The following is a 56,988-nucleotide window of genomic DNA, read 5'->3' as shown; positions in this document are numbered from 1 at the left end:
GCCCCCTCCGTCGAGGAGGTCTATCCGGGCGGCGAACCGCAGGTGCGGATCAGCGCGGGCCCCATGGGCACACTCCTCGAAGGGGCCACCCGCCCCGGACACTTCGACGGCATGCTCACGGTGGTCGCCAAGCTGCTGCACCTCACCCGGCCCGACGTCGCGCTGTACGGGCAGAAGGACGCCCAGCAGCTCGCCCTCATCCGCCGCATGGTCCGGGACCTGAACTTCGGCGTCGAGATAGTCGGCGTCCCCACCGTGCGCGAGGACGACGGCCTGGCCCTCTCCAGCCGCAACCGCTATCTCTCCCCGGCCGAGCGGCGCACCGCGCTCGCGCTCTCCCAGGCCCTCTTCGCGGGCCGTGACCGGCACGCCGCGCAGGAGGCCCTCCACGCGCGGGCGGCGCTCGCACCCGCCACGCACGCGCGTGCCGACGCCCTGAACGCCCTGGGGGAGTCCCGCGCCGCGGCCGACACCCACGCGGTCGCCCAGTCCGTCACCCCGTCCGTGCCCGGCGGCCCCGCAGCCGTCCGCGCCGCCGCCCGCCAGGTCCTCGACCAGGCGGCCCGCGCCGAACCCCCGCTCGAACTGGACTACTTGGCGCTGGTCGACCCGGCCGACTTCACGGACGTGAGGCCCGGCCACACCGGTGAAGCGGTCCTCGCCGTGGCGGCCAAGGTCGGCGCGACCCGGCTGATCGACAACATCCCGCTCACGTTCGGAGCCACCACATGAGTGCCACCGGAATACGGCTGCACGCCCCCGCCCCCGGCTGGTCCCTGGCGGCCGACGTCGTCGTCGTCGGCTCCGGAGTGGCCGGTCTCACCGCGGCCCTGCGCTGCTCGGCGGCGGGCCTGAAGACCGTCGTGGTCACCAAGGCCAGCCTGGACGACGGCTCCACGCGCTGGGCCCAGGGCGGCGTCGCCGCGGCACTCGGCGAGGGCGACACCCCCGAGCAGCATCTGGACGACACCCTCGTGGCAGGTGCCGGCCTGTGCGACGAGGAGGCCGTGCGCATCCTGGTCACCGAGGGACCCGACGCCGTGCGCCGCCTCATCGAGACCGGCGCCCACTTCGACACGGGCCCCGAAGGTGCCATCGAGCTGACCCGCGAGGGCGGCCACCACCGTCGCCGCATCGCGCACGCGGGCGGCGACGCGACCGGCGCGGAGATCTCCCGCGCCCTGGTCGAAGCGGTGCGCGCGCAGGGCATACCGACCGTCGAGAACGCCCTCGTGCTCGACCTCCTCACGGATGCCGACGGCCGCACCGCCGGAGTCTCCCTGCACGTCATGGGGGAGGGCCAGCACGACGGCGTGGGAGCGGTCCACGCCCCCGCGGTCGTCCTCGCCACCGGCGGCATGGGCCAGGTCTTCTCGGCGACCACGAACCCGTCCGTCTCGACGGGCGACGGCGTCGCGCTCGCCCTGCGCGCGGGCGCCGAGGTCAGCGACCTGGAGTTCGTGCAGTTCCACCCCACCGTGCTCTTCCTGGGCGCCGACGCGGAGGGCCAGCAGCCGCTGGTCTCCGAGGCCGTGCGCGGCGAGGGCGCCCACCTCGTGGACGCGGACGGCGTGCGCTTCATGGTCGGGCAGCACGAACTCGCGGAGCTCGCCCCCCGGGACATCGTCGCGAAGGGCATCACGCGGCGCATGCAGGAACGGGGCGCCGAGCACATGTACCTGGACGCCCGGCACTTCGGCGCCGAGATGTGGGAGAACCGCTTCCCGACGATCCTCGCCGCCTGCCGCTCCCACGGCATCGACCCGGTGACCGAGCCCATCCCCGTCGCCCCGGCCGCGCACTACGCCTCGGGCGGCGTACGCACCGACCCGCAGGGCCACACCACGGTCCCGGGCCTGTACGCCTGCGGCGAGGTCGCCTGCACCGGCGTGCACGGAGCGAACCGCCTGGCCTCCAACTCCCTTCTGGAGGGCCTGGTCTACGCCGAGCGCATCGCCGCGGACATCGCCTCCCGGCACGCGGAGAACGCCCTCCACGCGCGCGTGCCCGCACCGGTCTCCCACCCCGACACCCCGGCGCACCCCCTGCTGCCCCCCGAGGCCCGCTTCGCCATCCAGCGCGTGATGACCGACGGCGCCGGAGTGCTCAGGTCCGCCGACTCCCTCTCCGAGGCCGCGGCCCGGCTCGCCCGCATCCACGCCGAGGCCGCGGGCGCGCTCGCCGAGGACGGCAAGACGGCGGAGCCCGGCGTCGACACCTGGGAGACCACCAACCTCCTGTGCGTCGCCCGCGTCCTGGTGGCCGCCGCGCAGCGCCGCGAGGAGACCCGCGGCTGCCACTGGCGCGAGGACCGCCCCGACCGCGACGACGAGGCCTGGCGGCGCCACATCGTCGTACGTCTCAACGCGGACCGGACCCTGGCGGTGCACACGACCGCGACCTCCGACTTCCCGCCGACCGGCACAGGCACTGGCACTGGCACGAGCCCGAGTCCCGGCGCAAGCCCCAGCCCCAGTCCCAGCCTCAGTCCCAGTCCCAGTCCCAGTCCCCAGGAGAAGTGACCGTGAGCACCCCCGACGACCTCCCTCTCGCCCCCACCGGCGGCTGCGGCGATGCCTGCGGCTGCGGCGGAGACGACGCGTACGACCCCCTGGAGTGCGGCCTGGACCCCGCTCTCGCGCAGCTCCTGACCGAGGCTGGGCTCGACCCCGTACAGGTCGAGGACCTCGCGCACCTGGCGATCGAGGAGGACCTGGACGGCGGCGTGGACGTCACGTCGGTCGCCACGATCCCCGAAGGGGCCGTCGCCACCGGTGACTTCACCGCGCGCGAGGCCGGCACCGTCGCGGGCCTGCGCATCGCCGAAGCCGTCATCTCCATCGTCTGCACGGACACCTTCGAGGTGGAACGGCACGTCGAGGACGGCGAGCGCGTGGAGGCCGGCACCAAGCTCCTGAGCGTCACCACCCGCACCCGCGACCTGCTCACCGCCGAGCGCAGCGCGCTGAACCTCCTGTGCCGCCTCTCCGGCGTGGCGACGGCCACGCGCGCGTGGGCCGACGCCCTTGAGGGGACGAAGGCCAAGGTCCGCGACACCCGTAAGACGACGGTCGGGCTCCGCGCCCTGGAGAAGTACGCGGTGCGCATGGGCGGCGGCGTGAACCACCGCATGTCGCTCTCCGACGCGGCGCTGGTCAAGGACAACCACGTGGTGGCCGCGGGAGGCGTGGAGCAGGCCTTCAAGGCCGTGCGCGAGGCCTTCCCCGACCTGGCCGTCGAGGTCGAGGTCGACACGCTCCACCAGCTGCGCGAGGTCGTGGACGCGGGCGCCGACCTGATCCTCCTGGACAACTTCACGCCGGGCGAGACCGAGGAGGCCGTGGCCCTCGTGGACGGCCGCGCGATCCTTGAGTCCTCCGGCCGCCTCACCCTGGAGAACGCCAGGGCGTACGCCGAGACGGGCGTGGACTTCCTGGCGGTCGGCGCCCTCACCCACTCCTCGCCGATCCTGGACATCGGCCTCGACCTGCGCGCGGCGGAGTGACGACGACATGCTGCTGACCATCGACGTCGGAAACACCCACACCGTCCTCGGCCTCTTCGACGGCGAAGACATCGTCGAGCACTGGCGCATCTCCACCGACGCCCGCCGCACCGCGGACGAACTCGCCGTGCTCCTCAACGGGTTGATGGGCATGCACCCGCTCCTCGGCGACGAGCTGGGCGACGGCATCGACGGCATCGCCATCTGCTCGACGGTCCCCTCCGTCCTGCACGAACTGCGCGAGGTCACCCGTCGCTACTACGGAGACGTGCCCGCCGTCCTCGTGGAGCCCGGCATCAAGACCGGCGTGCCGATCCTCATGGACAACCCCAAGGAGGTCGGCGCCGACCGCATCATCAACGCGGTCGCGGCGGTCGAGCTCTACGGAGGCCCCGCCATCGTCGTCGACTTCGGTACGGCGACGACGTTCGACGCGGTCTCCGCGCGCGGGGAGTACACCGGAGGCGTCATCGCCCCGGGCATCGAGATCTCCGTCGAAGCCCTCGGCGTGCGGGGCGCCCAGCTCCGCAAGATCGAGCTGGCACGGCCGCGCAGCGTCATCGGCAAGAACACCGTGGAGGCCATGCAGTCGGGCATCCTGTACGGCTTCGCGGGCCAGGTCGACGGTGTCGTGCAGCGCATGGCGCGCGAGCTCGCGGGTCCGGCCGGAGACCCCGACGACGTGACGGTCATCGCGACCGGCGGCCTCGCGCCCATGGTGCTCGGCGAGGCCACGGTCATCGACGAGCACGAGCCGTGGCTGACCCTCATCGGCCTCCGCCTCGTCTACGAACGGAACGTCTCCCGGAGTTGAGGACCCCACGCCCGCCCCACTTCCCGACGCACTCCCGGCGGCTCATAACTGACGGCTCACAAGCGGGGCTTGCGCACACAACCCTGCGCCCCATACAAGAGTCTGCGCAGGGACGGGTCGGGTACGGGGTGCGGACGGGCTGGGGCGAATGAGGCGTAAGAGACGACTGTGGGCTGCCGCGGCGGCGGCCACGGCACTGGCGATACCGGCGATGGGCCCAACAGCCCCCGCCCAGGCCGTCACGCACGCCGCCGCCCAGGCCGCCACACAGGCCATCACGCAGGCTCCGGCTGCCCCCAGGACGCCCCAGCCCTCCCCGAGCCCCACGGGCCCTCCTGACGACCCCACCGAGGTCTGGTCCCGCATCCAGGTCGCCGCCCACATATCCCTGCCCCGCACGAAATCCGCCGTCTCGCCGGACCCCCGCGTCGAGTTCTTCGACGGCGCGAAGTCCCTCCCCAAGCCCCGGGACCTCAAGTTCGTCATCGACACGAGCGGCCTGCGGGGCATCGCCACCGTCAAGGTCACGAACAAAAGGTGCACGGCCGAAGGCGCCGTCATCACCTGCGGTTTCGACACGTACCTGCGCACCCCCGGCAAAGCCTTCTCCGTCACCGCCGTCGGCGACGCCGCCGCGAAGGGAAAGTCCGGGACCATCCGCTACACCCTGACCGGCGACCACGTCACCGACAGCACGGAGACGACCCGCGTCACGGTCGGGACCCCCGGGATGGAGGTCGCCCAACTCCCGCACAAGGAGGGGCTGAAGCCCGGACAGGACATCGGGCTCCCGGTCGTGCTGCGCAACACCGGCGATCTGCGGACCGAACAGATCGCCCTCAAGGTGGCCGGCGACGCGGGCATGAAGCTCGCCGGGCGGCACAGCAACTGCCACTACCGAGTGGGCTCCTACGGGGACTACGACTCCGAGGCCACCTGCTACTTCAAGCGGGCGGTGCGACCCGGCGAGACCGTGGCCCTGTCCGCGCCGCTGCCCGGATCGCTCACCAGCGACGCCTTCCACACCTGGGCGACGTACTCCGCGCAGGCCGTACCGGCGGAGGAGGACACGAGCGTCGCGGGCGACACGGGCAGCGGCCCGGAGCTGGGCCTCGTCCCCGCGCGTGGCCGGGGCACGGACTTCGCGACCGAGCACGTGGTGCGGTACGCGGCCCGGAACACCGCGGACGTCCGCGCACTGGGCGACACCCTGAAGCCCGGCGCGAAGGGCGCGACCCGCGAGCTCTCCTTCGGTCTGGTCAACGCGGGACCCGCCCTGGTCGCCCGCCCCCTGCGCGAACCGGCCCTCTACGTAGACGTGACACTCCCCAAGGGCGTCGTGGCGACCTCCGTACAGCTCGACGAAGAGCCGGACGAGAAGGCGGGCGGCGACTGCTTCACGTACGAGAACGGCGAGCGCAAGCCGTTCCAGGCGGGGCACCGGCGCTATCTGTGCCCCGATGCCGGGTGGCAGGACTCCGGGGACAGCCAGTACTTCCACTTCGAGGTCCGCTACGAAAAGGACGTCGAGGACGTCAGGGGAACGGTCCGGGTGCGCACCGGAGGCACCGACCGCCCCGGAGACGGCGGCTTCGAGATCAACGACCCGGTTCCGTCCAACGACAAGGCGGAGATCGTCGTCGGCAAGGCGACCGCCGACGCGCAGGCCCGCCCCATGGCGGAAGCGGGCGCGGGCGTCCTGCCCTGGATCGCGGCGGGGGCCGCCGCGCTGCTCGGCGTCGGAGCGGTCGTCTTCGCGACGGTCCGCCGCCGCTCGGAGTGACCCGGGGCGCCGCCGCGCCCGCCCCGAAAGAAACCACCCGCAGAAGCCACGCCACATATTGGCGTTAAGCGGATTTTGTCCACTTCGCACGTATCGTCAGTCCATGCCCACGCCATACGGATCTCGCGGCGGCATGGCCTTCGGTGCGGAGGAGCTGCGTGTGCTCCGCCGCGCTCTGGCCCTCGCCCTGCATCCCAGCCCCGTCTCCGACGCGGACGTCCAGGACTGCCTACGCCTAGCCGACGCCGTCGACGAAGCGGTCAGCGAGGGCGCCAGGCTCCGCGCCTTCCTGCTGGCCGATCTCTCCCGCTACCGAGCGGCCCTGCCCGGCACCGCGAGCGGCTACCTCGCGCTCCTTGAGGACGTCCTCGGCGCCGGCTACCAGCCGGGCGCCGACGACCTCGCCGCGCTGCGTGCCTTGCGCGGCAACCCGGCCGCCGCCGCCCTCCTGGACCGCTGCCGGACCGTCGCCGAACAGGCCGTACGCGCCCGTCTCTCGGGCCGGTCCCATACGACCGTCCCGGCGCCCCGCCCCCTCGTCCCCGCCTCGCGCACGCGCCTGCTGGCTCTGCCCGGCGGCCGCGGCGAGGCGGACGACCGGACGGCGCCCAAGCCCAAGACGCCGAACTCCCCGCCGGGGAAACCGGCCCAGCCCGAGCCGCCACGCCCGGTGCCGACCCCGGCCGAGGTCTTCCCTCCCAAGCGCCGCCCGACGGACCCGCCGCATCAGCTCGCCGCGGGCTAGCTACTCTGGGGGCATGGAATACGTCTCCGCGCTCCTGCCCCCCGTAGTGATGGCCGTGTTCTTCGGCGGTCTCATCGTGACGATCGTGAAGACCCAGGGCGGCGCCAACAAGGCGAAGGAGGACGCGGCCGTCGACGCCGTGCTCTCCCGCGCCGAAGGCGCCCGGCAGACCCCCAAGGCCTGACCGGTACCAGGCCGAGGCCTGACCAGGGTTTCCCGTGACCTGAGGTCACCACCCGCACACTCTTGGCGTACGACTCGCTCACATTCCGAGTCGTACGCCCTTTTTGTTGGGGAAATGGCACCTCCGCCACGTCCGTCACGTCATTAGTGACATCTCCCACTATTGTTCTGGTGTGCCTCGCCCCTTGGGAGAACTCGAAGACTCAGTCATGACACGGGTGTGGAAGTGGAACCGCCCCGTGACCGTTCGAGAAGTCCTGGAAGACCTTCAGCAGGAACGGTCCATCGCGTACACCACTGTCATGACCGTTTTGGACAATCTTCATCAGAAGGGCTGGGTGCGCCGTGAAGCGGAAGGCCGTGCCTATCGATATGAGGCGGTCTCCACTCGGGCCGCCTACGCCGCCGCACTGATGAACGAAGCATGGTCGCAGAGCGACAACCCGGCCGCCGCTCTCGTCGCGTTCTTCGGGATGATGTCGGAGGAACAGCGCGAAGCACTCAGTGACGCGATGCGGATCGTGGGCCCCGTCTCTCAGGCCCCGATCTCTCAGGCCTCCGACTCCGAAGCCCCGATCTCCGAAGCCCCGATCTCTCGAGATCCCGCCACTCAAGCCGCGGAGAACCCCGGCGAGGCGGAGCCCGAAGCAGAGCGATAGCGTCCGGTCATGCCAGCAGAACCCCCTGAACTCAGCGCTAAAGCAGTCTCCGTACGCCGGGCGCGCACAGCTGATGTGCCGGTCGTGCGCAACCTCCTGGACTCCTACGCCCGTCAGGGGATCCTGCTCGACAAAGCGACGGTCGCGCTTTACGAGTCGCTCCAGGAGTTCTGGGTGGCGGAACGGGACGACAACGCCGAGGTCGTCGGCTGCGGCGCCCTGCACGTGATGTGGGAAGACCTCGCGGAAGTCCGCACTCTCGCGGTGAACCCCGACGTCAAGGGGGCCGGAGTGGGTCATCAGGTGTTGGGGAAGTTGCTGCAGACCGCTCGCTGGCTCGGTGTCCGCCGGGTTTTCTGTCTCACCTTCGAAGTCGACTTCTTCGCGAAGCACGGCTTCGTGGAGATCGGTGAGACACCTGTCGACGGAGATGTCTACAGCGAGCTGCTGCGTTCCAAAGATGAGGGCGTCGCGGAGTTCCTCGGCCTCGAACGAGTGAAACCGAACACCTTGGGCAACAGCCGGATGCTTCTGCATCTGTGATCGTCGCCGGTATTCAAGGCTGCCTGCTGCCCAGGTTCCCTATGTCCGAAACGCGCATGTTTCCTGGGTTCTCGGGGTCGTCGGTCTCTCCCGGGGGTTTGTGTTTTCCCAGCAAAAGCGGTTTGCTTTCCGACGTACTGCAGTACTGCATATAACAGGGGGCGGCGATTCTGCGGCTCACGCCGTGCGATCCGGCCCTAAGTTATCGATGAAAGGAAATCCGGTGGCACAGAAGGTTCAGGTCCTTCTTGTCGACGACCTCGACGGTGGCGAGGCAGACGAGACCGTGACGTTTGCGCTGGACGGCAAGTCGTACGAGATCGACCTCACCACGTCGAACGCGGACAAGCTCCGCGGTCTCCTTGAGCCTTACCTCAAGGGTGGTCGTCGTACCGGTGGCCGCGGTTCGGCCGGGCGCGCCAAGGCCCGTGCCTCTGCCGCGAGCGGCGGTCAGGACACCGCGGCGATCCGCGCCTGGGCGAAGGACAACGGTTTCGAGGTCAACGACCGCGGCCGTGTCCCCGCTTCCATTCGCGAGGCCTACGAGAAGGCCAACGGCTGACGACGGGTCCGTCGCAACCGGACCCGGTGGCACTGCGTTGCCGCCGTGTCCACAAGCCGTACGAGACCGGAGCCCACGGCGGGGTCGCTGTGGGGCACGGTGCCACCCCCCACGCAGGACAGGGACGGCAGTGCCGGCAGCGTCGGCTCCACCTCGCACCCGGGCTCTGGGGGCCGCAGCCACACGGCGGCCCCCTGCGAGCCGGACCACCCCGGAGGCGTGGGCGCGTCGATCCGTCCGCCCGCACCGATGGCCGTGAGGTCCAGTGGGATGTCACCCCACTCCAGCCACTCCAGGAGCCCGGGCAGTTCGTCGGCGCTCCCAGCGGCCACGAAGAGCCGCATCGATTCTCCTCGCAGAGCGACCGGAGCCTTGGGCCCGAGATGCCTCAGCGCGGCGAAGCCGGCCTCGGCGGGCAGCTGCAGTACGTCGAAGCGGAGCCCCGTCAGGAGCCGCAGCGGCAGCCCGGGGCGGCGGTCCTCCGTCGCCCAGCCGAGCTCGTTCTCGTACCACTGCCGCACCGGGTCGCTCTGCTCGACCGGTACACGGGGCTGGGGAACGGTGAGAGCCATGCATGGAGCAACCGGCCGGAGGCGTTTGAGGTTACGCAGCGTGTCGCCACGATCGCGCTCAGTGCCCGCAAAGAGGGCGTAAGGGCGTGTTCGGCCGCGCAAGGGTGTTCGCCCGTAGCGGAGGGAACCGGCGCGCGCCGCATGGAGTGTCAGTCCTTACGGGTAAGACATCCCTAGTGGGGAGGGGCGACACACGCGCGAGGCCGTCTCACGTTCGCCATCGGCGTAGTGGTGGTGAGGGTAAGTGCTTGGCCTGCGGGAACATCGTCTCGCACCATCGGGTTGGAGCAGTTGTCGGCGTTCGGGGTCAGGAGGCACCTCTTGTTCTCGGCCGGGTGTCGGCAGTTGGAATGAGCGGTCCCCGCTTGCGGGACTAAGCTGCGGAAGGACAGGGAGGGGACAGCCCCCTTACTGCCTGACCGCTCTGAGGAGCGATTAACGATGTTCGAGAGGTTCACCGACCGCGCGCGGCGGGTTGTCGTCCTGGCTCAGGAAGAAGCCCGGATGCTCAACCACAACTACATCGGCACCGAGCACATCCTCCTGGGCTTGATCCACGAGGGCGAGGGTGTCGCCGCTAAGGCCCTGGAGAGCCTCGGGATTTCGCTCGAGGCGGTCCGCCAGCAGGTGGAGGAGATCATCGGTCAGGGCCAGCAGGCCCCGTCCGGCCACATCCCCTTCACCCCCCGTGCCAAGAAGGTCCTGGAGCTTTCGCTCCGCGAGGCCCTTCAGCTGGGCCACAACTACATCGGCACGGAGCACATCCTGCTCGGCCTGATCCGCGAGGGCGAGGGCGTCGCAGCCCAGGTCCTCGTGAAGCTGGGCGCCGATCTCAACCGGGTGCGGCAGCAGGTCATCCAGCTGCTCTCCGGATACCAGGGCAAGGAGACCGCCACCGCAGGCGGTCCTGCGGAGGGCACGCCTTCCACGTCCCTGGTGCTCGACCAGTTCGGCCGGAACCTCACCCAGGCCGCTCGTGAGTCCAAGCTCGACCCGGTCATCGGGCGCGAGAAGGAGATCGAGCGGGTCATGCAGGTGCTGTCCCGCCGCACGAAGAACAACCCCGTGCTCATCGGCGAGCCCGGCGTCGGCAAGACCGCCGTCGTCGAGGGCCTGGCGCAGGCCATCGTCAAGGGCGAGGTGCCCGAGACCCTCAAGGACAAGCACCTCTACACCCTGGACCTGGGCGCGCTCGTCGCCGGTTCGCGGTACCGCGGTGACTTCGAGGAGCGCCTGAAGAAGGTCCTCAAGGAGATCCGCACCCGCGGCGACATCATCCTGTTCATCGACGAGCTCCACACCCTGGTGGGTGCGGGCGCCGCCGAGGGCGCGATCGACGCCGCGAGCATCCTCAAGCCGATGCTGGCGCGAGGCGAGCTGCAGACCATCGGTGCCACGACGCTGGACGAGTACCGCAAGCACCTGGAGAAGGACGCGGCCCTTGAGCGCCGTTTCCAGCCCATCCAGGTCGCGGAGCCGTCCCTGCCGCACACCATCGAGATCCTCAAGGGTCTGCGCGACCGTTACGAGGCCCACCACAGGGTCTCCATCACGGACGAGGCGCTGGTCCAGGCCGCCACCCTGGCCGACCGGTACATCTCGGACCGCTTCCTGCCGGACAAGGCGATCGACCTGATCGACGAGGCCGGTTCCCGGATGCGCATCCGCCGGATGACCGCGCCGCCGGACCTCCGCGAGTTCGACGAGAAGATCGCGGGCGTGCGTCGCGACAAGGAGTCGGCCATCGACTCCCAGGACTTCGAGAAGGCGGCGTCTCTCCGCGACAAGGAGAAGCAGCTGCTCGCGGCGAAGGCCAAGCGCGAGAAGGAATGGAAGGCCGGCGACATGGACGTCGTCGCCGAGGTCGACGGCGAGCTCATCGCCGAGGTCCTCGCCACGGCCACCGGCATTCCGGTCTTCAAGCTGACCGAGGAGGAGTCCTCGCGTCTGCTGCGCATGGAGGACGAGCTCCACAAGCGGGTCATCGGCCAGAAGGACGCCATCAAGGCGCTTTCGCAGGCGATTCGTCGTACGCGCGCCGGTCTGAAGGACCCGAAGCGTCCCGGTGGCTCGTTCATCTTCGCCGGTCCGTCCGGTGTCGGTAAGACGGAGCTTTCCAAGACGCTCGCCGAATTCCTCTTCGGTGACGAGGACGCCCTGATCTCCCTCGACATGTCGGAGTTCAGCGAGAAGCACACGGTCTCGCGTCTCTTCGGTTCGCCGCCCGGATATGTCGGTTACGAAGAGGGCGGTCAGCTGACGGAGAAGGTCCGCCGCAAGCCGTTCTCGGTCGTCCTCTTCGACGAGGTCGAGAAGGCCCACCCCGATATCTTCAACTCGCTGTTGCAGATCCTGGAGGACGGTCGCCTGACCGACTCCCAGGGCCGGGTCGTGGACTTCAAGAACACGGTCATCATCATGACGACCAACCTCGGCACGCGGGACATCTCCAAGGGCTTCAACCTCGGTTTCGCCGCCGCGGGTGACGTCAAGACGAACTACGAGCGCATGAAGACCAAGGTCAACGACGAGCTGAAGCAGCACTTCCGCCCGGAGTTCCTGAACCGTGTCGACGACACGGTGGTCTTCCACCAGCTCACCGAGGAAGACATCATCCAGATCGTCGACCTCATGATCGCCAAGGTGGACGAGCGTCTCAAGGACCGCGACATGGGCATCGAGCTCAGCGGTGACGCGAAGAAGCTCCTCGCCAAGAAGGGTTACGACCCCGTCATGGGCGCCCGGCCGCTGCGCCGGACGATCCAGCGCGAGGTTGAGGACATCCTCTCGGAGAAGATCCTCTTCGGCGAGCTCCGCCCCGGCCACATCGTGGTCGTCGGCACGGAGGGTGAGGGCGACGAAGCCAAGTTCACCTTCCGCGGCGAGGAGAAGGCGGCGCTTCCGGACGTCCCGCCGATCGAGCAGGCGGCTGGTGGCGCCGGGCCGAACCTGAGCAAGGAGGCCTAAGGCCTCCGGCCCGCAGTACAGCAGTACAGGGGCTGCCCCGGACCGTTTTCCACGGTCCGGGGCAGCCCCTTCTGCTTTGACTCTTGGCTGCGCGTGCTTCGTGACTGGTCGCGCCCCGCGGCGGAGCCGCACATGTCACAGCCCCGCGCCCCTGACGGGGCGCTCCTCCGCGCCCCGTGACGGGTTCTACGACGTGATCGTGATTCCCTCCGGTACGTTCCGCACGCGGGGGAGGCGGGGGTTCACCCGCAGCACGCTCAGGTTCGGGAAGCGGGCGAGCCAGGACATGTCCGTGTCGGCCAGCTCGGCGGTGACCCACAGATGGGTGAGCTGCTCGTGCTCCAGGCCGTCGAGCAGCTCCTCGGTGCGCATGACGCCCACGACCTGGATCCACGGCCGCCCGCCGAGGTGCCGCAGCGCCGCGAGCTCGGCGGTGTCGGACACCGGGAAGTACAGGCCGACCGGATCGAGGTGGGCGATGATCTCGCGCGCGTACCGCTCCGTGTCGAAGTGCCGCCAGGGGCGGACCAGCTCGGTGCGGATGGACAGCGCCGAGCGGTGGCGCAGCCGGGCGAGGTAGTCGATGGCGGCGTCGTCCTGGACGCGGGTGGCCGTGATCGCCAGAAGGAGCGCCTGCTGGTCGCTCGGCACCTGCTCGGGGTCCGGCAGCTGCTCCAGGACGATGGGGCCGACCCAGCCGAGGCTGCGGGCGGCCAGCTCCGTCGTGGGGCGCACGAGGTTCTTCGTGCGGTCGTGGACGAGCTGCTGCACCGCGGGGTCGAGCTCGGTGACGTGCTCCAGGCAGGCCGCGGCCATCAGGCGCCGGTGATTCACGTGCGGGCGGCGCAGGTTGGGGGCGGCGGCCAGGAGCCGCTCCAGGAAGTCGGCGCACTCCTCGGGCCGTGCGTGGGCGGCGGCCATGCGGATGACCTCCTCCCACTCGGCCCGGTGCGCGTGCTCGACGAGGGCGCGGAGCCGGCCGCGGGCCACTATCTCCTTGGCGGCCAGGTAGTCCTGGAAGGTGCGGTGGATGAAGTCCACCGAGAGGCCCGCCTGTTCGCGAAGGAGCCCCGTGCGGTGCAGCAGATGACGGAAGATCTTCTCGCCGTCGCCCTCGGCGCGTGCGGAGGGGATGGCGGGCAGGGCACCGTCCAGGATGGCGACGACGCGCTCACGCGGCAGCTCCGAGACGCCCTCCTCCACCATCGCGTGGGCCAGCTTGCGCAGGAGCAGCTCCCGGGGGCCCTGCTGGAGGCGCACGTCATCGGCGTACAGGACGTCGCGTTCGGGGTCGCGGCGCTGGAGGAGCATCTCCAGGGCGGCGTCGTACAGCTCCTTGCGGCCTTTGGGCAGGGAGCCGGAGCGGTCGCGGTTGAGGGCGCATATCAGGCCGCACATCAGGGGGTTGGTGGCGAGCTGGCGCAGCTCGCGGTAGATGCGCACGGAGTGCAGCAGCCGCTCCTCGTACTCCCGCAGCTTGTCGCGGTCCGCCTGCTCCTTGCACTGGTCGTCGCTCATCGCCGCCGCGTGCCAGTCGTGGATGAAGCGGGTGACCTGGTCGCGTGACATCGGCGCGAGGGAGAGCTCCTTGAAGCCCTCCTCGGCGAGGCGCTCCTGGGCGAGCCAGCCGTCCTCGACGGCGGAGGGGCGGGACGTCACCAGGCAGCCGTTGCCGGAGAAGATGCGCAGCAGGCGGCGCAGTTGGTTGCGCAGCTCGCCGCGGGTGGCCTCCGGGGCCTCGTCGATCCCGTCGACCAGGAGCATGGCGCGGCCCGCGAGGAGGGTGCGCACGACCCAGCCCTCCGGTGCCTGGTCGGCCAGCGGGTGGCGGATGGCGTGCAGGAAGTCGTCCGGGGCGGGGAAGCCCTCGCGGGCGAAGCGGCGTACGGGCAGCACGAACGGCACCCGGGCGCCCTCGCGCGCCGCGGCCACGGCGAGCCACTGCACGAGGGTCGTCTTGCCTGAGCCCGCCACACCGCGGAGCAGCACCCGCTCATGGCCCTCCAGGGCCCGGTCGGCGAGCAGCACGGTCCGTGGTTCGCCCGGTACGCCGCTGCCGCTGCTCTCCTCCGCCTCCAGGCTGAGGTAGGTGTCCTCAAGGGCCCAGCGGTCCGGAGCGTTGGCCAGGTCCACGCCGACGATGGTGAGCCAGCCGTGCTGACGTACGACCTCCTCGGCGTACGCGGACTCGAAGTCCCGGTCCTCCTGGGAGCGTTCGGGCTGGCGGGCGGCGGCCTCCGCGTCGTTCAGGTCGATGAGCTGGCGGATGCGGCTCGCCCGCTCGGCCATGTGCCGCTGGATGTACGGGGAGCGCCGGACGAAGTGGTACAGGACGTGCAGGCACACGGCCACGAGCAGCTCGTCGTGGAACCACGCGGCGCCGGGGGAGAGGGAGCGGTCCGCGCCCTGCACGGCGCCCCTCAGCCGCCGTGCGTAGTCCTGCGGCCCGAGGCGCACGGCGTCCACGTCCGTGAGCTCCAGTTCGCCGATGGCAAGGAGCGTGCGTGTCAACACGTCGACCACGGAGGCGAGTTCGGTCGTCGGTGCGGCGCGCGCCTCGGCGGCGACGTGGACGAAGTCCGCAGCCGTACGGTGCACGTCGTCCGGTGTCGCCGGGGCGTCGGCGCCGCGCCAGGTGGCGAGGGCGGCGATCAGGTCGGGCGTGACGGGCGGCTGCGCGGTGGGCAGCCGGATGAGCCGTTGTACCAGGGGTGCGGCGAGCGTCGAGGGGATGCGGACAACGGGCTCCATGGACATAGCGGGTCCCTGCGGGTGGGATGTCGTGTGTCGTGGAGGGTCAAGGGTAGGTCAACTCCTCCACGGTGGCGGGGTGATGAGTTCGATCCGGCCCGGCGCCTGCTGAGCCACCGCCTCAGCCACCTCAGAGGTCACATGGACCCTCCTGAGGTTCGGGAAGACCGACAGCCAGGCCAGTCCTTCGACGGGGTGGGACGCCTCCAGGCCGAGCCGCGTGAGTTTCTCGGCCACGATCAGTTCGGTCAGGTCCTCGACGCGGTAGGCGCCGACGACCTGGATGTCCGCCCAGCCGCCGATGGCACGCAGGGCGCGCAGGTCATCGGTGTCGCGCACGGTGACCCGGGCCTGCCGGGGCAGATGCGCGAGTATCTCGCGGGCGTAGAGCTCGCGGTCGAAGCGCGGCCAGGACGCGGCGAGGGTCCGCTGGACGTCCATGTTCGGGTGCTCGCGGAACTGGGTCAGGAAGTGCAGGGCCGACTCGCTGCCCAACTCGCTCGCCGCCCGCACGACATGGCGTGCCGTCGCGTCGTCGAGCCCCTCGGCGGATGGCAGCAGCGACAGCACCAGCTCGCCGCCGACCCGCGCCAGTTCCTCGGCCTCCGCGCTGGAGCCGGGCGGCACGATCAGCCGCACCCCGACCTCCACGAACGAACGGACCGCGGGCGCCACCTCCGCCGCGTACGGCAGCCCGGCGGCGGCAAGGAGCTTTCCGCGCGGGGTGCCCTGCTCGACGAGCCGCCGCAGCATCTGCTCGGCCTCTTTCGGACGCGCGTGCGCGATGGCGAGCAGGACCACGTCCTCCCACTGGTCCTTGTCCGCGTTGTTCAGGAGCAGATCGAAGTCCAGTTCCTGTACGGCGAGACGGGAGCCGAGGTAGTCCTGGAACGTCCGGTGGAGGAAGTCCACGCGCCCGTCGGCGGGTTCGCGCAGCAGACCGGACCGCAGCAGGAGCGAGGTGTAGATCTCCTCGGCGTCGCCGTTCAGGTTCAGCGAGGGGAGCGCCTGCGTGATGATGTGCAGCGCGTCCGAACGGTCCATCTCCGAGCGGCCGTTGCGGATCAGCCACCACGCGAGCCGCTGAAGGAGCTGGATCTGCGTGGCGTACGGAATCCGTACGCCGCCCGGATCGTCCAGTCCCCGTTCCCTGTCCCGCCGTTCGAGCAGCATGGAGAGCGCGGCCTCGTAGAGCGACTTCCTGTCCTCGGGCAGGAAGCCGTTCCGGTCCCGGTGCAGGGCGCAGAGCATGCCGCACATCAGGGGGTTGGTGGCGAGGCGGTTCAGCTCGGTCGTGGTCCGTACGGCCTGGAGCAGGGACACCCCGGTGGACTCGTCCGCCCGGGCGGCGCTGTGCCAGCGGCGTACGAACGTGGCGACGTCGTGCCGGGACATCGGGGAGAGCGTGAGTTCGTTGAAGCCGGCGGCGGTCAGCCACTGCTCGGGGACGGCGGAGGGGCGCGAGGTGACGAGCCACAGGTTGCCGGGGAAGGTCCGCGCCAGCTCGCGCAGCCACCGGCGGGCGCTCTCCCGCCGGTCACCGGCGATCTCGTCTATCCCGTCGACGAGGAGCACGCCCCGCCGGGCACGCAGGACGCGCTCGACCCAACCGCGCGGCTGCTCGCCCGCGACCGGGCAGGCGACGGCGTCCAGGAACTTCCCCGGGGTGGGCAGCTCGGCCCCCGGCCGCAGGATCCGCCGCATCGGCAGGACGAACGGCACGCGCCCGATGAGATGCGTGAGCCCATGCTCGTACGTCCGGCTCGCCGCCGTCACGGCGAGCCACTGGACGAGGGTGGTCTTGCCGGAGCCCGCGACCCCGCGCAGCAGGACCTGGTCGTGCTGCGCCAGGACCTGCTCGGCGGGGACGTGCAGTCCGCTGCCGCCGGGGCCGGTGCGCTCGCGGGTGGCTTCGAGGCTGAGGTAGGCGGTGTCGAGGGGCCACTCGCTGGTTCCGGCGTCCAGGCCGTAGATGGTGAGGGTGCCGTGCCGCTCGCCGATGTGGGTGGCGTACAGCGCCTCGAAGGCGGCGTCCTCGGCGGTCTGCGAGGGCAGACGGTCGAGAAGGATGTCCAGGGCCTGTACGAGGCGGGCCAACTGCTGTGTCTGTACGAGCTGTTGGCGGGCGATGAACGTGGACCGCTGGGAGAAGAAGTTGAGGATGTGCAGGGCGGCGGTGTGGAGGAGCTGGTCGTAGAAGAACTCGGCGTCGCGGGAGAGGGCGGAGGCGGACAGGAGCGCCCGGGCGCGGAGCTCGCTCGCGAAGGCTTCGGGGCCCAGGGCGACGGCCTCGTAGTCCTCGATGGTGAGGGTGCCGAGGACGGCGAGCGTGCGGGCCAGGGCGTTCCTGACGGCGAGGGCCTCCGCCGGATCGACGGGCTGCTCGCGGGGCCCGGCCGCCTTGAGCGCCCTGCGGACGAGCTCGTCGGCGACCTTCTCGACGTCCTTCGGCGTGATGTTGCGCTTCTCGCCGCTGAACGAGACGAGCGAGGCGACGCGCACGGGCTTGTCCACCAGGGCCGCGCCCGGCTGGTCCGGCACGAAGAGCTTCTTGATGAGCGGCACGACGACGCCGGACGCGATGCGGGCGCCTAGCGCGCTGGCTTCGACCATGTGTCGAGAGTAGGTGAAGGGGCTTGTGGGCGGGGGCAGTTGGGGCCCCGCCCTGACTTCAGCGGGCGAACTTCTCGACGGCGGCGAACTTTTCGATGGCGGCGGGCGTGACCGGGGTGAAGAAGTTGACGAGGTTGCCGTCGGGGTCGCGGAACAGGAGCGCGCGGTTGCCCCACGGCATCGTGGTGGGCTCGTTGACGAAGTCCTCCACGAAGCCGGTCAGGTTCTTGTGCACGGCGTCCACGTCGTCGACCAGGAATTCGAGGATGACGCTGTGGTTGTCGGCGGGCCGGGCGGAGCCGGGCGCGAACAGGGGGACGGTGCGGGTGCTGCCGATCGCGAGGGTGGCCGAGCCGACCCTGAGCTCGGCGAAGTCCTCGGTGGGCCGGTCGGCGGTCGCTCCGGTGGCGCGCTCGTAGAACGCGACGAGGCGGTCGACGTCGCCGGTGATGATGCGGACAGAGACGAAGTTCATGGGTTTCTCCAGGTCACAGGCCTGCACAGGGCTGCACAGGGCTGTACAGGCTTGCGGTGCAAGGCCGCTCGGTGGTTCTGATCGGTGCTTCTGAACGCACGCTACGACCAATACCGGGCGGAATCCGCCCGGTATCTGCGGGAGACTTCTCCCCATGTCCCGTCCCATCGCCCGCGTACTCACCCTGCTGGAGCTCCTGCAGTCCGGCGGTCTCCGGACCGCGGCCGAACTGGCCGACCGGCTCGACGTCGACGAACGCACGGTGCGGCACTACATCGGCCACCTCGTCGACCTCGACGTGCCCGTCGAGTCGGTGCGTGGACGCCACGGCGGCTACCGGCTCACCGCCGGTTTCCGTATGCCTCCGCTCATGCTGAGCGACGACGAGGCGCTCGCCGTGCTGCTCGGCCTGGTCGCGGGGAGACAGGCCGGCCTGACGACGGCTACGGGCACGGCGAGCGAGACGGCGGCGGCCAAGATCCGGCGGGTGCTGCCGGAGCGGCTGCGGCGCAGGCTCGACGCGGTGCTGGACTCGGTCGCCTTCACGGTTCCGCCCGGCGGGGCGACCGCTGCGGGGTCGGTCGCCCCGGAATCGGCGGTCCTGCTCCCGGTCGCCGACGCCGTGGCCCACCACCGGCCGGTCTCGATCCGGTACACCGCCGGGAACGGCCGCCGCAGCGAACGCACGCTGCACCCGCACGGGCTCGTCGCGCACTCGGGCAAGTGGTACGTGACGGCTGCGGATCTCGGCAGCGGCGAGGACCGGATGTTCCGGCTGGACCGCATCACCGAGGTGCGGACCCTGCCGGGCTCGTTCGACCCGCCGGCCGACGTCGACGCGGCGCGGCGCGTGCTGACGGGGCTCGCCACCGCTCCGTACCGGCACGAGGTGAGTCTGTGCGTTCAGGGCACGGCCGAGGACGTCCGCGCGCGACTTCCGGCGGGCATCGCCGTCGTGGAGGAGCTGCCGCCGCCGGGTGACGCGGATCCGGGGGCCGCCGAGCCCTGGTCCCGCGTCGGCATGCGGGTGGAGCGGCTGGACTGGCTGCCTGCCGTACTCGCCTCGCTGGACCGCCCCTTCGTCATCGAGCGACCTGATGAACTACGTGGCCTGGTAACGGAGTTCGCCGAACGCCTTGCGGTGTCGGCTGCCCGGCGGGAAGCCCCGTGAACAGGCCTTTGAGGCTGGTCGCGGATGCGTTAGGCGGAAGTTAGCGGGACAGGAACCCGCCATTAGCGGCCTCCACCAGAGTCGGTGTTGTTCCCAGGGAGGGAACGCCACCCACTACTTACCGGGGGACACGCCATGCGCTCCAACACCACCATCCGTGGAAACCGTCGCCGCAACCTGCGCTTCGCCGCCGCGGCTCTGACCGTGGCCGCGAGCCTCTCGCTGACCGCCTGCAACGGCGATGACGTGATGGGGCAGGGCGATCCCTCGGCCGCGTCGAGTGCGTCCTCCTCGGACAGCGGCTCCGGTTCGTCGGGCGGCGGGCCGGGCTCGGGCGGGTCGGAGCAGGGCGGCGGTAAGGACTCCGCCGAGAAGAGCTCCGCCGGGCAGGGCACGGCTGCCGGGAGCGGCGGTTCGGGTCAGAGCGATCAGAGTGCCGCGCTCGGCAAGTGCCGCACCGACGACGTGGATGCCTCGGCCTCGGACAGCACCATCGACGGCGACGACGAGGGCTCTGTCGCGGTGGAGCTGAAGAACGTCGGTGGCAAGGACTGCGTGATGTCCGGGTTCGCCGGTGTGGACCTGGAGACCAGCGAGGGCCCGCTGTCCGCCGCGCGCAGTGGCCAGCCCGCAGACCGGATGGTCCTCAAGAACGGCAAGTCGGTGTTCTTCAGCATCAGCTACCCGATGAACGACTCGGGCGGTTCCGGCGTGGGCATCACGGGCCTGACCGTGACCCCGCCCGGCCAGTCGAAGTCGCTCTCCATCGAGTGGCCCGGCGCCTCCAGCCTGCCCGTCACCGACGGCGCCGGCTCCCCGGTCAAGGTCTTCCCGATCGGCAGCGCGGGCCAGGGCGGAGCCTCATAGGCCCCGCAGACCACTCAGTACGTCATCCAGTACCTCACCGAGCACGCCACCAAGGATCGGCTTCTTCCCGAGGGGAACGTCATGAGCAGCACTTTCCTGAGGAGCGGCAAGGCGCGTTGGGTCGGCCTCGCCAGTGCCCTGTTACTCGCCGCGGGCGGCACCACGGTGGCGGTGGCCACGGGTTCGGACTCCGACTCCGCGCCGCGTGCCTCCGCTTCCACTGCCGCCCCCGCGAAGGCCAGTGCGGACAAGGGAACGGTTACGAAGGGCCAGCTCCAGCCGGGGGACGCCTTGGCGTCGCACAACTTCCGCCTGCGGATGGACGGCGCCCCCGTCGAGAACCTCCAGGAGGTCTCCGGTCTGGAGGAACAGAAGGTGACCCTGGTGCGGGGCGCCACCCACAGCGCCGAGGTCGACCGCTGGATCGAAGCCGCCACCGAGGACCGCGAGGGACGCCTCAAGGACGTCACCCTTGAGATGCTCGACTACCAGGACAACGCCGTGAAGCAGTATCACCTCAAGGGCGCGTTCGTGGAGCGCATCGACCGCCCCGCGACCCCGAACCCCGAGACCCCGGGCGCCGAGACGCTCACGGTCAGGTTCTTCACCCTGACCATCGAATAGCCGGGCCGTTGAGGGTACGTATCAGGGCCGCGAGAGCTTCGGGTGTAGTGGTGAGGGTCGTCTCCGGGGCGTCGCTCTCACGGAGGCGCACGGTGCCGTCCTGGGGGGCGGCGAGGTAGACGCAGTTGGCCTGGTCGCCGCTGAAGGACGACTTCTGCCAGTCGAGCGTGGTCATGCTTGTGCCTCCTGGAGCGTGTACAGAACGTGTTGTACGAGGCCGAGCGAGTCCCTTGCCGCGTGTGTCACCGGGATCACCGTCGCGTCGATGGCGGGGAGCGCGGCAGCGCTCAGCCGTTCGAACTGGCGGCGGTACTTGGCCAGAGGTTCCTCTTCGTACAGGAACATGGACTGTGCCGGATGCTCCAGCAGTACGGTCTCCAGCGCGCTGTCGTGCGAGGCGATGTGGCAGAACGGTGTGGTGAGCGCCGACACCGCGACTGCGGTGAAGGGCATGATCTGGATCTCCACATGCGGGAGTTCGGACAGTTCGACCAGCTTGAGCAGTTGCTGGTGCATGACGTGCGGGCCGCCGAAGCGCATGTGGAGGGCGGCTTCATGGATGACGGCGTGGATGTGCGGAGGATTGTCGGCCCTGAGTGCGCGCTGGCGCTCCTGGCGGAAGCGGACAGAGGCCTCGATCTCCTCCGCCGTGCTCACCGCGTCGCTGGCTTCGAAGATGGCGCGTGTGTAGGCGTCGACCTGGAACAGCCCCGGCAGGAACAACGACTCGTAGGAGCTGAGCGCTGCGGCTTCGGCCTCCAGCTCGGCCAGGTCGAGTGCGGACGCCGGGAGTTGGGATTTGTAGCCGGTCCACCAGCCCTTCCCGTTCGACTCGGCCAGGCCCACCAGGGCATCGACGTAGGTTGAACTAGTAACCCCAAATGCCTGGCACAGGGTGCGGATGCGTTCGGCGGAGATCGGGGTGCGCCCGTTCTCCGCGTGGGTCAGGTGTACGCGTCCCATGCCGATGACTTCTCCGGCTGCCTGCACAGTCAGCCCACTGCGCTCACGCAACCTTCGGAGCTCAAAACCGAGTCGGACCTGCCGCTCGGTGGGAGCTGTTCGCAGTGCCAACGCTGTCTCCCCTTGTGAAGGTGGGGACAGTTTGCCCCGCGCCGGGGTCTCGGTCCACCAAAGGTGAGCTTTAGGTTGAACAAGTAACCCCTGTATCGCTACGGTGTGTATGGCGACGCTCACACGCTGATGGTGGAAGCCTCGCTGCTGGCGCAGTAACCCCGTGCCTGCCCGCAGAAGCGCACTGCCCGATCCAAGTCCCCGTGCCGGACGGCGACTTGTTCGCGAGGGGCGGTAAGCCACTGCGGCCGGGCGATTGGCAGGTCAGGCGAGATCATCACCGCCACAGCGAACCCCCGACGCGCGCCTTGGAGGCGTCTCATGGGCGTAACCGTGCATGACCCGGTATGCGGACCCGAACAACCGGAGCAACCCGAACTCCCGCGTGCCTACACCCTGTTCGCCCTGGCGGACGCGAGCTCCCCGAAGATCTGCCGTGACTTCGTGCGCGGCGCACTGCTGACCCTGGGCCTCGCCCACCTCGCCGAGGCCGCCGCGCTCTGCACCTCGGAGCTGGTGACCAACGTCCATCAGCACACCAAGGGCGACGTACACCTGAGAGCCGCCATCGCACCCACGCACGTACGCGTCGCGGTGTACGACGGAAGCGACCGCCTGCCCTCCCCCAGAAGCGCCCCCGCCGAGGCCGAGGGCGGCCGGGGCCTGTTCCTCGTGACCGCACTGTCGGACCTCTGCGGGGTGACGCCTGCCGGGAGGGGCAAAGGCGTGTGGTTCCAGCTCAATCGTTGAACGGGTGGTAGGTGACCACGTCGACGTCGGCGGGGATGGCGTCCAGGCCGGTGACGCCGGGAACGGGGACTCTGAGCTGTTCGAGAGCCGGAAGTTGCGCCAAGGGGGCGACATCGAACGTCGTCGGACTTGCCGAGGGGAGCACGTTCAGCGCCTTGAGCCCTGGCAGGATCCTCGGAATGCGGGATGCCGCGATTCTCTGCCCCCCTGTCGGAAACAGCTGCAGCAGTGAGATGTCGGGCAGTCTCAGGTCGGAGGGGGCGCAGGCGAAGCTCGCGGAGGCCAGTGACAGCTCGGTGAGCTGGGGGAGACGCGTGAGGGGCTCCCATGCCTCCCCGGTGTTCAGGAGGTCGGATTCACCGAAGATCACCCACTTCAGCCCGGGCCATCTGTCCATGTGCCGCAGGTCCGTCAGGTGACTGAGGGCCTCGAAGATCCCCAAGGTGCGCAGGGGCGCGTCGGGCGGGAAAAGGGAGAGGCTCCAGGGCTCGTACACGTTGAATACGCGCAGAGCAATGAGGTTGCGCAACGCTCCGAGAGCCTCCGTCGTGAGGCGTGCCGGGTGGATCTTGAGCATCAGGAAGGTGGGTTCACAGGCCACGAGCAAATGGGAGGCAGCCTGTGGGGAGACGCCCTCGCGGATATCGAGATGACGGGGACGCAGCCCCAACCGTGTTATCTCCGCCACCTGTTCGTCGGTGCGGAGGACGAAGTGGGTAACCCCGTCGTCCAGCTGCGAAATGACCTGGTCCGCGTAGGCCCGGCAGTCATAACGGCTCCAGCCCCACATGAGCTGGCTGCGGACGCCGATGCCGGGATGACGCGCGAATCGTGCGAGGAAGGGGATCGCCGCGTCCGACTGGACGTGCGTCGCGGTGATCGCCACATGACGGGCGTCCTCGTCATCCAGTCCGTCCAGTCCGTCCGGCCCCGGGAGCAGGTCCAGGACCATGGGCCCGACCGCGGCGAGTTCACGTGCGTCCAGCGCGTTGCGCGGCGGAATGAGAGCCGACATCCGCTGCTCCACCTCCGTCCGCACCGCCGGTGCCAGCTCTGCCGCATGTTCGAGGCAGGCCGCCGTCAGCAGGTGGACCCGTTTCCTGACGTGCCCAGCGGGGAGCTTGTCCGCGACTTCGAGCAAGTCCCGGAATATCTCCGCCCGTTCACGGGGGCGCGCCTGAGCCACCGCCATCCGGATCACGTCCTCCCACTGGTCGTCGGGCGCCTGGCGGGCGAGGAAACCGAAGTCCCCTTCGTCCACGGCGGCCCGCGCGCCGAGGAAGTCCTGGAACGTGCGGTGGATGAAGTCGACCGTACGAGGACCCGGCTCGCGGAGGAGTCCGCTGCGGTGGAGGAAGTGGGCGTACACCGCCTCCGCGTCGCCCAGTGCGGCCAGCTCCGGGACGGCCGGCAAGGCGTCCGCGATGATGGCCTCGGCCCGTGAACGGTCCATCACCGTACGGCCGTTGCGGATCAGCCAGTAGGCGAGGCGTTGCAGCAGTTGGAGCTGCGGCTCCTCCCGGAGCTCCGGTACGTGCATGTCGCGTTCCCGGTCCCGGCGGATCAGCAGCATCGACAGGGCCGCCGCGTACAGATCCTTCCGGCCCAGGGGGAGGAAGCCCCGCCGGTCCCTGTGCAGCGCGCAGATCAGACCGCACATGAGCGGGTTGGTCGCGAGGCGGCCGAGGTCCGGCTTCACCGCCACCGCTTCCAGGAGTTGCCCCTCGTACGCGAGGAGGGGCTCGTCCTCCTCGGGCGTACCTGCGCGTGCCGCCCGGTGCCAGCGGTGGATGAACGCGGCCACCTCCGACCGGCTCATCGGCGACAGCGTCAGTTCGGTGAACGCCTGCTCGGCCAGCCAGTCCTCACCCACGGCCGAAGGGCGCGACGTCACGAGCCACCGGTTGCCGGGATACGCGTCGATCAGGTCGCCGAGCCACTCGCGCGTGCGTGAGCGCTCCGACTCCGGGATCTCGTCGATGCCGTCGACCAGGACCAGTGCCCGGCCCGACGTCAGTACGCGGGTCTCCCAGCCGGTGGGCTGCGAACCCGCCAGGGGGGAACCGACCGCTCTGAGGAAGTCCGCGGGGGCGGGGAGGCGCTCGCCGTGGCGGGTGAGGGTGCGCAGGGGGAGTACGTAGGGGATGCGGTCGTGGAGGTACGTCATCCGGCCGTCGGGCCCGACGGGGTCGGCCGCGCTCGCGCTCACCGCGAGCCACTGCACCAGCGTCGTCTTGCCGGAGCCCGCCTCGCCCCGCAGGAGCACGCGGTCGTGGTCCGCCAGGGCCTGGTCGGCGGGGCGGGCAGCCTCGAATTTCTGGTTGAAGGTCGCCAGCGCCTCGCCGAGGGATTCCCGCAGGGAAGAGGCCCTCATCTCCGGGTCGGAGCCCGAGGGCAGCGTCTCGAAATCCAACTCGAAGGACGTGTCGGGCGAGGGGCGTGCCGTCGCCTCCAGCGACATGTACGCCGCGTCCAAGGGCCACCGTCCCGGCGAATTCACCAGATCGATCCCGAAGATCGTCAGTCGGTTGTGCTTCCTCGCGACCGCCGCGAGGTAGCGCCGCTCGAAGCGCGCGTCGAGGGCATCCACGCGGGGGCTGCGCGCGATCAGCTCGTCGAGCCTGACGATGAGCTCCGCCTGCGTACGGCTCTGCTCGACCAGGGAGCGGGCCACGAACGTGGAGCGCTGCGTGAAGAAGTGCAGGATCTGGAGGCAGGCCCACTCGGTGACCGAGCCGAGGAAGAAGTCGGCGTCGGCCGACAGGCCGGTCGGGGGCGTCGCACGGAGCAGCTCCTTGGCGAGCGCGCGGTGGCCCCTGGTGACCGCCTCGATGTCATTGAGGCCGAGGTCGCCGAGTGCGAGGAGCACGCGGGCCAGGGCGTGGGCGACCGCTGTCCTCTCCTCCTCGGGAAAGGGCCGCTCACCCGGCGAGGACAGGGACTGATCCACCAGCCGGGCCGCGAGCCGCTGCACGTCCTGGTCTGTGAGGGTCCGCTTCTCGCCGCGGAAGGAGACGAGCCCGGAGATGCGCACGGGCCGGTCCACCAGGCCCGCGCCCGGCCCTTCCTGCACGAACAGCTTCTTGACCAGCGGTGCGACCAGGCTCGATGCCAGGCGGGTGCCGAGGACTGCGGGATCCATGTGCCGTTCCCCCCGAGGGCCGTGAATCGGTGGCCAAGCGTAGTCCCCGTCACACTCACCCCTCGGTGGATCTTGCGGTCCGGTGACATGACGCACAGGCGATATGTCCGGTACTAGACGGAATAGTGGTGCCGCCCAGCCGCCTCGTCGGGACCTTCGGCACGCAACCCCCGGGACCTTCGACGCGTCGGCGGGGTTCACCCCCGGGACGTGCCAGTGCTGGCCCGAGATGCCCTCTCGAAGTGGGGTTAAACCTGACGTCAGCCGTTAAAACCGGCAAGTAGTTGAAGGGGGAATTGTCGGGATTTGTAGGTGTCAAGAGGTCGAAAGGGGGGCGGTCGGCTACGGCTTTAGGTAGTAGATGGGGGGTTTGAGCAGGGGGTGGGGTGCGGGTTACCAAGGTGAGGCCCCGACGGAACGCAGCGAAGCGTCTGCCGGGTCCCTTTATGTCCCAGTCCGTGCCACGCAGCGACAGCGGCGGTGTCACGTACACGCTCCCCATCCCGGAGGTCATCCGCCATGTCGAAGCGCGCCACGTCCCACCAGTCCGGCCTGTCCCTGCTCCGTACGCGGACGGCCGTCATCACCGTCGCCACCCTCGGGCTCGGCGCATCGGCCGCCCTCGGTTCCGGGATCGCGGCCGCCGCGGACGCCAAGAGCGGCGCCCTGCCCGGCGTCTCCGCGAACTCGATATCGGCCCAGGCCGACGCGCAGGCCAAGGCCGCGACCAAGGCTCAGCAGGCCGCCGCCAAGAAGGCCGCCGCCTGGCAGGACCCGGTCGACAAGTACACGCTCTCCGCGTCCTTCGGGCTCGGCGGCAACATGTGGTCCAGCAAGCACTCCGGCCAGGACTTCGCCGTGTCGATCGGCACCTCCGTCGAGGCCGTGCACAACGGCACCGTCGTCAAGGCCGGCGGCAACGGCGCCGGTGACGGCCCCGCGTACGGCAACGCCATCGTGATCAAGCACGACAACGGCACGTTCTCGCAGTACGCGCACCTGTCGAAGATCGACGTGCGCGTCGGCCAGACCGTCGGCACCGGCCAGCACATCGCCGCCTCCGGCAACACCGGGAACTCCAGCGGCCCGCACCTGCACTTCGAGATCCGTACGACCCCGAACTACGGCTCGGCGGTCGACCCGGTCGCGTTCCTGCGCTCCAACGGCGTCACTGTCTGACCCGTCTGCCCCGTCTGACCCCAGCAGTCGCTCAGGCGCCTTCGTGCGCTTGCGTCACCAGATCGATGGCGACCTCCAGGATGGCCTTGCGCTTCTCCTCGGGGTCGCCTTCGGCGTCCTTGAGCACGAACATCCCGCCGTGCATCGTGAACAGCGCGCTGAAGCAGCGCACCTGGGTCGTCATCGGCGCGTCCGGGTCCCGCAGGATGTCGAGCAGGCTGAACATGCGGTCCTTGAAGGTCTCACCCGTCTTCAGGTCCCGCATCGTCGCCTGGTTCTCCTGCATGAAGCGGAAGAGCGAGGACGCGTCCTTGAGGATCTCGCTGTAGCTGGTCAGGATCGTCCGCTTGGTCTCCAGCGTGCGCGGCTGCTCCTTGCCCCACTCCACCAGCTCGTCTATGGGCCTGGTCAGGTCCTCGAAGATGCTGGTGAGGATGTCTTCCTTGGTCTTGAAGTGGTAGTACAGAGCCGCCTTCGTGACGTCGAGACGCTCCGCGATCTCGCGCAGTGACGTCTTCTCGTAGCCGTGTTCGGCGAAGAGTTCGAGGGCCACGTCCTGAATGCGTTGGCGGGTGTCCCCGCGGCGCTGCTGCTTGCCCGTGACCATCTCTTGCTCCTTGGCTCCCTCGGCTCGAATCCTTGGACCCGACTTTACTTACTTGACGCCCGGCTAGTTAGGGGTCTAGTTTCCCTCAGTGTAGCCAGCTTGCCGGTCGGCAAGTAAGTGGCAAAACGCAGTCGGGGCAACCGGGGAGTTGGGGAACATGTCGGAGATCAGGCAAAAACCGGGGGAGCAGGCGAAGGAAGCGCCTCAGCCGCGCAGTGTGCGCGTCGTGATGATGGCGCTGATGGTGACGATCCTGCTCGCGATGCTCGACAACATGATCGTGAGCCCCGCGATGCCGACGATCGTCGGCGATCTCGGCGGCATGGAGCACCTGTCGTGGGTCGTCACCGCCTACATGCTCGCGACCGCCGCCTCGACCCCCATCTGGGGCAAGCTCGGCGACATGTACGGCCGCAAGGGCGTCTTCCTCACCTCCATAGTGATCTTCCTGGCCGGCTCCGTGCTCAGCGGCATGGCCCAGGACATGGGCCAGCTGATCGGCTTCCGGGCCGTGCAGGGACTCGGCGCCGGCGGTCTGATGGTCGGCGTCATGGCGATCATCGGTGAGCTCGTCACGCCGCGGGAGCGCGGCAAGTACATGGGCATGATGACCGGCGTCATGGCGGTCGCCATGATCGGCGGACCGCTCGTCGGCGGCACCATCACCGACCACCTCGGCTGGCGCTGGGCCTTCTACATCAACCTGCCGCTCGGCGCCGTCGCCCTCGCCATGGTGACCGCCGTCCTTCACCTGCCGAAGAAGAAGGCGAAGGGGCGCATCGACTACCTCGGTGCGGCGCTGCTGACCGTCGGCATCAGCTCGCTCGTGCTCGTCACCACCTGGGGCGGCACGGAGTACGCCTGGACCTCGACCGTGATCATGGAGCTCATCGCGATCGGTGTCGTCGCCCTCATCAGCTTCGTCATCGTGCAGAAGAAGGCCGCGGAACCGATTCTGCCGCTGCACATCTTCCGCAGCCTCAACTTCACGCTGATGTCGGTGATCGGCTTCCTCACCGGTTTCGTGATGTTCGGCGCGATGCTGTTCCTGCCGCTCTACCAGCAGGCGGTGCAGGGCGCATCGGCCACCAACTCCGGTCTGCTGCTCCTGCCGATGCTGCTCTCGATGATGGTCGTCTCGTTCTTCTCGGGGCGGTTCACCACCTCCACCGGCAAGTACAAGATCTTCCCGATCGCCGGTACCGTCCTGATGGTTCTGGGTCTGTTCCTGCTGTCCACGATGGATACCGACACCACGCGGTTCACGTCGGGCCTCTACATGGCGGTGCTCGGCGCGGGCATGGGCTGCCTGATGCAGATCACGATGCTGGTCGCGCAGAACAGCGTCGAGATGAAGGACATGGGCGTCGCGTCGTCCTCGGCCACGCTCTTCCGTACGCTCGGTTCGTCGTTCGGCGTCGCGATCATGGGCGCGCTCTTCAACAGCCGGGTCGAGGACACGATGGCCTCGCGGGCCGGGGAACTGGGCGGCAAGGTCACCGAGCAGTCGGCGCAGCTGGACGCGAAGAGCCTGGAGAAGCTGCCGGACGTGGTGCAGTCCGCGTACCAGCACGCGGTGTCGGCCGGTACGCACTCCGCGTTCCTGCTGGGCGCGATCATCGGACTCGCCGCGCTGGTCGCCGCGCTGTTCGTGAAGGAGGTCCCCCTGCGGGGCGCCGGGCCCAAGGACGCCGAGCCCAAGGATTCCGCGGGCAAGGATGCCGCGCCCTCCGAGAGCAAGGCCCCCGAGGCTGCCGAGCCCGAGGCCGCTGAGCTCAAGGACTCCGAGCCCAAGGATTCCGGGTCCGTGAAGCCGGCCGGGGATGTGGCTGGGGACGCCGCACCCGGGACGCGGGACACGGTCGCAGAGTCCGTCTGACCCGCGCTCCGACTCCCTCGGCTGAAAGGGCCCCGGCACCTGAAGGTGCCGGGGCCCTTTGCGCTCCCGCCGGGAACGCCCGTACGGCTACTTGTACTTGTCCGGCAGTTGCAGGATCGGGAAGCTCCCCGTGTTGGTCGGGGCGTGCTCCGGGAGCCAGAGGACCGCCACCGCGCCCTCCGCCGGATCGTCCGGGCCCGCGCCCGCCGGGGTCACGTTGCGGAAGGTGAGCCGCGCGCCGAGGACCCGCGCCTGGCCCGCCGCGATCGTCAGGCCCAGGCCGTGGCCGACGCCCGCACGGTCCGTGCTGCCGGTGCGGAAGCGGCTCGGCCCCTCCTCCAGGAGACCCGCGGGGAACCCGGGGCCGTGGTCGCGGACCCGCACCACGCGGCCCTCGACGCTGACCTCGACCGGCGGCTTCCCGTGCTTGGCCGCGTTGGCGAGGAGGTTGCCCAGGATGCGCTCAAGACGGCGCGGGTCGGTGGTCACCTCCGACTCGTGCACCACCGTCACGCTCACGTCCGAGTTCAGCACCGCGATCCGCCGCGTCACGAACTCGCCGAGCATCAGGTCCTGCAGCTCGGCCCGCTCGGCCGCACTGTCCAGACGGGCCACTTCGAGTACGTCCTCGACGAGCGTGCGCATCGCCTGCGCCCGGTCCCTGACCAGCTCCGTCGGACGGCCGGGCGGCAGCAGTTCGGCCGCCGTGAGCAGGCCGGTCACCGGCGTACGCAGCTCGTGCGCGATGTCCGCCGTCACCCGCCGCTCGGCTTCGAGGCGCTGCTTGAGCGCGTCCGCCATCGCGTCCACCGACCGCGCGAGATCATCGGTCTCATCGCGTACGACTCCGCCGATGGCATCTCGTACGCTCACGTCGGTCTGCCCCTGGGCGACCTCCTGCGCCGCGGTCGCCGCCTTGCGCAGGCGTCGCGAGAGCTGGCCGCCGATGAGCACGCCGAGCGCGCAGCCGCCGAAGACGACCGAGATGGAGCCGATGACCAGGGCCTGGTCGAGGTCCTTCATGACGGTGGCGCTGCGGTCGGTGAAGCGGGTGTGCAGCGACAGGATGTGGCCGTCGCTCAGCGGCACCGCCGCCCAGATGTCAGGCACCCCGCCGTCGTGTTCCTCCACGAAGGTCGCGCGGCGTCCGGCGAGCACCTTCGTCAGGAGATCCTTGGGCATCTCCGGGTCGTCGATCTTCATGCCGAACTGGCCCGTGCGCCCGGACGTCTCGTAGATCCGCTGGGCGTACAGGATCCGCTCGTCCTGCACGTCGCGCGCGTTGTCGAGCATCGAGACGCGCGCCGCGTTGTGCACGACCAGGCTCAGCGCCACCGCGACAAGGGCGCCGACCAGCGCGATCGCCGCGCTGATCTTCCAGCGCACGCCGGTACGCAGGCCGGAGCCAAGACGCGTGCGCAGGCGGGCGCGCAGCGCGGCCACCGTCCCCCTGCTCATATGTGTCCCCCGAGACGCGTCACGCCTGCGAGCCGCCGCGTGACGTGGTTGAGATCAGCCATGCCGTCGGCTCAGGCCTTGAGCTTGTAGCCGAAGCCGCGGACCGTCTCGATCCGGTCCTGGCCCACCTTCGTGCGCAGCCGCTGCACATGGACGTCTACGACACGGGTGTCGCCGCCCCAGCCGTAGTCCCACACGCGCTCCAGGAGCTTGTCGCGGGAGAGGACCGTGCCGGGCGCGGACGAGAATTCGAGCAGCAGACGCATCTCGGTGGGCGTCAGGGCCACCGGGGCACCGTCCTTGCGGACCTCCATGCCCTCCGTGTCGATCTCCAGATCGCCGAAGTGCAGCACACCGCCGTCCGCCGGACCGCCCTCACCGGCGGCGGGCGCCGCCGAGTCGGGGCCGCTCGCGTGCCCGAAGCGGCGCAGCACGGCGCGGATCCTGGCCACCAGGACGGCGCCGTCGAAGGGCTTGGTCACGTAGTCGTCGGCCCCAGCCTCCAGGCCGAGGACGACGTCGATGGAGTCGGCACGCGCCGAGAGCATGATCACCGGGACCGTGGACTCGTCACGGATGCGGCGGCAGAGCGAGACGCCGTCGAGCCCCGGCACCATCACGTCGAGGAGCGCGATGTCCGGCCGGTCGGCACGGAACGCCTCAAGGCCCTGGAGCCCGTCGGGCATCGCGGTGACGACGAAGCCGTCCCGTTCGAGCGCGAGCTGCGTCGCCTCGCGGATGACGTCGTCGTCCTCGACGAACAGGACATGGGTGTGTTCTGCCATCGGGTGCTCTCAGTTCTCCGTCGGAGCGGGTGCGTCGCTGCCCGCCGCGCTGCTGTAGTGACTGCGGGTGCGGTCCGTCTCGGTGAAGTGGTTCGAGGACCAGCGGTACGTGATGACTTCCTCGCCGGACGGATACGACACCGGGTCACCCTTCTCGTACACCTGCTTGGTGACCACCAGGTCGCCCCGGTCGATCTCCGCGTAGACGGGCGGCTCCTCGTCCTGGAAGACATTCTCGTACTTCTTGCCCTCGGGGCGATACACGTAACTGCTGGTGCCGACCGCATCGCCGCAGGTCATGATGTTCACGACGACATCGGAGGCGGATCCTCCGGTCAGGTTGCCGTACGAGACGTCGACCGGATACTCGTCCGCGACGCAGGGCTTCAGGTCGCGCTTGACCGTCTGGCTCACCTTCGGGTCGTCCTTGACGAGCTTCACCGCCTCCAGGCTGGTGGGCGGCGCGGGCGCGGACGTCGTCGTCGGCGTGGGGGACGGCGAGGGGGTCATCACCGTCTCGCCCCGGTTGCCGGGGCCCTCGTCCCTGGCGCCGGAGCCGCCGGTCGAGCAGGCCGTGACGAAAAGGCCGATGGCGGCGAGCGCGACCCCTGCCGCGCTCCCCGCCCTCAAGGTCCTGCCAGCCCGGGTGCTTAGGCCGCGCAACGCTCCCGCTCCTCACGTTCGAGCGCGCCGGTGGCGGGCTCCTCGCGGTCCCGGCTCTCCAGCTCCTGGCGGAGCCGGGCGAGCGCCCGGTGCAGCGTGCTCTTGACCGTTCCCGCTGACATGCCGAGCGCGGCGGCCGTCTCCTCTGTGGACATCTGCTCCCAGTGTCGCAGCACGACGACGCTGCGCTGCTTGGGTGCCAGGACCTTCATGATGTCCATCAGGAGGGCCCGGTCCGCATGCTGTTCGGTGGAGTCTTCCACGCGGGCGTCGGGCATCTGCTCGGTGGGGACCTCTTCGAGCTTGCGGGCCCGCCACCACTCCGTACGCGTGTTGATCATGACGCGGCGCAGGTAAGCGTCCGCGAGCCGCTTGTCGGCTATGCCGTCCCAGCGGCCGTACGTCCGCACGAGGGCGGTCTGCAGCAGGTCCTGGGCGTCGATGGGGTCGGGGACCAGGCGCCGGGCACTGCGCAGCAGGGCATCCTGCCGAGTGCGGACGTACTCTTCGAACTCGAGCACCTCGCCGTGCGCCATACCTAACCGCCTCCGTTCCACCCACATGCTTCCGACCGCTGTCCTTGCCTGTGCGGTACTCGAATGAAGCTACGGATGGGTTGTCACGGGGCTGTGCGGAGCAGCCAGCGGAGGACGCACGGCCTTCCGTCGGTTGTGTAACAGATGTAGGCGGGCTGTAAAGCACGGGCGTTTTGAGCGGAGTTGTCGGCTGCTCTCAGGTGAGGGGCAGGCGGTAGAGCCCCTCGGGGAGCGGCTCGACGAGACCGTCGGAGACGAGCCCGTCCAGGGCGCGGGCCCGCTGCACGGGTTCGTCCCACACCCGGTCGAGGGTCGCCTGCGGTACGGGGGCGACGGCCTCGCGGAGGACCGCGAGCAGCTTGCCGCGGACCTGGCGGTCCGTTCCCGCGTACGTCTGGCCCCGGCGGGCCGGACCCTGGTGAGCCGGTTTGCCCGCCGCCTGCCACGCGCACTGGGCGGCGATGGGGCAGCGGGCGCAGTTCTCGTTCTTGGCGGTGCAGACGAGGGCGCCGAGCTCCATGGAGGCGGCGGCCCAGCGTGACGCGGTGCGCTCGTCCTCGGGGAGGAGGGCGCGGGCCAGCTTGCGCTCGGCGGCGGTGGTGGCGTTCGGGGGGTACTGGACGCCGGTGACGGCGCGTGCGAAGACGCGGCGCACGTTCGTGTCGAGTACGGCGTGACGCTGGCCGTACGCGAAGGAGGCGACGGCCGCGGCCGTGTACTCACCGATGCCGGGCAGCGCGAGCAGCTGCGCGTGCTTGGCCGGTACGTCGCCGCCGTGCCGTTCCGTTATGGCCACGGCGGCGCCGTGCAACCGGAGCGCGCGGCGGGGGTAACCGAGGCGCCCCCAGGCGCGGACGGCTTCACCCGGGGCCTCCTCGGCGAGGTCGGCGGGGCGGGGCCAGCGGGCGATCCACTGCTCGTACACGGGCAGGACGCGGCTGACCGGCGTCTGCTGCAGCATGAACTCGCTGACCATCACGCCCCAGGGTCCGGCGTCGGGCCGCCGCCACGGCAGGTCGCGCGCGTTCGCGTCGAACCAGGCGATGACGGGGCTGTGCAGGGCCTCGCCGGCGGGCTCGGGGCTGTCTGACATTGGCATGGGCTTCGTGGGCGCAGTCATGGCATGACGATCCTGCCACGGGGGCACCGGAGGTCGAGCCAGGCGGGGCGCCTTGGGGCGAGATTTCGCTTTGGGGGGTGGCGGGGTGGGGTGCGTGGGGTTCAGGGGGGAAGACCTGACGATCGGCAGGGGTGGGCGTGGGGGAGGGGGAAGTAGCCTCGAGGCGTGGAGAGTCGGAGAGGGTGGGATGTCCTCCTGTGGGGGGTCCTGGCCGCGCCCGCGTTGCTCGTGGACCGCGTGGGGCTGAACGAACCGCGCCCCGCCTGGCAGCAGGCCGCGGGAGCCGCCGCGCTGGCGCTGGCCGTCGGCGGCCGGCGACGGTGGCCGACGGGCGCGTTCGCGACGGCGGCAGGGCTGGGGCTCGCGGCGGCGCCCTCCCTGTTCACGCTCTCGTACGGGCCCGCCCTGGCGGTCTTCGCGCTGCTCATGGGCAGCCGCGCCGCCCGCGTCAGGCCCGCCCTCCTCACCTTCGGGGCCACCGCCCTGCTCGGCACCGCCAAGATCGCCGTACGCGAGGTCGACCCCGTGGTGGAGTGGCTCGTCCTCATGGGCACCCTCCTCTTCGGCGCCGTCTTCCCGTGGCTCGCGGGCCGATACCTGAGGCAGGGCCGGGAGCTGACCGCGGCAGGCTGGACCCGTGCGGCACACCTGGAGCGCGAGCAGCGCATCGTCGCCGACCGGGCCCGGCTGCGCGAACGGGCCAGGATCGCCCAGGACATGCACGACTCCCTCGGCCATGAGCTGAGCCTCATCGCGGTACGGGCCGGCGCCCTCCAGGTGGCCGCCGATCTGCCGGAACGGCATCGCGGCGCCGTCGCCGACCTGCGCGGGGCCGCATCGGACGCCACGGGCCGGCTGCACGAGATCATCGGGCTGCTGAGGGAAGAGGGGGACGAGGCCGCCCCCCTCGCCCCGGCGGGCGAAAGCGTGCGGGCCCTCGTGGAGAGGGCCGCGGCTTCGGGGCTCCCGGTCCGGTACGTCGTGGGGGATGCGGCGGGCGACCGTGCGGAGACGTCCGCGGGAGAGAGGGAGCGGGTCGTCTATCGCGTTGTTCAGGAAGCCCTCACCAACGCCGCCAAGCACGCCCCCGGCGCCCCCGTCACCGTAGAGGTGCGGGAAGCAGCCGTCGTCGTCACCAACGGAGCCGCCCGGCAGCCGGGTTCGGGCCCGGGGGCGGGCTCCGGCCTCGTAGGCCTGCGGGCCAGGGTCGAGGACCTCGGCGGCACCCTCGACGCGGGGCCGCACGGCGACGGCTTCCGCGTCGCCGTCCTGCTCCCCCCGCAGGACGGGTACATCCCCACTCCGGCGCCCGCACCCCTCAGCCCCGGCCCCAACCCCAGCCCCGCCCACGCACGCCGGCGCACCCTGCTGGCCTTCGGCGCCGCCCTGGCCACCGGCGTCCTGCTGGTCGGCGGCGCCTTCGCCTGGTATGCGTACTCCAGATCGCACGCGGTCCTCGAACCGGCCGACTTCGCGAGGCTGTCGGTCGGCCAGGCGCAGTCCGACGCCGAACGGCTGCTCCCCGACAGGGCCGCGTCCGACCCGCCCGACGAGCGCGCCCCGACCCCGCCGCCCAGAGGCGCCGACTGCCGCTACTACCGCGCCAGCGGTGAGCTCTTCGTCACCGTCGAGCACTTCAGGGTCTGCTTCAGGGACGGAGCCGTCGTGGAGAAGAGTGTGATCCCCAAGGCCGGACCCATGGGCGAGGTCCGGGAGCACGAGAAGGAGTGGGTGCGGTGATCCGCGTACTGCTGGCCGACGACGAGGCGATGATCCGCGCGGGCGTCCGCGCGATCCTCGCCGCCGGCGAGGACATCGAGGTCGTCGCGGAGGCGGGCGACGGCCGGGCGGCCGTCTCGCTGGCCCAGGCCCACCGGCCCGACGTCGCGCTGCTCGACATCCGCATGCCGGGGCTCGACGGCCTGGCCGCGGGCGAGGAGATCGTACGGACGATGCCCGGCACCGCGGTCGCGATGCTGACGACCTTCTCCGAGGACGCGTACGTCGCGCGGGCGCTCGGCGGCGGAGCCACCGGGTTCCTGCTGAAGTCCGGCGATCCGTACGAACTCATCGCGGGCGTACGTGCGGTGGCCGGCGGCGCCGCCTTCCTCTCGCCCAAGGTGGCCCGGCACGTCATCGACGGCTACGGCGCCCAGCGCACGGTCCGCGGCGCCGACGCCCGCGCGAGGACCGCGGCCCTCACCCCGCGCGAGCGCGAAGTGCTCGGGCTCGTCGGCGAGGGGCTCTCCAATCCGGAGATCGCCGCCCGGCTCCACCTCGTCGAGGGCACGGTCAAGGCATATGTGAGCGCGGTCCTCGACCGGTTGGAGGTCAAGAACCGCGTTCAGGCGGCGATCGTCGCCCACGAGGCGGGACTTGTGCGGCTCTGACACCTCACGCCTTGTGGGGCGGACGCCTCACGAGGCGTGGCTCCGACGCCTCAGCGGCGATGCGACGCGGGCCGCCGCTGCGGTGTCGCGTGCGGCTGCGCGACCGGCAGACCCGGTCCCGCGAACCACCTGACGACGCCCGTCGAGGAACCGCGCATCGCCTCGACGACACGCGCCACGGGCCGGGTCGCCAGCCGTACGAGGACGAAGGTGATCGCGGCGCCGAGGAGCAGTCCCACCAGCACGTCATGCGGATAGTGCACGCCCACGAACACCCGCGAGAACGCCATGAGCACGGCCATCGGCAGCGTCAGCGCCGCGATCCGCGGCCAGGCGAGCGCGAGGCCGACGGCCGCCGCGCCCGCGATCGTCGAGTGGTTGCTGGGGAAGGACCAGTCGCCGTACGCGGGGCACTCGACGATCGAGGTGAGCGCCCCGGAGACCGCCCGGCACGGACGCTCCTCGTCGATCGCGGACTTGAGCAGTTCGCTGCACACATAGGCCACCGCCGTGACGAGGGGCGCGAGAACGGCTATCGCGAGGGCGCGGGGGTCGCCGCGCCGTGCCCGCCACCAGGCGGCGATGAAGAGCACACCGAAGAGCAGCAGGCCGAGCTCCGTCCACACCTCGGCGAGATGCTGGAACCAGGTAGGGGTGTCGTGGGCGAAGTCGGTGACATCGCGATAGAGATCGTCGTCCATGGTGTCCATGATTACGGACGGTACGGAGTGGGGCCGAATCGTCACACCCGGCGATCGACCCGTCACACCCCCTGACGAAAGACAGGGGTACGAAAAGCGGAACACGCCGTTCCGTGATGATGATCCGCAAACTTTGTGACTCTGGGCGGCGGGTGGGGCAGGACAACGCGCGGATCTCTCGTAAGGTTTGGGCCGTGGGATCTCTGCGCAATCCGGTCGGGCCGCTTCCCTCCACCATCTACTGGCGTCGGAGGGCCGTTCTGCTGTCCTTGATCGGACTGATGGCGCTTCTGGTCGTGTGGGTGCTCACCATGGGGGGTGGGGGCAAGAACGACGGGGCCGACGGTCCTTCGGGCTCCGGACCCGCCACCTCCATCACACCGGGGCCCTCCAGTTCCGGGCCCGCCATCAGTCAAAACCCGGGCGGGCGCGACGAGTCGGACGACGAGGGCGACGGCGGCGGCTCCGGCTCCGGCGGTTCCGGCGGCGGCTCCGGTGACTCCGAGGGGTCGGGCGGCTCGGGCGCTTCCGGCGGCGACGGCAGCGGCTCGGACGACGGCGCCAAGGGCGGCGGCGGTTCGGGCGGCCAGCTCCCCGCGGGGTCGAGCCTGCCCAACTGCGTGAGCGGCGACGTGAAGTTGAAGCTGCGCAGCGTCCACAACCGGTACGAGGTCGGCGAGAAGCCGAAGTTCGAACTCATCGCCCTGAACAGCGCGGGCAAGGCCTGCAAGGTGGATCTCGGCGGCAAGAAGACGGTGCTGACGATCACTCAGGCCGACAGCGACAAGGAGATCTGGTCCTCGGCGGACTGCCCCTCCGGCGGCGGGAGCCTGTTGCTGCGGGTGCCGGGCGACGGGCGCGTCACGCGCACCGTCGAGTGGGACCGCCGGGGGAGCGAACCGCACTGCGCCACGCCTCCGGCGGCGAGCGCGAAGCCGGGGACGTACCTGATCGAGGCCACGTCACCCGGACTCGGTTCGGTGCAGGCGTCGTTCGTGCTTGAGGACAGTTAACTACCGAGTGATCGGGTGGGTGGGCGGGAAAATCACCACCCACTCACCCGCACCCTCCAGCCGTCCCGCTCAGACGTACCGCTCCAGGATCGAAGACTCCGCAAGCCGCGAGAGCCCCTCGCGCACGCTCCGGGCGCGGGCCTCGCCCACCCCGTCCACCGTCTGAAGGTCGTCGACGCTCGCGGCGAGCAGCTTCTGCAGCCCCCCGAAGTGCTCCACGAGCCGGTCGATGATCGCCCCGGGCAGCCGCGGCACCTTCGCCAGGAGGCGGAAGCCCCGCGGGGAGACCGCGGAGTCCAGGGCCTCGGGCGAGCCCGTGTACCCCAACGCCCGCGCCACGGTCGGCAGTTCAAGCAGCTCCGCGTGCGACAGCGCGTCCAGTTCGAAGAGCGCCTCCTCGACCGTGCGGGAGCGCTTCGCGGTCGGTTCGGGCACGTAGTCCCGGACGACCAGCTCGCGCTCGGGCTCGACGCCCGCGATCAACTCGTCCAGCTGGAGGGCGAGAAGACGGCCGTCGGTGCCGAGCTCCACCACGTACTCGGCGATCTCCGTGGCGATGCGGCGCACCATCTCCAGGCGCTGGGCGACGGCCGTGACATCGCGGACCGTCACCAGGTCCTCGATCTCCAGGGCCGACAGCGTGCCCGCCACCTCGTCGAGGCGCAGTTTGTAGCGCTCCAGGGTCGCGAGGGCCTGGTTGGCGCGGGACAGGATCGCCGCCGAGTCCTCCAGGACCTTGCGCTGTCCGTCCACGTAGAGCGCGATCAGGCGCATGGACTGGGAGACGGAGACGATGGGGAAGCCCACCTGCTTGGACACGCGGTCCGCGGTGCGGTGCCGGGTGCCCGTCTCCTCCGTGGGGATCGTCGGGTCGGGGACGAGCTGCACGCCCGCCCGCAGGATCTTGGTGATGTCCTTGTCGACGACGATGCCGCCGTCGAGCTTGCACAGCTCGCGCAGGCGCGTCGCCGTGAACTCGACGTCCAGGATGAAGCCGCCCGTACACATCGATTCGACGGTCTTGTCCCAGCCGAGGACGATGAGCCCTCCGGTGTTGCCGCGGAGGATGCGCTCCAGTCCGTCGCGCAGGCCCGTGCCGGGCGCGACCGCGCTCAGGGAGGCGCGCATCAGCCCTTCGGCACCGGAGCTCCCGCCGGGCTTGCCGGGAGCTGACGCCCGGTCGTTGGCTGCCACTGCACTCCTCGGGTCGCGGGTTGTCCTAGCCCCGGTCCGGACGACTGCTTCGTACGGATGGGCGAGACCAGGGCAAAGTCTACCGGCGCTCTTCGCCCTCCCGTGGGGCCTCTCTGCGACGCGACCTCGGAAGGACTCGCAGCGCGTCCCCCATGTCGGCGACTTCGGTGACCTTCATACCGGGCGGGACCTTGCCCGGATCGGCGGGTACGAGGGCATGTGTGAAGCCCAGACGGTGCGCCTCGGCCAGCCTGCGTTGGACCCCCGTGACCCGTCTGACCTCGCCCGCGAGGCCCACCTCGCCGATCGCCACGAGATTTTTCGGCAGCGGGGTGTCGCTCGCCGCGCTGGCCAGGGCGAGCGCGATCGCGAGGTCCGCGGCCGGCTCGGAGAGCTTCACGCCGCCGACCGTCGCGCTGTAGATGTCGCGCTTGCCCAGGGCGGTGATGCGGCCCCGCTGCTCCAGGACGGCCAGCATCATCGAGACCCGGGAGGTCTCCAGGCCGGACGTGGTGCGCCTGGGGGAGGGGATCTGCGAGTCGACGGTGAGCGCCTGGACCTCGGCAACGAGCGGGCGGCGGCCTTCGAGCGTGACGGTCAGGCAGGTGCCGGGGACGGCCTCCGTGCGGCGGGTGAGGAAGAGGCCGCTGGGGTCGGCGAGGCCGGTGATGCCCTCGTCGTGCAGCTCGAAGCAGCCGACCTCGTCCGTCGTCCCGTACCGGTTCTTGACGCCCCGTACGAGACGCAGGCGCGCGTGGCGGTCGCCCTCGAAGGACAGGACGACGTCCACGAGGTGCTCCAGAAGGCGGGGGCCCGCGATCGCGCCGTCCTTCGTGACGTGGCCGACCAGGAGCGTCGACATGGCGCGCTCCTTGGAGGCGCGGATCAGCGCGCCCGCCACCTCGCGGACCTGGGCCATGCCGCCCGGCGCCCCGTCGATCTCCGGCGAGGCGATCGTCTGGACCGAGTCGAGGATCAGGAGGGACGGCTTCACCGCGTCCAAGTGGCCCAGAACGGCGGCGAGATCGGTCTCCGCCGCCAGGTAGAGGTGGTCGTCGATCGCCTTGATGCGGTCGGCGCGCAGGCGGACCTGGCTCGCCGACTCCTCACCCGTGACGTACAGGGTGCGGTGCTCGTCGCTCGCCGACTTCGCCGCGACGTCCAGGAGGAGCGTCGACTTGCCGACGCCCGGCTCGCCCGCGAGGAGCGCCACGGCGCCGGGGACGAGGCCGCCGCCCAGGACGCGGTCGAACTCGGGCACGCCGGTGGAGCGCGCGGTGGCCTGGCGGCCGTCGACCTGGCCGATGGGCAGGGCGGAGGAGGTGACCCGGCCGGGGGCGGTGGTGCGGACCGCGGGCGCGCCGTACTCCTCGACCGTCCCCCAGGCCTGGCACTCGGGGCAGCGGCCGAGCCACTTGGCCGTCTGCCAGCCGCACTCGGTGCAGCGATAGGACGGCCGGTCTTTGGCGGACTTCGTACGGGTGGCCATGAACCGAACCGTAGCGGGCGCCACTGACAACGCTGACAACGTGCTGACAACGGCGCACGCGCTCCGTTCCGCTCGGGGGCGCGCGTCACGGAATCATGGGTTCCTGTCCCCTTTTGAGGGATCTGTTCACCCGTAAGGATTAAATGTGCTCAAGTGGGAAGAGGGCCCCGGCATCATCCGCCTAACTTCGCACGGGTGATGAGCAGCAGGCCGGAAACCCCCACCCAAGCAACCGGCGCACACCGGGCGCATCGTGACGCGCGCCAGCGCGTTGTGCCCCGCTCGGTGCCGCAGGCGCCCCCCGCACGCTATGAGCCCTGTCTGGACGGCCTGTTCACGTACTGCCTGTCCGTGCTCTGCGATCACGACGCCGCGACCGCCGCCCTGGGCGACGTCCTCGCCATCGCCGAGCGCCGCGGCTCCCGCGGCCCCGACACCGAGGCCGAACTGAAGTCCTGGCTGTACGCACTCGCCCGCTGGGTCTGCCTGCGCGCCCTCGCCGACGCCAAGCGCAAGCGGCAGGGCGCGCACGCCTCCGGAGCGGCGTCCCGCGTCCCGAAGCAGGACGGGGCCGACGCGCCGCCGGACGAGACGCAGCGGCAGCGCCGCCGTGAACTCGCCCAGCTGGCCTGGCCGGAGGCCGCGGGGACGACGCCCGAACAGCGCGAGGCCCTGGAACTCGCCGTACGCCACCAGCTCACCCCCAAGGAAGTCGCCGCGGTCATCGGCATGGACCTCGTGAAGGCGCGCGACCTGCTCGCGTCCGCCGCCTGCGAGGTGGAGCGCACCCGCGCCGCGCTCGCCGTCGTGGAGACCGGCACCTGCCCGATCGTCGCCCGCCTCACCGGCGACAACCAGCTCCTCCTGGGCACGGCCCTGCGCCGCGAACTGGTCCGGCACGTCGACGACTGCCCGCGCTGCCGCCGCACCGCCGAGCGCGCCGGCTCCGGTGCCTGGCCCGGCACGGCCGCGTCGCCCGCGGCGCTGCCCGTCATCGAGGCACCCCGGGCCGCCGTGCACATGGCGATGGCGCATGTCCCGCGCGCGCGGGGCGCCGCTCCGCGCTTCGACCGGCGCGGCTTCCCGATGGACCCCAAGGACCACGCGGCCCGCCGCGACCGGATGCGCGCGCGTGCCGTGACGACGACGGTCGTCGCCACCGTGGTGGCCGCCCCCGTGCTCGCGCTCTGGGCGGCGTACCGGGGCGCGCCCCTGACCGGCGAGGGCCAGGACGGCCGCTCGGTCAGCGCGAGCGAGGACGGCTCCGACTCGATGAACGGCGACCGCAGGCGCGAGGACTACGAGAACGCGGGCAACGCCGACACCCCGCCCGACCCCCGCTTCACCGCGGGCAGCCGCTCGCCGGACGTCTCCGTGGAGGTCATCAGCCCCGGGGCGCCCCCGTCCCGTTCGGGGACCGGCGCGGGACGCCTCACCGTCCAGGCGCAGTCGAGCGGCGGCACGACACTGATCACGCTCTCCGCGTCCGGGGGCGAGCCGGTCCACTGGTCGGCGAGCTCCGGGGCGTCCTGGCTCTACCTGAGCCGTGCGTCCGGGACGCTCTCACCGGGGGAGACGTTCACGATCAGGGTGTATGTCGACCACGCGCGCGAGCCGGCCGGACACTGGAGCGCACGCGTCTCCATCGCACCCTCGGGGGCGATCATCTCGATCGACGGGTACGGCAACGGATCGGGCCGCCCGACCCATCCCGGCCCCAGGCCGATCCCGACGCCGCCGAAGCCCAGGCCGACGCCCTCGACCCCGGACCCGACACCCACGCCGCCGGACCCGGACCCCACCCCCAGCTCCCCGGACCCGACCCCGACGCCGTCGGACCCCGGGGACTCGTCACCACCGCCGAGCGACAGCGGTGGCCCGAGTCCGAGCGAAAGTTAGTCCGCCTTCCGGGGAGGATCCGCGGGATGCGGCGCGAGCAACGGCAGCTGGGACGCGAGGCGTTCCTCGCACAGCTCCGCGAGCCGGTCGTACCCCTCCTTGCCCATCAGCTCCGTCAGCTCGGGGCGGTAGGAGACGTACACCGGGTCACCGGCGCCGTGCGCCGACGTCGCCGACGTGCACCACCAGTGCAGGTCGTGGCCTCCGGGGCCCCAGCCGCGCCGGTCGTACTCCCCGATCGTCACCTGCAGGACGCGCGTGTCGTCGGGCCGGTCGATCCAGTCGTACGTCCGCCGGACCGGCAGCTGCCAGCAGACGTCCGGCTTCGTCTCCAGCGGCTCACGCCCCTCCTTCAGCGCCAGGATGTGCAGCGAGCACCCGGCGCCCCCGGCGAAACCGGGGCGGTTCTGGAAGATGCAGGAGCCGTTGTACGGACGGGTCTGGCGTTCGCCGTCGTCGTCGGTCGACACCCAGCCGCTCACCGTGCCGATGTCGTGGTGCTGCCAGATGTCGGGGGTGAGCCGCGCCACGGACTCGGCGACCCGCTTCTCGTCGTCCTCGTCCGAGAAGTGCGCGCCCAGCGTGCAGCAGCCGTCGTCCGCCCGGCCCGCCTGGATGCCCTGGCAGCCACTGCCGAAGATGCAGCTCCACCGAGAGGTCAGCCATGTCAGATCGCAGCGGAAGACCTGCTCGTCGTCCGCGGGATCCGGGAACTCCACCCAGGCGCGGGCGAAGTCGAGGCCCTTCTCGTCCGGCTGCACCTTCCCCGGCTTCCCCGACTGCTTCTTTGACTTCGTTTTGTCGGTCTTCGCCTTTTTCGTCTTTGGCACGTCTCCAGGGTATGCGCGCGGTACCCGGTCCGAGGACCAGCGACGGCCGTACGCGCAGTAGCGTTCCGTATATGAGACTCGGTGTCCTCGACGTAGGTTCGAACACGGTGCATCTGCTGGTGGTGGACGCCCACCCCGGTGCGCGCCCCCTGCCCGCTTACTCGCACAAGGCGGACCTGCGCCTCGCCCAACTGCTCGACGACGCCGGTGCCATCGGCCCCGAAGGCGTCGATCTCCTCGTCCGCACCGTGCGGGACGCGATGGAGGCCGCCGAGGACAAGGGCGTGGAGGATCTGCTGCCGTTCGCGACCTCCGCCGTCCGCGAGGCCAGCAACGCCGACCAGGTCCTGGCCCGGGTCAAGGAGGAGACCGGCGTCGACCTCCAGGTCCTCTCCGGCGCCGAGGAGGCCCGCCTCACCTTCCTCGCGGCCCGCCGCTGGTTCGGCTGGTCGGCGGGAAAGCTCCTGGTCATCGACATCGGCGGCGGCTCGCTCGAAATCGCGTACGGGATCGACGAGGAACCGGACGCGGCGGTCAGCCTGCCGCTCGGCGCGGGCCGCCTCACCTCGGCCTGGCTGACCCAGGACCCGCCGGACCCCGCCGACGTGCGGGCGTTGCGACGGCACGCGCGCGCCCAGATCGCGCGCACGGTGGGCGAGTTCACCCGCTTCGGCGCCCCGGACCACGTCGTGGCGACGTCGAAGACGTTCAAGCAGCTGGCCAGGCTCGCGGGCGCCGCGCGCTCCGCCGAGGGCCTCTACGTCCAGCGCGAGCTGAAGCGGAAGTCCCTGGAGGACTGGGTCCCGCAGCTGGCCGCGATGACGGCGGCCGAGCGTGCCGAGCTGCCCGGGGTCTCCGAGGGGCGGGCGGGACAACTGCTCGCGGGGGCGCTCGTCGCCGAGGGTGCGATGGATCTCTTCGGCGTCGAGACGCTGGAGATCTGCCCGTGGGCGCTGCGCGAGGGCGTGATCCTGCGCCGGCTCGACCACCTTCCGGCCACCCAGGTCGCCACCAACGACGACGACGCGTAGACGTACGTCACATCCGGCCCGGGTGTGCGGGAGACCACCTCCCCGGTGCCCGGGCGCGGCCCGTACGCTGTCCCTCGTGGCAGAACCAGTGGTGCGCATCCCGGATGCGAAGGTCGCCCTGTCGACGGCCTCGGTCTATCCGGAGTCGACGGCGACGGCCTTCGAGATCGCCGCACGCCTGGGTTACGACGGTGTCGAGGTCATGGTGTGGACCGACCCCGTGAGCCAGGACGTCGAGGCCCTGCGCAGACTCAGCGACTACCACCAGATCCCGATCCTCGCCGTTCACGCCCCTTGTCTGCTGATCACGCAGCGCGTGTGGTCCACGGACCCCTGGGTGAAGCTCCAGCGCGCGCAGGCCGCCGCCGAGAAGCTGGGCGCGTCGACCGTCGTCGTGCATCCGCCCTTCCGCTGGCAGCGGGGGTACGCGAACGCCTTCGTCGACGGAATCTGGCGGATGGCGGACGAGACGGACGTCCGGTTCGCTGTGGAGAACATGTATCCGTGGCGCTACCGCGACCGCGAGATGCTCGCCTACGCCCCCGACTGGGACGTCACCAAGGACGACTACCGCCACTTCACGGTCGACCTCAGCCACACCGCGACCGCCCGCACGGACGCGATGCAGATGATCGACCGCATGGGCGACCGCCTCGGGCACGTCCACCTCGCCGACGGCAAGGGCTCCGCGAAGGACGAGCACCTGGTGCCCGGCCGCGGCACGCAGCCGTGCGCCGAACTCCTGGAGCGCCTCGCGACGACCGGCTTCGACGGCCACGTCGTCATCGAGGTCAATACGCGCCGGGCGATGTCCAGCGCCGAACGCGAGGCCGACCTCGCCGAGGCCCTCGCCTACACGCGGCTGCATCTGGCGTCCGCGGTGAAGGTGCCCCGGTCGTGACGGCGTCGGCACGGGGCGGTGCGGCACAGGACGGTGCGGCACCCCGCCGCAGGGGGCGCCCCTCCCGTACGCAGTCCGCCGAGGGCCCGGCGATGCGGGACCGCATCCTGGAGGCGGCCCGCACCGAGTTCTCCGCCCGTGGGTACGAGAAGACGTCCGTGCGCGGGATCGCCAAGGCCGCCGGGGTGGACTCGGCGCTCGTGCACCACTACTTCGGTACGAAGGAGCAGGTCTTCGCCTCGTCGATCGAGGTGGCCTTCGCGCCCGCGCTCGACGCCCCTTCGGCGATCGAGGACGGCCCCCTCGACGGCGTCGGCGAGCGCCTGACCCGCTTCATCTTCGGCGTGTGGGAGAACCCCGCGACCCGCGTCCCGCTCCTGGCGATCGTGCGCTCGGCGGTGAACAACGACACGGCGGCTGCCGTCTTCCGCCGCCTCATCGCGGCGCAGCTCCTCGGCAGGATGGCGAGCCGGATCGACCAGCCGGACGCGGAGCTGCGGGCGGAACTGGCGGCCGCGCAGCTCGTCGGCACGGCGATGCTGCGGTACGTGATCCAGGTGGAGCCGCTCGCGTCGGCGGACCCGGAGGCGATCATCGCCCGGATCGCCCCGGTGGTGCAGGGGCATCTGACCGGGCCCTGAGGTCCTCCGGGCAGGCCGCTCACCGAGACGGCCGTCCCGATATCCGGACAGCCTGTCCAGATCGTGGAGCGGCGGCGTACGCTCGACAGCAGTCATATCTCTCTGAAGATGGCTTCTGCTACCCGGATTCTCCGATCCTGAAGGAGCGAGCGACGATGCCCGAGCTCAGGTCCCGCACAGTCACCCACGGCCGCAACATGGCGGGCGCGCGCGCCCTTATGCGTGCCTCCGGTGTACCCGGCGCGGACATCGGGCGTAAGCCGATCATCGCCGTCGCCAACTCCTTCACCGAGTTCGTCCCGGGCCACACCCACCTGCAGCCGGTCGGCCGGATCGTCTCCGAGGCGATCACCGCGGCGGGCGCCATCCCCCGCGAGTTCAACACCATCGCGGTGGACGACGGCATCGCGATGGGCCACGGCGGCATGCTCTACTCCCTGCCCTCCCGCGACCTGATCGCGGACTCGGTGGAGTACATGGTGGAGGCGCACTGCGCCGATGCCCTGATCTGCATCTCGAACTGCGACAAGATCACCCCCGGCATGCTGAACGCGGCCCTGCGCCTCAACATCCCGACGGTCTTCGTCTCCGGCGGCCCGATGGAGGCCGGCAAGGCCACGCTGGTCGACGGCACGGTCCGAAAGCTGGACCTGGTCAACGCGATCAGTGACGCGGTCGACGAGAGCGTCTCGGACGAGGACATCCTCCGTATCGAGGAGAACGCCTGCCCGACGTGCGGCAGCTGTTCGGGCATGTTCACCGCCAACTCCATGAACTGCCTGACCGAGGCCATCGGCCTCTCCCTGCCGGGCAACGGCTCGATGCTCGCCACGCACACCGGCCGCAAGGCGCTGTACGAGAACGCGGGCCGGACGGTCGTCGAGATCGCCAAGCGCTACTACGACGGCGACGACGCGTCGGTCCTGCCGCGCAACATCGCCACGCGCGCCGCCTTCGACAACGCCATGGCGCTCGACATCTCCATGGGCGGCTCCACCAACACGATCCTGCACCTCCTGGCCGCCGCCCAGGAAGCGGAGCTCGACTACACCCTGGCCGACATGGACGCCGTCTCGCGCCGCGTGCCCTGCCTGGCCAAGGTCGCCCCGAACGTCGCCCCCGGCGGCACGTACTACATGGAGGACGTGCACCGCGCCGGCGGCATCCCCGCGATCCTCGGCGAGCTGTACCGCGCGGGCCTCCTGAACGAGGACGTGCACACGGTCCACTCCGCGTCCATCAAGGACTGGCTGGAGACGTGGGACGTGCGCGGCGGTTCGCCGTCGGACGAGGCGGTCGACCTCTGGTACGCGGCCCCGGGCTGCGAGCGCTCGGCGACCGCCTTCTCCCAGTCGAAGCGCTGGGACAGCCTGGACACGGACGCCGCGGGCGGCTGCATCAGGGACGCGGCCCACGCGTACTCGAAGGACGGCGGCCTCGCGGTCCTCAAGGGCAACCTCGCCGTGGACGGCTGTGTCGTGAAGACGGCGGGCGTCGACGAGTCGATCTGGACGTTCGAGGGTCCGGCCGTGGTCTGCGAGTCGCAGGAAGAAGCGGTCGACAAGATCCTCAAGAAGCAGATCAAGGAAGGCGACGTGGTCGTCATCCGCTACGAGGGCCCCAAGGGCGGCCCCGGCATGCAGGAGATGCTCTACCCCACCTCCTTCCTGAAGGGCCGCGGCCTCGGCAAGGCCTGCGCCCTGGTCACGGACGGCCGCTTCTCCGGCGGCACGTCGGGCCTGTCGATCGGCCACGCGTCGCCCGAGGCGGCGTCCGGCGGCACGATCGCCCTGGTCGAGGACGGCGACCGCATCCGCATCGACATCCCGAACCGTGGCATCGAACTCCTCGTGGACGACGTCGAGCTGACCCGCCGCCGCGAGGCCCTGGGCGGCGTCTACGCCCCCAAGTCCCGTGAGCGCAAGGTCTCGGCGGCCCTGCGGGCCTACGCGGCGATGGCCACGAGCGCGGACCGCGGCGCGGTGCGCGACGTGTCGAAGCTCGGCTAGGCAGCCGGCCCGGCGAAGCCGCAACCGTCCCGCCTCGCTCACGCGTCCACCCTGTGACGAACATGCAGAGGGCGGCCCCGAGCCGCCGCTTCACGGGGGAGAGAAGCATGAGCGAGAACGTCATCGCACCGGAGTCGGCGCAGGCCGTCGAGGCGGTCGAGGCCGCGGCGGCACGGACGTACGCGATCGCGGCGGACGTCAACGTCCGCTCCGGCCCGGGTACGTCGTACGGCAAGGTGGGCCGCCTCTCGGCGGGCACCCGAGTGACGATCCAGTGCCAGAAGCCGGGCGAGAACGTCACGGGTCCGACCGGCACGTCGAAGCTCTGGGACCGCATCGGCAGCGGTCGCTACGTCTCCGACACGTACGTCCGCACGGGCAGCGACGGTTACGTGGCGCCTCGCTGCTGATACGCACGACAGGCACGGCACGGCACGGACGGCCGAGGCCGCCGAAGTTCACCCGGACTTCGGCGGCCTCGTCGCGTCGAACGAGAACACGGTGTTCTTGGCCGCCGTCACGACCACCACACGCCCCGAGACCGCGACCCGCGGACTCGCGTTCACCTCACCGGCGAGGCCCTCCGCCCGCGGATCCGTGGTCCAGAGGGGTGTGCCGCCGCGCGGCGAGAGGGCGACGACGCGTCCGCTGGCCGAGCTGAAGTACAGGGCCCCGGCACCTGACCCGGTGCCGCTGCCGCCGACCGGATTCGCGTCCGGCACGGGCCCGGAAGCGCCCTCGACGTTCGTCTGCCGGGACCACTTCTGCCGGCCGGTCGCCGGATCCACCGCGCTGATCCGCCCGGTCTGCTCCGTGAAGTAGACCGTGCCGTCCGCGATGCCGGACGTGGCGCCGTACGTCTTCTTCAGCGGCCGGGCCGAGACACGGCCGCTGCCCGGCTCGACCCGCAGCACCTTGTCGTACCCGATGAACTCGGGCCCCTTCAGACGCTGGTGAAGGAGGACGAGCCTGCCCTCGCTGTCACCCACCGGGTGCACGGGCCCCTCGACCGGGATGCCCTTGCCGAAGGTGCCCCCCTTGAGGTCGAGAGTGTGGAGGACGGGATGGTTCACCTCGACGTTGTCGACCTCGGCGGAGGGCGCGCACATCGCGTACATCCGCTGGCCCGCCGGGACCGGTGTGCACTCCGAGCCCGCGGGGAACGGCGTCGACCAGAGCGAACGCCCGCTGTGCGCGTCCCTGGCCTCGACGTGCGTACGGCCCGCGTCGACCGAGAGGACCGTCGAGCCGGAGAGGACCGCGTCCTGCGAACGCCCGGTGTAGATCTGGGACTGGCTGCCGATCGGCCGTGACCACAGTTCCTTGCTGGTCCTGGCGTCCAGGGCCGCCAGTTCGACGGGTTTGCCGGACGACGCGCCATCCGGGATGCGGTAGCCGAGGACGGTGTCGTTGGTCGCGCCCACGATGTGCATGCCCTGCATGGGCACACCGGGGCTCTGGACCTTCCAGACCTCCTTGCCGTCGGAGATCCGCAGCCGGCTCGCGATGACTCCGCCGCCCCCGCAGAACAACGCGTCCCCGCGTGGCACGCAGCGCACCTCGTCCGGGATGCCCTTGTCGTTGGGCACCGTCGTGCGCCACGGCCGGAAGCCGCCGGGCAGAGGGGCCTCGGCCGCCGCGACGGTGCGGTCCTTGCCGTCGCCGTCATCACCGGTGGATTCGTCGGACGAGCCGAGCTGGAGCGCCGCGATCCCGCCGCCGAGCGCGGCCACGGCTACGGCGGCGGCGAGCACGGTGCGCCAACGACGGCGTGGGCGAGGGGTGTTGAGAGCACCGTCGGCTGCCGCTTCGGCTTCGGCTGGACCTGACCCGGGCCCGGTCCTGTCCACGGAGGACCGGTGATGCTGGGTATCGATGTCCCGCGTACGACTGGCCCGCACCCCGGCCGCGTCCCCCAACTCGACCGGCAGGTCCCGCAGCCGTTCCAGGAGCTGGTCCGCGGAGGGCCGCGCGTCGGGGTCCTTGTCGAGGCACGGCTCGACCACCGCACGCAGCGCGGCCGGTACGGCGTCCAGCTCCGGCGCCTCGTGCACCACTTGATACGCCGTCATATATGGGCTGTCCGCATCGAACGGCCCCTGCCCCGTCGCCGCGTACACCAGCAGCGTGCCCAGCGAGAAGACGTCGGAGCGCGGCCCGACGCCGCGCGGCGCCTGCAACTGCTCCGGCGACATGAAGGGCGGCGTGCCGATGACCCGCCCCGTCATCGTCAGCGTCTGCTGGTCCGCGGCGCGCGAGATGCCGAAGTCGATGACGCGCGGCCCCTCGGGCGAGAGCACGACGTTCGAGGGCTTGAGGTCACGGTGCACGACGCCCACCCGGTGGATGTCACGCAGCGCCTCCGTCAGACCGATGGCGAGCGTACGCAGATCCGCGCCGGTCAGCGGGCCGTTCTTGGCGATCTGCTGGGCGAGGGTGTGTCCCTCTATATAGGTCGTCGCCATCCACGGGTGCTCGGCCTCCGGGTCGGCGTCGATCACGGCGGCGGTGAACGCTCCGCTGACCCGCCGTGCCGCCGCGACCTCCTGCCGGAAGCGGATGCGGAATTCCTCGTCCCCCGCGAACTGCTGGTGGATCAGCTTGATCGCCACGGGCCGCCCGGACGCCGTGCGCGCCAGGTAGACGGTGCCCATGCCGCCCGAGCCGAGCCGTGCCTCGAGCGGGTAACCGCCGATCTCGGCGGGGTCACCTCCGCGGAGCGACACTCTCGACCTCCCGTCCCGCGTGCACCAGTTTTCGCATGAGCCCGTTTATCGGTCCTGCCCCACAAACTAGCCGCCGAGTGGTAGGGGAGGGCAAGGCGGGGGACGAATAGGGCGAGCCTGCCCGGCGAGGTCCTGGACCCGCACCGCGGCCACGGCGGGCGATACTCGACGGGTGAGCGCAGATTCCAGCACCCCCGACAGCACGGGCACGGCAGCCGCGGCACCTTCGACGGCCCCCGGCCCGCAGCCCGAGCCCCTCCGCTTCTTCGGCACGACCTGGGTCGGCCACGACAACGGCTACGGAATGCGCCGCGCGGGCGTCGCGGTGGGCTCGCTGCTGGCGGCGGCGGCCGGCTGCTTCGTGCTGCGCTTCGCGTACGAGGGCATGGCGGTCGCGGACGTGGGGACGTTCGTGAACTTCCTGGTCCTCATCATGTTCTCGATCTGCAGCGCGGTCGCCTTCCGCCGCACCTGGGAGGGGTTCACCCGGCGCCACGACCCGGCGTCCCAGTCGTCGATGCGCGGCCTCCTGACGATCGGCTTCGTGGGCGTACTCCTCGCCCACTTCTTCCGCTCCCTCACCGAGGCCCCCGGCGAAAAGCTCCACCGCGAGGAATACGAAGCAGCCCGCCAGCAGTACACCCAACGCACCGCCCGCCGCACTGGCAACCCCTCCCGGAAGAAGAGAAGAGCCTGAGCAGCCCGCACGCGCGGCAGATCCACGCCCAGCCCTCCCGCCCCACCCCCGAAGCGGTCACGATGAGGGTATGGATGATCACGCCGCGTCTCCCTTCGCCCTCTCCTTCGACTCCGTGGCCGCCCAGTACGCCGCCGCCCGCCCCGGCTATCCGCCCCACCTCTTCACCACCGTCGAGGAACTCGCGGAACTACCCCTGCACGGCGCCCGTACCGTCGACGTGGGTGCCGGTACCGGTATAGCCACCCGTCTCCTCCTGGACCGAGGCGCGCGGGTCGTGGCCGTGGAACCGGGCCCCGCCATGGGTGCCCAGCTGCGGGCGGCGCTGCCGGACACCCCTCTCCTGCGGGCCGTCGGCGACGCTCTCCCCCTCGCGGACGACACGGCCGACCTCATCACCTACGCCCAGTCCTGGCACTGGACCGACCCGGCCCGCTCCCTGTCGGAGGCACTACGGGTCCTGCGCCCCGGCGGCGCGCTCGCCCTCTGGTGGAACGTGCCCGACCCGGACACAGCCTGGACCGTCGACCAGGAGGAACGCCTCAAGTCGCGCCTCCCCGGCTATCACACGCACGGCATCACGGCCGACGCCGCCGGGATCATCCTCGGCCTGTTCCCGGACCTCCGTCCGGTCTACCGCCGCCTGTACTGGACCCGCCGCGTCCCCGTCGACGTACACCTCGCGCACCTCGGCAGCCGCTCCTACTTCGCGGTGCTCGGCCCGGAGAAGTCCGCACCGGTCCTCGCCGCCGAGCGCGCACATCTGCTCGACCTCTTCCCGGACGGGACGGTGGAGGAGGCATACGCCGTGGACCTCACGGTCGTACGCAATCTCCGCCCCGCCCCCCGGTAGCGCCGCCGGAAGCCCTTGACGGCCCCCGCGCCGGAGACGCCATAATCATCACATGATGAATATTGAGGAACCGCCTGCCATCGAGGCGGCGGACCTGACCGTCGTCCGAGGCCCCCGCACCGTCCTGAAGGGCCTGGACTTCACCGTCCCGAAGGGACAGATCACCGGCCTCCTGGGCCCCTCGGGGTGCGGCAAATCCACCCTCATGCGCGCCACGGTCGGCACCCAGGCCAAGGTCATCGGCACCCTGAAGGTCCTAGACCAGCCGGCCGGCGCCCCCGGCCTCCGCTCCCGCATCGGCTACGTCACCCAGAGCCCCTCGGTCTACGACGACCTCACCGTCCGCCAGAACCTGGACTATTTCGCAGCCGTCCTTGACCCCGGCCGCGGCCCCGCCGCCCACCGCCGCCACGAACACGTCACGCGGGCCATCGAAGACGTCGACCTCACGACCCACGCCGACGCCCTCGCGGGCAACCTCTCCGGCGGCCAGCGCAGCCGCGTCTCCCTGGCGGTCGCCCTCCTCGGCGCCCCGGAACTCCTCGTGCTCGACGAACCCACCGTCGGCCTCGACCCCGTACTCCGCCGCGACCTGTGGAACCTCTTCCACTCCATCGCCGCTGACCGAGGCACCACGATCCTCGTCTCCTCGCACGTCATGGACGAGGCCGAACGCTGCCACCGCCTCCTCCTGATGCGCGAGGGCGAGCTCCTCGCCGACGACACCCCGGAGGCCCTGCGCACCCGCACCGCCACCGAAACCGTCGAAGCGGCCTTCCTCCACCTGGTCGACGAGGCAGTAGCCGCCCAGAAGTCCCCTGACACCACCCCCACCAGGAGCCCCCGATGAACACCTACCGCACCTTCGCCACCGCGGCCCGTGTCCTGCGGCAGCTCCGCCACGACCCCCGCTCCATCGCGCTGATGCTGCTCGTCCCCTGCGTGATGCTCCTGCTCCTGCGGTACGTGTTCGACGGCAGCCCGCAGACCTTCGACTCCATCGGCGCCTCGCTCCTCGGCATCTTCCCCCTCATCACGATGTTCCTGGTGACCTCCATCGCCACCCTCCGCGAACGCACCTCGGGCACCCTCGAACGCCTCCTCGCGATGCCCCTCGCCAAGGGCGACCTCATCGCGGGCTACGCCCTCGCCTTCGGTTTCCTCGCCGTCATCCAGTCCGTCCTCGCCACCGGCCTGGCCCTGTGGGCCCTCGGCCTCGACGTCACCGGCTCCGCCTGGCTGCTGCTCCTGGTCGCTCTCCTCGACGCCCTGCTCGGCACGGCACTCGGGCTCTTCGTCTCCGCCTTCGCGGCATCCGAGTTCCAGGCCGTCCAGTTCATGCCGGCCGTGATCTTCCCCCAGCTCCTCCTCTGCGGCCTGTTCACTCCGCGCGACCAGATGCAGCCCGCCCTCGAAGCGATCTCGAACGTCCTCCCCATGTCCTACGCCGTGGACGGCATGAACGAAGTCCTCCGCCACCCCGACATCACCGGCGACTTCATCCGCGACGCCGTCATCGTCGCGGGCTGCGCCGTACTCGTCCTCGCCCTGGGTGCCGCCACCCTCCGCCGCCGCACCGCCTGACCCACCAATGCGAGGATGACCCCACCCAGCTGAAGCGCTGACCCGCTAGCCCCGCACCTGGAGGGTGACCCACACATGCCCCAGCCCGTAGCAGTCATCGGCACCGGCAAGATCGGCGAAGCCCTCCTCAGCGGAATGATCCGGGCCGGCTGGGCCCCCGCCGACCTCCTGGTCACCACCCGACGCTCCGAACGCGCCGCGGAACTCCGCACCCGCTACGGCGTCGACCCCGTCAGCAACGCCGAAGCCGCCAAGCAGGCCGACACCCTCATCCTCGCCGTCAAGCCGCAGGACATGGGCCGCCTCCTGGAGGAACTCGCCCCGCACATCGCCCCCGACCGCCTGGTCATCAGCGCCGCCGCCGGCATCACCACCTCCTTCATCGAGGAGCACCTCGCCGAAGGCACCCCCGTCGTCCGCGTCATGCCCAACACCCCGGTCCTCGTGGACGAAGGCATGTCCGTCATCTCCGCGGGCAGCCAGGCCACCGCCGCGCACCTCGCCCACGCCGAAGCGATCTTCGGCGCCGTCGGCAAGACCCTCCGCGTCCCCGAGACCCAGCAGGACGCCTGCACGGCCCTCTCCGGCTCAGGCCCGGCGTACTTCTTCTACCTGGTCGAGGCCATGACCGACGCGGGCATCCTCCTCGGCCTGCCCCGCGACAAGGCGCACGACCTCATCGTCCAGGCCGCGATCGGCGCCGCCGTGATGCTCCGCGACAGCGGCGAACACCCGGTCAAGCTCCGCGAGAACGTCACCTCCCCGGCCGGCACCACCATCAACGCCATCCGCGAACTCGAGAACCACGGCGTACGAGCAGCCCTCATCGCCGCCCTCGAAGCCGCCCGCGACCGCAGCCGCGAACTGGCCTCCGGCAACAACAGCTAGCCGACCGACCGGGGCAGGAGGGCCGGGGGCGCCCTCCCGGCGCCCCCAACACCGACCCTTCCCCACCCCCGGAAGCCCCCGCATCACCGCGTCACCGCCTCACGCCCTCACCGCCCCGCGGCGTCGACGACAGCCTCCGTGGTCAGCACCTCGGCGAAGTGCCCGCCGTGCAGCGAAACCGCCGTGGCCTGCGCCAGCTCCTCCGCACTGCGCCGCCAGCCGAACGGCCCCTCAAGGTCGAACGTGTGCGTGGCATCCAGCGCGCACAGCACCCGATACCCCAAGTTCCCTCCCATCCGCGCCGTCGTCTCCACGCACATGTTGGTCTGGATCCCGGCCACGACGAACTCGTCGATCCCCTCCGCCTTGAACCACGCGTCCAGATCCGGCGTCCCGTAGAAGGCAGAGTTCACGGTCTTCTTCACGAACAGCTCCGACCCGGCCCCCTTCCCACGCCGCTGCTCGACGTACTCCTTGAAGTCGTTGCCCTCATGCCCCAGTCGCAGCGGCGACCGCGGATGAGACGAGTCATGCCGTACGAAGACGACCGGCCGCCCCGTGGCCTGCCAGGTGTCGATGAGCGACGCGATGTTCTCGTCGGCCCCCGGGTTGTTCCGCGCTCCCCAGAACTCCTCCTCCTCGAACCCCTTCTGCACGTCCACCACGACCAGCGCTGCGTTGCCTGCGATCTCCATGACGACGATGCTGCCAACGCACCACCCTCGGGCCCAGAGGGAAGAAAGCCATCGACCGATGGTTTACTGCCACCGTGCCCAAGCCTCCCGTCACCGCCGCGACCCCCGCCACAGCGGTCACCACAGCCACCACCGCCCCACAGCGCACCGCCCCACAGCGCATCGCCCTGCTCGCCTTCCCCGGCATCCGCGCCTTCGACGTCTCGGTCATCACGGAGGTCTGGGGCACGGACCGCACCGACCGAGGCGTACCCCCCTTCAATCTCCGCCGTGTCGGCACCGACCCCGCCCCCGTCCCGATGCGCGGCGCCCTCACCCTCGCCCCCGACCGCACCCTCGCCTGGCTGAACCGCCTCACCGGCAGCGACCTGATCGTCGTCCCCGGCCTCGACGACCACCTCACCCCCGCACCACCCCCGGTCCTGGAAGCCCTGCGCAAGGCGCACACCCGAGGCACCACCATCGCGGCCCTCTGCGGCGGCGCCTTCACCCTCGCCCAGGCAGGCCTCCTCGACGGCCGCCGCGCGATCACCCACTGGGGCCTCGTCGACCTGCTCCGTGCCCACCACCCCCTCGTCTCCGTCGAACCCGACGCCCTCTTCATCGAGGACGACAACATCTGGACCGCCGCAGGCACGGCCGCCGGCATCGACCTCTGCCTGCACCTGGTCCGCAAGGCCCACGGCTCCGAAGCAGCCGCGACCATCGCCCGCTCGATGGTCACCGCCCCCTTCCGAACCGGCACCCAGGCCCAGTTCATCGAGCACCCCACCCCGCACGCCGACCGCGACGCCGATGCCCTCGCCTCCGTACGCGAGTACGCCCTTTGTCACCTCCACGAACCGCTCACCGTCACCGACCTCGCCGCCCAGGCAGGTATGTCGGCACGCACCTTCGCCCGTCACTTCACCGCGGCCACCGGCACCACTCCACTGCGCTGGCTGTTGGACCAGCGCCTGGCGGCCGCGCAGAAGCTCCTCGAACGCACCGACCTGCCCATGCCCGAAGTCGCACGCCGCGCGGGCTTCGGCAGCGAGGTCACCATGCGCCAGCACTTCGCATCGCGCCTCACCACCAGCCCCCGCGCCTACCGCGCCTCGTTCACCGGCGGCAGCAGACCGATCGCGCGATAAGCGGTGTCCACCGTCGGCCTGGCCATCGCCCTCGCCCGCTCGGCCCCCCGCCGCAACACCTCCTCTACATACGCGGGGTCGGCAACCAGCTCCTTGTGCCTCTCCTGCAGGGGCCTCAAGAGCTCCACCACGGCGTCGGCGGTGTCCTTCTTCAAAGCCCCGTACGTCTCGTATGCACCGCTCAAGCCCTCGGGGTTCCCACCCTCACAAGACGCAAGAATCTCCAGCAGATTCGAGATGCCCGGCTTGGCCTCACGGTCGTACTCGACCTCGGACCCGCTGTCGGT

Annotated in this window: 52 protein-coding genes (2 of these 52 only partly in view); 32 read left to right on the top strand and 20 right to left on the bottom strand. The window is 70.7% G+C overall.

The window, feature by feature from the left end; all coding sequences use genetic code 11:
- The 10 genes from panC to OG302_RS19495 form a co-directional block, all read left to right on the top strand.
- A protein-coding gene (panC, locus tag OG302_RS19540; RefSeq protein ID WP_371527953.1) for a pantoate--beta-alanine ligase crosses the window boundary here: on the top strand, positions 1 to 732 show its 3' portion. It extends 270 nt beyond the left edge of the window; 732 of the gene's 1,002 nt are visible here — the last part of the coding sequence; its start codon lies beyond the left edge, outside the window; the stop codon is at positions 730 to 732.
- On the top strand, positions 729 to 2,522 hold the full coding sequence (locus OG302_RS19535; protein WP_371527952.1) for an L-aspartate oxidase: 1,794 nt from the start codon (positions 729 to 731) through the stop codon (positions 2,520 to 2,522). The genes panC and OG302_RS19535 overlap by 4 nt, the downstream gene beginning before the upstream one ends.
- A 2-nt stretch (positions 2,523 to 2,524) precedes the next feature.
- On the top strand, positions 2,525 to 3,505 hold the full coding sequence (nadC, locus tag OG302_RS19530; RefSeq protein WP_371527951.1) for a carboxylating nicotinate-nucleotide diphosphorylase: 981 nt from the start codon (positions 2,525 to 2,527) through the stop codon (positions 3,503 to 3,505).
- Between the two features lie 7 nt (positions 3,506 to 3,512).
- Positions 3,513 to 4,319, top strand: a complete 807-nt coding sequence (locus OG302_RS19525) for a type III pantothenate kinase (RefSeq protein ID WP_371527950.1) — start codon at positions 3,513 to 3,515, stop codon at positions 4,317 to 4,319.
- Positions 4,320 to 4,467: 148 nt separating this feature from the next.
- Positions 4,468 to 6,102, top strand: a complete 1,635-nt coding sequence (locus OG302_RS19520; RefSeq protein WP_371527949.1) for a hypothetical protein — start codon at positions 4,468 to 4,470, stop codon at positions 6,100 to 6,102.
- 133 nt (positions 6,103 to 6,235) lie between these two features.
- On the top strand, positions 6,236 to 6,847 hold the full coding sequence (locus OG302_RS19515; RefSeq protein ID WP_371750171.1) for a hypothetical protein: 612 nt from the start codon (positions 6,236 to 6,238) through the stop codon (positions 6,845 to 6,847).
- Positions 6,848 to 6,860: 13 nt separating this feature from the next.
- Complete coding sequence (locus OG302_RS19510; RefSeq protein ID WP_361829422.1) at positions 6,861 to 7,031, top strand: hypothetical protein; 171 nt, start codon at positions 6,861 to 6,863, stop codon at positions 7,029 to 7,031.
- A gap of 172 nt (positions 7,032 to 7,203) precedes the next feature.
- Positions 7,204 to 7,689: a BlaI/MecI/CopY family transcriptional regulator gene (locus tag OG302_RS19505; protein ID WP_371527948.1), complete on the top strand. Its 486-nt coding sequence runs from the start codon at positions 7,204 to 7,206 to the stop codon at positions 7,687 to 7,689.
- Positions 7,690 to 7,698: 9 nt separating this feature from the next.
- Positions 7,699 to 8,232 (top strand): amino-acid N-acetyltransferase, encoded by a 534-nt coding sequence (locus OG302_RS19500; protein ID WP_361829426.1) that lies wholly within the window; start codon positions 7,699 to 7,701, stop codon positions 8,230 to 8,232.
- 223 nt (positions 8,233 to 8,455) lie between these two features.
- A complete protein-coding gene (locus OG302_RS19495; RefSeq protein ID WP_361829427.1) occupies positions 8,456 to 8,794 on the top strand; it encodes an Lsr2 family protein in 339 nt (112 codons plus the stop codon).
- Here OG302_RS19495 and OG302_RS19490 read toward each other — a convergent pair.
- Entirely contained in the window at positions 8,773 to 9,366 is a 594-nt protein-coding gene (locus OG302_RS19490) for an SCO3374 family protein (protein ID WP_371527947.1), read from the bottom strand. The genes OG302_RS19495 and OG302_RS19490 overlap by 22 nt on opposite strands.
- 441 nt (positions 9,367 to 9,807) lie before the next feature.
- Here OG302_RS19490 and OG302_RS19485 point away from each other — a divergent pair, with 441 nt between their 5' ends.
- Complete coding sequence (locus OG302_RS19485; protein ID WP_249588590.1) at positions 9,808 to 12,333, top strand: ATP-dependent Clp protease ATP-binding subunit; 2,526 nt, start codon at positions 9,808 to 9,810, stop codon at positions 12,331 to 12,333.
- A gap of 186 nt (positions 12,334 to 12,519) precedes the next feature.
- Here the strand turns inward: OG302_RS19485 and OG302_RS19480 are convergent, their stop codons facing one another.
- From OG302_RS19480 to OG302_RS19470, 3 genes are read right to left on the bottom strand one after another with little or no spacing between them, the layout of a single operon-like run.
- Positions 12,520 to 15,084 (bottom strand): NACHT domain-containing NTPase, encoded by a 2,565-nt coding sequence (locus OG302_RS19480; RefSeq protein ID WP_371527946.1) that lies wholly within the window; start codon positions 15,082 to 15,084, stop codon positions 12,520 to 12,522.
- Positions 15,085 to 15,141: 57 nt separating this feature from the next.
- Complete coding sequence (locus OG302_RS19475; RefSeq protein ID WP_371527945.1) at positions 15,142 to 17,697, bottom strand: NACHT domain-containing NTPase; 2,556 nt, start codon at positions 17,695 to 17,697, stop codon at positions 15,142 to 15,144.
- Between the two features lie 58 nt (positions 17,698 to 17,755).
- On the bottom strand, positions 17,756 to 18,172 hold the full coding sequence (locus OG302_RS19470; RefSeq protein WP_371527944.1) for a VOC family protein: 417 nt from the start codon (positions 18,170 to 18,172) through the stop codon (positions 17,756 to 17,758).
- 154 nt (positions 18,173 to 18,326) lie between these two features.
- Between OG302_RS19470 and OG302_RS19465 the strand changes: the two genes are divergently transcribed.
- The 3 genes from OG302_RS19465 (at position 18,327) to OG302_RS19455 (ending at position 20,834) form a co-directional block, all read left to right on the top strand.
- Positions 18,327 to 19,343 carry a helix-turn-helix transcriptional regulator gene (locus OG302_RS19465; protein WP_371527943.1) on the top strand — a complete coding sequence of 339 codons (1,017 nt, stop codon included), beginning with the start codon at positions 18,327 to 18,329 and terminating at the stop codon, positions 19,341 to 19,343.
- A 135-nt stretch (positions 19,344 to 19,478) separates the two neighbouring features.
- A complete protein-coding gene (locus OG302_RS19460) occupies positions 19,479 to 20,210 on the top strand; it encodes a DUF4232 domain-containing protein (protein WP_371527942.1) in 732 nt (243 codons plus the stop codon).
- An 81-nt stretch (positions 20,211 to 20,291) separates the two neighbouring features.
- Positions 20,292 to 20,834 (top strand): hypothetical protein, encoded by a 543-nt coding sequence (locus tag OG302_RS19455; protein WP_371527941.1) that lies wholly within the window; start codon positions 20,292 to 20,294, stop codon positions 20,832 to 20,834.
- Here OG302_RS19455 and OG302_RS19450 read toward each other — a convergent pair.
- A complete protein-coding gene (locus OG302_RS19450) occupies positions 20,815 to 21,009 on the bottom strand; it encodes a DUF397 domain-containing protein (RefSeq protein ID WP_371527940.1) in 195 nt (64 codons plus the stop codon). The two genes, OG302_RS19455 and OG302_RS19450, sit on opposite strands and share 20 nt — an antisense overlap.
- A complete protein-coding gene (locus tag OG302_RS19445; protein ID WP_371527939.1) occupies positions 21,006 to 21,908 on the bottom strand; it encodes a helix-turn-helix domain-containing protein in 903 nt (300 codons plus the stop codon). The genes OG302_RS19450 and OG302_RS19445 overlap by 4 nt, the downstream gene beginning before the upstream one ends.
- Positions 21,909 to 22,229: 321 nt before the next feature.
- Between OG302_RS19445 and OG302_RS19440 the strand changes: the two genes are divergently transcribed.
- Positions 22,230 to 22,658 (top strand): ATP-binding protein, encoded by a 429-nt coding sequence (locus tag OG302_RS19440; RefSeq protein ID WP_371527938.1) that lies wholly within the window; start codon positions 22,230 to 22,232, stop codon positions 22,656 to 22,658.
- Here the strand turns inward: OG302_RS19440 and OG302_RS19435 are convergent.
- A complete protein-coding gene (locus OG302_RS19435; protein ID WP_371527937.1) occupies positions 22,648 to 25,800 on the bottom strand; it encodes an NACHT domain-containing NTPase in 3,153 nt (1,050 codons plus the stop codon). The two genes, OG302_RS19440 and OG302_RS19435, sit on opposite strands and share 11 nt — an antisense overlap.
- A 519-nt stretch (positions 25,801 to 26,319) precedes the next feature.
- On the opposite strand from OG302_RS19435, the gene OG302_RS19430 reads away from it, so the two are divergent.
- Entirely contained in the window at positions 26,320 to 26,979 is a 660-nt protein-coding gene (locus OG302_RS19430) for a M23 family metallopeptidase (protein ID WP_371527936.1), read from the top strand.
- Positions 26,980 to 27,010: 31 nt separating this feature from the next.
- Here OG302_RS19430 and OG302_RS19425 read toward each other — a convergent pair whose 3' ends face one another.
- Positions 27,011 to 27,586, bottom strand: a complete 576-nt coding sequence (locus tag OG302_RS19425) for a TetR/AcrR family transcriptional regulator (protein WP_371527935.1) — start codon at positions 27,584 to 27,586, stop codon at positions 27,011 to 27,013.
- A 157-nt stretch (positions 27,587 to 27,743) separates the two neighbouring features.
- Here OG302_RS19425 and OG302_RS19420 point away from each other — a divergent pair, with 157 nt between their 5' ends.
- The gene (locus OG302_RS19420) at positions 27,744 to 29,465 is read left to right on the top strand and encodes an MDR family MFS transporter (RefSeq protein ID WP_371527934.1); all 1,722 of its coding nucleotides are present in this window, start codon (positions 27,744 to 27,746) and stop codon (positions 29,463 to 29,465) included.
- Between the two features lie 87 nt (positions 29,466 to 29,552).
- On the opposite strand, the gene cseC is transcribed toward OG302_RS19420, so the two are convergent.
- The 5 genes from cseC to OG302_RS19395 form a co-directional block, all read right to left on the bottom strand.
- On the bottom strand, positions 29,553 to 30,923 hold the full coding sequence (gene cseC, locus OG302_RS19415; RefSeq protein WP_371527933.1) for a two-component system sensor histidine kinase CseC: 1,371 nt from the start codon (positions 30,921 to 30,923) through the stop codon (positions 29,553 to 29,555).
- Between the two features lie 71 nt (positions 30,924 to 30,994).
- Positions 30,995 to 31,708, bottom strand: a complete 714-nt coding sequence (cseB, locus tag OG302_RS19410) for a two-component system response regulator CseB (RefSeq protein WP_361829458.1) — start codon at positions 31,706 to 31,708, stop codon at positions 30,995 to 30,997.
- Between the two features lie 9 nt (positions 31,709 to 31,717).
- Positions 31,718 to 32,371, bottom strand: coding sequence for a hypothetical protein (locus OG302_RS19405; RefSeq protein WP_371527932.1), 654 nt, complete (start codon positions 32,369 to 32,371; stop codon positions 31,718 to 31,720).
- Positions 32,359 to 32,907, bottom strand: a complete 549-nt coding sequence (locus OG302_RS19400; RefSeq protein WP_361829462.1) for a SigE family RNA polymerase sigma factor — start codon at positions 32,905 to 32,907, stop codon at positions 32,359 to 32,361. Before OG302_RS19400 ends, OG302_RS19405 begins: the two co-directional genes overlap by 13 nt.
- A gap of 196 nt (positions 32,908 to 33,103) precedes the next feature.
- Positions 33,104 to 34,027 (bottom strand): A/G-specific adenine glycosylase, encoded by a 924-nt coding sequence (locus tag OG302_RS19395; protein WP_371527931.1) that lies wholly within the window; start codon positions 34,025 to 34,027, stop codon positions 33,104 to 33,106.
- Positions 34,028 to 34,192: 165 nt separating this feature from the next.
- Between OG302_RS19395 and OG302_RS19390 the strand changes: the two genes are divergently transcribed.
- Positions 34,193 to 35,767: a sensor histidine kinase gene (locus OG302_RS19390; protein ID WP_371527930.1), complete on the top strand. Its 1,575-nt coding sequence runs from the start codon at positions 34,193 to 34,195 to the stop codon at positions 35,765 to 35,767.
- Positions 35,764 to 36,417, top strand: coding sequence for a response regulator (locus tag OG302_RS19385; protein WP_371527929.1), 654 nt, complete (start codon positions 35,764 to 35,766; stop codon positions 36,415 to 36,417). The genes OG302_RS19390 and OG302_RS19385 overlap by 4 nt, the downstream gene beginning before the upstream one ends.
- Positions 36,418 to 36,467: 50 nt before the next feature.
- Here the strand turns inward: OG302_RS19385 and OG302_RS19380 are convergent, their stop codons facing one another.
- Positions 36,468 to 37,127, bottom strand: coding sequence for a phosphatase PAP2 family protein (locus OG302_RS19380; protein WP_371527928.1), 660 nt, complete (start codon positions 37,125 to 37,127; stop codon positions 36,468 to 36,470).
- A gap of 185 nt (positions 37,128 to 37,312) precedes the next feature.
- Here OG302_RS19380 and OG302_RS19375 point away from each other — a divergent pair, with 185 nt between their 5' ends.
- Entirely contained in the window at positions 37,313 to 38,131 is an 819-nt protein-coding gene (locus OG302_RS19375) for a hypothetical protein (RefSeq protein ID WP_371527927.1), read from the top strand.
- A 69-nt stretch (positions 38,132 to 38,200) separates the two neighbouring features.
- Here OG302_RS19375 and disA read toward each other — a convergent pair whose 3' ends face one another.
- Positions 38,201 to 39,325, bottom strand: coding sequence for a DNA integrity scanning diadenylate cyclase DisA (gene disA / locus OG302_RS19370; protein WP_249588570.1), 1,125 nt, complete (start codon positions 39,323 to 39,325; stop codon positions 38,201 to 38,203).
- A 79-nt stretch (positions 39,326 to 39,404) separates the two neighbouring features.
- Positions 39,405 to 40,814, bottom strand: a complete 1,410-nt coding sequence (gene radA, locus OG302_RS19365) for a DNA repair protein RadA (protein ID WP_371527926.1) — start codon at positions 40,812 to 40,814, stop codon at positions 39,405 to 39,407.
- A gap of 198 nt (positions 40,815 to 41,012) precedes the next feature.
- On the opposite strand from radA, the gene OG302_RS19360 reads away from it, so the two are divergent.
- Positions 41,013 to 42,713: a hypothetical protein gene (locus OG302_RS19360; protein ID WP_371527925.1), complete on the top strand. Its 1,701-nt coding sequence runs from the start codon at positions 41,013 to 41,015 to the stop codon at positions 42,711 to 42,713.
- On the opposite strand, the gene OG302_RS19355 is transcribed toward OG302_RS19360, so the two are convergent.
- Complete coding sequence (locus tag OG302_RS19355) at positions 42,710 to 43,543, bottom strand: hypothetical protein (RefSeq protein WP_371527924.1); 834 nt, start codon at positions 43,541 to 43,543, stop codon at positions 42,710 to 42,712. The genes OG302_RS19360 and OG302_RS19355 overlap by 4 nt on opposite strands.
- A gap of 71 nt (positions 43,544 to 43,614) precedes the next feature.
- Between OG302_RS19355 and OG302_RS19350 the strand changes: the two genes are divergently transcribed.
- The 5 genes from OG302_RS19350 to OG302_RS19330 all read left to right on the top strand — a co-directional run bounded on the left by OG302_RS19350 (position 43,615) and on the right by OG302_RS19330 (position 48,535).
- Positions 43,615 to 44,574 carry a Ppx/GppA family phosphatase gene (locus tag OG302_RS19350; protein WP_371527923.1) on the top strand — a complete coding sequence of 320 codons (960 nt, stop codon included), beginning with the start codon at positions 43,615 to 43,617 and terminating at the stop codon, positions 44,572 to 44,574.
- 76 nt (positions 44,575 to 44,650) lie between these two features.
- A complete protein-coding gene (locus OG302_RS19345) occupies positions 44,651 to 45,475 on the top strand; it encodes a sugar phosphate isomerase/epimerase family protein (protein WP_371527922.1) in 825 nt (274 codons plus the stop codon).
- Positions 45,472 to 46,116, top strand: a complete 645-nt coding sequence (locus OG302_RS19340; protein ID WP_361829481.1) for a TetR family transcriptional regulator — start codon at positions 45,472 to 45,474, stop codon at positions 46,114 to 46,116. The genes OG302_RS19345 and OG302_RS19340 overlap by 4 nt, the downstream gene beginning before the upstream one ends.
- A gap of 155 nt (positions 46,117 to 46,271) precedes the next feature.
- Positions 46,272 to 48,125, top strand: a complete 1,854-nt coding sequence (ilvD, locus tag OG302_RS19335; RefSeq protein ID WP_371527921.1) for a dihydroxy-acid dehydratase — start codon at positions 46,272 to 46,274, stop codon at positions 48,123 to 48,125.
- A 107-nt stretch (positions 48,126 to 48,232) separates the two neighbouring features.
- Positions 48,233 to 48,535: an SH3 domain-containing protein gene (locus tag OG302_RS19330; protein ID WP_371527920.1), complete on the top strand. Its 303-nt coding sequence runs from the start codon at positions 48,233 to 48,235 to the stop codon at positions 48,533 to 48,535.
- Positions 48,536 to 48,583: 48 nt separating this feature from the next.
- Here the strand turns inward: OG302_RS19330 and OG302_RS19325 are convergent, their stop codons facing one another.
- Positions 48,584 to 50,851 (bottom strand): protein kinase, encoded by a 2,268-nt coding sequence (locus tag OG302_RS19325; protein ID WP_371527919.1) that lies wholly within the window; start codon positions 50,849 to 50,851, stop codon positions 48,584 to 48,586.
- A 172-nt stretch (positions 50,852 to 51,023) separates the two neighbouring features.
- Here OG302_RS19325 and OG302_RS19320 point away from each other — a divergent pair, with 172 nt between their 5' ends.
- The 5 genes from OG302_RS19320 (at position 51,024) to proC (ending at position 54,873) form a co-directional block, all read left to right on the top strand.
- Entirely contained in the window at positions 51,024 to 51,548 is a 525-nt protein-coding gene (locus OG302_RS19320) for an EamA/RhaT family transporter (protein ID WP_371527918.1), read from the top strand.
- Positions 51,549 to 51,618: 70 nt separating this feature from the next.
- Complete coding sequence (locus OG302_RS19315) at positions 51,619 to 52,401, top strand: class I SAM-dependent methyltransferase (RefSeq protein ID WP_371527917.1); 783 nt, start codon at positions 51,619 to 51,621, stop codon at positions 52,399 to 52,401.
- A gap of 52 nt (positions 52,402 to 52,453) precedes the next feature.
- On the top strand, positions 52,454 to 53,251 hold the full coding sequence (locus tag OG302_RS19310; protein WP_371527916.1) for an ABC transporter ATP-binding protein: 798 nt from the start codon (positions 52,454 to 52,456) through the stop codon (positions 53,249 to 53,251).
- Positions 53,248 to 53,985, top strand: a complete 738-nt coding sequence (locus tag OG302_RS19305; protein WP_361829495.1) for an ABC transporter permease — start codon at positions 53,248 to 53,250, stop codon at positions 53,983 to 53,985. Before OG302_RS19310 ends, OG302_RS19305 begins: the two co-directional genes overlap by 4 nt.
- A 75-nt stretch (positions 53,986 to 54,060) precedes the next feature.
- Positions 54,061 to 54,873: a pyrroline-5-carboxylate reductase gene (gene proC / locus OG302_RS19300; protein WP_371527915.1), complete on the top strand. Its 813-nt coding sequence runs from the start codon at positions 54,061 to 54,063 to the stop codon at positions 54,871 to 54,873.
- A gap of 107 nt (positions 54,874 to 54,980) precedes the next feature.
- Here the strand turns inward: proC and OG302_RS19295 are convergent, their stop codons facing one another.
- On the bottom strand, positions 54,981 to 55,568 hold the full coding sequence (locus tag OG302_RS19295; protein WP_371527914.1) for a cysteine hydrolase family protein: 588 nt from the start codon (positions 55,566 to 55,568) through the stop codon (positions 54,981 to 54,983).
- A gap of 161 nt (positions 55,569 to 55,729) precedes the next feature.
- On the opposite strand from OG302_RS19295, the gene OG302_RS19290 reads away from it, so the two are divergent.
- Positions 55,730 to 56,701, top strand: coding sequence for a GlxA family transcriptional regulator (locus tag OG302_RS19290; RefSeq protein ID WP_371750170.1), 972 nt, complete (start codon positions 55,730 to 55,732; stop codon positions 56,699 to 56,701).
- Here OG302_RS19290 and trpS read toward each other — a convergent pair.
- Positions 56,656 to 56,988, bottom strand: the 3' end of a protein-coding gene (gene trpS / locus OG302_RS19285; protein ID WP_371527913.1) for a tryptophan--tRNA ligase. The gene runs 678 nt beyond the window's last position; only the last 333 of its 1,011 coding nucleotides appear in the window; its start codon lies beyond the right edge, outside the window; its stop codon occupies positions 56,656 to 56,658. The genes OG302_RS19290 and trpS overlap by 46 nt on opposite strands.

It is taken from the genome of Streptomyces sp. NBC_01283, from assembly GCF_041435335.1.
Lineage (GTDB): Bacteria > Actinomycetota > Actinomycetes > Streptomycetales > Streptomycetaceae > Streptomyces.
Note: the sequence above shows the minus strand (reverse complement) of the source record. Positions and strands in the feature narration are given on the sequence as shown.

Excerpts from the sequence above, each read along its gene's own strand:
- OG302_RS19535 (WP_371527952.1), top strand. The coding sequence starts at position 729 with ATGAGTGCCACCGGAATACGGCTGCACGCCCCCGCCCCCGGCTGGTCC.
- OG302_RS19525 (WP_371527950.1), top strand. The coding sequence starts at position 3,513 with ATGCTGCTGACCATCGACGTCGGAAACACCCACACCGTCCTCGGCCTC.
- OG302_RS19520 (WP_371527949.1), top strand. The coding sequence starts at position 4,468 with ATGAGGCGTAAGAGACGACTGTGGGCTGCCGCGGCGGCGGCCACGGCA.
- OG302_RS19515 (WP_371750171.1), top strand. The coding sequence starts at position 6,236 with ATGGCCTTCGGTGCGGAGGAGCTGCGTGTGCTCCGCCGCGCTCTGGCC.
- OG302_RS19510 (WP_361829422.1), top strand. The coding sequence starts at position 6,861 with ATGGAATACGTCTCCGCGCTCCTGCCCCCCGTAGTGATGGCCGTGTTC.
- OG302_RS19500 (WP_361829426.1), top strand. The coding sequence starts at position 7,699 with ATGCCAGCAGAACCCCCTGAACTCAGCGCTAAAGCAGTCTCCGTACGC.
- OG302_RS19490 (WP_371527947.1), bottom strand. The coding sequence starts at position 9,366 with ATGGCTCTCACCGTTCCCCAGCCCCGTGTACCGGTCGAGCAGAGCGAC.
- OG302_RS19485 (WP_249588590.1), top strand. The coding sequence starts at position 9,808 with ATGTTCGAGAGGTTCACCGACCGCGCGCGGCGGGTTGTCGTCCTGGCT.
- OG302_RS19480 (WP_371527946.1), bottom strand. The coding sequence starts at position 15,084 with ATGGAGCCCGTTGTCCGCATCCCCTCGACGCTCGCCGCACCCCTGGTA.
- OG302_RS19475 (WP_371527945.1), bottom strand. The coding sequence starts at position 17,697 with ATGGTCGAAGCCAGCGCGCTAGGCGCCCGCATCGCGTCCGGCGTCGTC.
- OG302_RS19470 (WP_371527944.1), bottom strand. The coding sequence starts at position 18,172 with ATGAACTTCGTCTCTGTCCGCATCATCACCGGCGACGTCGACCGCCTC.
- OG302_RS19465 (WP_371527943.1), top strand. The coding sequence starts at position 18,327 with ATGTCCCGTCCCATCGCCCGCGTACTCACCCTGCTGGAGCTCCTGCAG.
- OG302_RS19460 (WP_371527942.1), top strand. The coding sequence starts at position 19,479 with ATGCGCTCCAACACCACCATCCGTGGAAACCGTCGCCGCAACCTGCGC.
- OG302_RS19455 (WP_371527941.1), top strand. The coding sequence starts at position 20,292 with ATGAGCAGCACTTTCCTGAGGAGCGGCAAGGCGCGTTGGGTCGGCCTC.
- OG302_RS19450 (WP_371527940.1), bottom strand. The coding sequence starts at position 21,009 with ATGACCACGCTCGACTGGCAGAAGTCGTCCTTCAGCGGCGACCAGGCC.
- OG302_RS19440 (WP_371527938.1), top strand. The coding sequence starts at position 22,230 with ATGGGCGTAACCGTGCATGACCCGGTATGCGGACCCGAACAACCGGAG.
- OG302_RS19435 (WP_371527937.1), bottom strand. The coding sequence starts at position 25,800 with ATGGATCCCGCAGTCCTCGGCACCCGCCTGGCATCGAGCCTGGTCGCA.
- OG302_RS19430 (WP_371527936.1), top strand. The coding sequence starts at position 26,320 with ATGTCGAAGCGCGCCACGTCCCACCAGTCCGGCCTGTCCCTGCTCCGT.
- OG302_RS19425 (WP_371527935.1), bottom strand. The coding sequence starts at position 27,586 with ATGGTCACGGGCAAGCAGCAGCGCCGCGGGGACACCCGCCAACGCATT.
- OG302_RS19420 (WP_371527934.1), top strand. The coding sequence starts at position 27,744 with ATGTCGGAGATCAGGCAAAAACCGGGGGAGCAGGCGAAGGAAGCGCCT.
- cseC (WP_371527933.1), bottom strand. The coding sequence starts at position 30,923 with ATGAGCAGGGGGACGGTGGCCGCGCTGCGCGCCCGCCTGCGCACGCGT.
- cseB (WP_361829458.1), bottom strand. The coding sequence starts at position 31,708 with ATGGCAGAACACACCCATGTCCTGTTCGTCGAGGACGACGACGTCATC.
- OG302_RS19400 (WP_361829462.1), bottom strand. The coding sequence starts at position 32,907 with ATGGCGCACGGCGAGGTGCTCGAGTTCGAAGAGTACGTCCGCACTCGG.
- OG302_RS19395 (WP_371527931.1), bottom strand. The coding sequence starts at position 34,027 with ATGACTGCGCCCACGAAGCCCATGCCAATGTCAGACAGCCCCGAGCCC.
- OG302_RS19380 (WP_371527928.1), bottom strand. The coding sequence starts at position 37,127 with ATGGACACCATGGACGACGATCTCTATCGCGATGTCACCGACTTCGCC.
- radA (WP_371527926.1), bottom strand. The coding sequence starts at position 40,814 with ATGGCCACCCGTACGAAGTCCGCCAAAGACCGGCCGTCCTATCGCTGC.
- OG302_RS19360 (WP_371527925.1), top strand. The coding sequence starts at position 41,013 with ATGAGCAGCAGGCCGGAAACCCCCACCCAAGCAACCGGCGCACACCGG.
- OG302_RS19350 (WP_371527923.1), top strand. The coding sequence starts at position 43,615 with ATGAGACTCGGTGTCCTCGACGTAGGTTCGAACACGGTGCATCTGCTG.
- ilvD (WP_371527921.1), top strand. The coding sequence starts at position 46,272 with ATGCCCGAGCTCAGGTCCCGCACAGTCACCCACGGCCGCAACATGGCG.
- OG302_RS19330 (WP_371527920.1), top strand. The coding sequence starts at position 48,233 with ATGAGCGAGAACGTCATCGCACCGGAGTCGGCGCAGGCCGTCGAGGCG.
- OG302_RS19315 (WP_371527917.1), top strand. The coding sequence starts at position 51,619 with ATGGATGATCACGCCGCGTCTCCCTTCGCCCTCTCCTTCGACTCCGTG.
- OG302_RS19310 (WP_371527916.1), top strand. The coding sequence starts at position 52,454 with ATGATGAATATTGAGGAACCGCCTGCCATCGAGGCGGCGGACCTGACC.
- OG302_RS19305 (WP_361829495.1), top strand. The coding sequence starts at position 53,248 with ATGAACACCTACCGCACCTTCGCCACCGCGGCCCGTGTCCTGCGGCAG.
- proC (WP_371527915.1), top strand. The coding sequence starts at position 54,061 with ATGCCCCAGCCCGTAGCAGTCATCGGCACCGGCAAGATCGGCGAAGCC.
- OG302_RS19295 (WP_371527914.1), bottom strand. The coding sequence starts at position 55,568 with ATGGAGATCGCAGGCAACGCAGCGCTGGTCGTGGTGGACGTGCAGAAG.